This is a genomic window from Roseburia sp. 1XD42-69, assembly GCF_003612565.1.
GTDB lineage: Bacteria > Bacillota > Clostridia > Lachnospirales > Lachnospiraceae > Roseburia_B.
The window spans coordinates 57,672-115,342 of record NZ_RAZG01000002.1; the positions used below are offsets into that span (position 1 = coordinate 57,672).

57 protein-coding genes, 1 tRNA gene and 2 pseudogenes (1 of these 60 only partly in view) are annotated in these 57,671 nt (G+C 44.4%); 54 read left to right on the forward strand and 6 right to left on the reverse strand.

Features of this window, described 5'->3' with window-relative positions:
* Positions 1–18: 18 nt before the first annotated feature.
* Complete coding sequence (locus tag D7Y06_RS01635; RefSeq protein WP_120406092.1) at positions 19–906, forward strand: S8 family peptidase; 888 nt, start codon at positions 19–21, stop codon at positions 904–906.
* Positions 907–948: 42 nt separating this feature from the next.
* Here the strand turns inward: D7Y06_RS01635 and D7Y06_RS01640 are convergent, their stop codons facing one another.
* Complete coding sequence (locus D7Y06_RS01640; RefSeq protein ID WP_120406093.1) at positions 949–2,184, reverse strand: D-alanyl-D-alanine carboxypeptidase family protein; 1,236 nt, start codon at positions 2,182–2,184, stop codon at positions 949–951.
* Positions 2,185–2,325: 141 nt separating this feature from the next.
* On the opposite strand from D7Y06_RS01640, the gene D7Y06_RS01645 reads away from it, so the two are divergent.
* The 17 genes from D7Y06_RS01645 to D7Y06_RS01725 all read left to right on the forward strand — a co-directional run bounded on the left by D7Y06_RS01645 (position 2,326) and on the right by D7Y06_RS01725 (position 20,069).
* Complete coding sequence (locus tag D7Y06_RS01645; RefSeq protein ID WP_120406196.1) at positions 2,326–3,075, forward strand: segregation and condensation protein A; 750 nt, start codon at positions 2,326–2,328, stop codon at positions 3,073–3,075.
* Positions 3,076–3,086: 11 nt separating this feature from the next.
* Entirely contained in the window at positions 3,087–3,659 is a 573-nt protein-coding gene (scpB, locus tag D7Y06_RS01650) for an SMC-Scp complex subunit ScpB (RefSeq protein ID WP_120406094.1), read from the forward strand.
* A gap of 65 nt (positions 3,660–3,724) precedes the next feature.
* Positions 3,725–3,799 (forward strand) — tRNA-Pro (locus D7Y06_RS01655).
* A gap of 164 nt (positions 3,800–3,963) precedes the next feature.
* Positions 3,964–5,238 (forward strand): D-alanyl-D-alanine carboxypeptidase family protein, encoded by a 1,275-nt coding sequence (locus D7Y06_RS01660; protein ID WP_330566331.1) that lies wholly within the window; start codon positions 3,964–3,966, stop codon positions 5,236–5,238.
* A gap of 145 nt (positions 5,239–5,383) precedes the next feature.
* Positions 5,384–6,820: an acyl-CoA carboxylase subunit beta gene (locus tag D7Y06_RS01665; protein WP_120406096.1), complete on the forward strand. Its 1,437-nt coding sequence runs from the start codon at positions 5,384–5,386 to the stop codon at positions 6,818–6,820.
* A gap of 17 nt (positions 6,821–6,837) precedes the next feature.
* Entirely contained in the window at positions 6,838–7,539 is a 702-nt protein-coding gene (locus tag D7Y06_RS01670) for an OadG family transporter subunit (protein WP_120406097.1), read from the forward strand.
* Between the two features lie 19 nt (positions 7,540–7,558).
* Complete coding sequence (locus D7Y06_RS01675; RefSeq protein ID WP_120406098.1) at positions 7,559–7,927, forward strand: biotin/lipoyl-containing protein; 369 nt, start codon at positions 7,559–7,561, stop codon at positions 7,925–7,927.
* A gap of 18 nt (positions 7,928–7,945) precedes the next feature.
* Positions 7,946–9,094 (forward strand): sodium ion-translocating decarboxylase subunit beta, encoded by a 1,149-nt coding sequence (locus D7Y06_RS01680; RefSeq protein ID WP_120406099.1) that lies wholly within the window; start codon positions 7,946–7,948, stop codon positions 9,092–9,094.
* Between the two features lie 57 nt (positions 9,095–9,151).
* A complete protein-coding gene (locus tag D7Y06_RS01685; RefSeq protein WP_120406100.1) occupies positions 9,152–10,570 on the forward strand; it encodes an oxaloacetate decarboxylase subunit alpha in 1,419 nt (472 codons plus the stop codon).
* A gap of 221 nt (positions 10,571–10,791) precedes the next feature.
* Entirely contained in the window at positions 10,792–12,531 is a 1,740-nt protein-coding gene (locus tag D7Y06_RS01690; protein WP_120406101.1) for a methyl-accepting chemotaxis protein, read from the forward strand.
* A gap of 133 nt (positions 12,532–12,664) precedes the next feature.
* Complete coding sequence (locus tag D7Y06_RS01695) at positions 12,665–14,392, forward strand: methyl-accepting chemotaxis protein (protein WP_120406102.1); 1,728 nt, start codon at positions 12,665–12,667, stop codon at positions 14,390–14,392.
* A 123-nt stretch (positions 14,393–14,515) separates the two neighbouring features.
* Entirely contained in the window at positions 14,516–15,439 is a 924-nt protein-coding gene (locus tag D7Y06_RS01700) for a MurR/RpiR family transcriptional regulator (protein WP_120406197.1), read from the forward strand.
* The gene (locus D7Y06_RS01705; RefSeq protein WP_120406103.1) at positions 15,436–16,662 is read left to right on the forward strand and encodes an NAD(P)/FAD-dependent oxidoreductase; all 1,227 of its coding nucleotides are present in this window, start codon (positions 15,436–15,438) and stop codon (positions 16,660–16,662) included. The genes D7Y06_RS01700 and D7Y06_RS01705 overlap by 4 nt, the downstream gene beginning before the upstream one ends.
* 32 nt (positions 16,663–16,694) lie before the next feature.
* Positions 16,695–17,363, forward strand: a complete 669-nt coding sequence (gene cmk, locus D7Y06_RS01710) for a (d)CMP kinase (protein WP_120406104.1) — start codon at positions 16,695–16,697, stop codon at positions 17,361–17,363.
* On the forward strand, positions 17,354–18,208 hold the full coding sequence (gene ispH, locus D7Y06_RS01715; RefSeq protein ID WP_120406105.1) for a 4-hydroxy-3-methylbut-2-enyl diphosphate reductase: 855 nt from the start codon (positions 17,354–17,356) through the stop codon (positions 18,206–18,208). The genes cmk and ispH overlap by 10 nt, the downstream gene beginning before the upstream one ends.
* Positions 18,189–19,274, forward strand: coding sequence for a 30S ribosomal protein S1 (rpsA, locus tag D7Y06_RS01720; RefSeq protein WP_120406106.1), 1,086 nt, complete (start codon positions 18,189–18,191; stop codon positions 19,272–19,274). Before ispH ends, rpsA begins: the two co-directional genes overlap by 20 nt.
* Before the next feature lie 15 nt (positions 19,275–19,289).
* On the forward strand, positions 19,290–20,069 hold the full coding sequence (locus D7Y06_RS01725) for a CheR family methyltransferase (RefSeq protein WP_120406107.1): 780 nt from the start codon (positions 19,290–19,292) through the stop codon (positions 20,067–20,069).
* Positions 20,070–20,167: 98 nt separating this feature from the next.
* Here the strand turns inward: D7Y06_RS01725 and D7Y06_RS01730 are convergent, their stop codons facing one another.
* Positions 20,168–21,259, reverse strand: a complete 1,092-nt coding sequence (locus D7Y06_RS01730) for a ribonuclease H-like domain-containing protein (RefSeq protein WP_158591190.1) — start codon at positions 21,257–21,259, stop codon at positions 20,168–20,170.
* 200 nt (positions 21,260–21,459) lie between these two features.
* On the opposite strand from D7Y06_RS01730, the gene rsxC reads away from it, so the two are divergent.
* The 10 genes and pseudogenes from rsxC to D7Y06_RS28495 all read left to right on the forward strand — a co-directional run.
* On the forward strand, positions 21,460–22,779 hold the full coding sequence (gene rsxC, locus D7Y06_RS01735; RefSeq protein WP_120406109.1) for an electron transport complex subunit RsxC: 1,320 nt from the start codon (positions 21,460–21,462) through the stop codon (positions 22,777–22,779).
* A 29-nt stretch (positions 22,780–22,808) separates the two neighbouring features.
* Entirely contained in the window at positions 22,809–23,750 is a 942-nt protein-coding gene (locus D7Y06_RS01740; RefSeq protein ID WP_120406110.1) for an RnfABCDGE type electron transport complex subunit D, read from the forward strand.
* Positions 23,743–24,354, forward strand: a complete 612-nt coding sequence (locus D7Y06_RS01745) for an FMN-binding protein (protein WP_120406111.1) — start codon at positions 23,743–23,745, stop codon at positions 24,352–24,354. Before D7Y06_RS01740 ends, D7Y06_RS01745 begins: the two co-directional genes overlap by 8 nt.
* On the forward strand, positions 24,354–25,073 hold the full coding sequence (gene rsxE, locus D7Y06_RS01750) for an electron transport complex subunit RsxE (protein ID WP_120406112.1): 720 nt from the start codon (positions 24,354–24,356) through the stop codon (positions 25,071–25,073). The genes D7Y06_RS01745 and rsxE overlap by 1 nt, the downstream gene beginning before the upstream one ends.
* A 14-nt stretch (positions 25,074–25,087) precedes the next feature.
* Complete coding sequence (gene rsxA / locus D7Y06_RS01755; protein ID WP_120406113.1) at positions 25,088–25,663, forward strand: electron transport complex subunit RsxA; 576 nt, start codon at positions 25,088–25,090, stop codon at positions 25,661–25,663.
* Between the two features lie 12 nt (positions 25,664–25,675).
* A complete protein-coding gene (rnfB, locus tag D7Y06_RS01760) occupies positions 25,676–26,467 on the forward strand; it encodes an RnfABCDGE type electron transport complex subunit B (RefSeq protein ID WP_120406114.1) in 792 nt (263 codons plus the stop codon).
* A gap of 160 nt (positions 26,468–26,627) precedes the next feature.
* Positions 26,628–28,016 carry an MATE family efflux transporter gene (locus D7Y06_RS01765; protein WP_120406115.1) on the forward strand — a complete coding sequence of 463 codons (1,389 nt, stop codon included), beginning with the start codon at positions 26,628–26,630 and terminating at the stop codon, positions 28,014–28,016.
* 39 nt (positions 28,017–28,055) lie between these two features.
* Positions 28,056–28,967 (forward strand): M15 family metallopeptidase, encoded by a 912-nt coding sequence (locus tag D7Y06_RS26820; protein WP_243119036.1) that lies wholly within the window; start codon positions 28,056–28,058, stop codon positions 28,965–28,967.
* A 164-nt stretch (positions 28,968–29,131) separates the two neighbouring features.
* Positions 29,132–30,313 (forward strand): iron-containing alcohol dehydrogenase, encoded by a 1,182-nt coding sequence (locus tag D7Y06_RS01775; RefSeq protein WP_120406116.1) that lies wholly within the window; start codon positions 29,132–29,134, stop codon positions 30,311–30,313.
* A gap of 210 nt (positions 30,314–30,523) precedes the next feature.
* A pseudogene (locus D7Y06_RS28495) lies at positions 30,524–30,664 on the forward strand (transposase); the annotation flags it as partial.
* Between the two features lie 172 nt (positions 30,665–30,836).
* On the opposite strand, the gene D7Y06_RS01785 reads toward D7Y06_RS28495, so the two are convergent.
* The gene (locus D7Y06_RS01785) at positions 30,837–31,757 is read right to left on the reverse strand and encodes an exopolyphosphatase (RefSeq protein ID WP_120406117.1); all 921 of its coding nucleotides are present in this window, start codon (positions 31,755–31,757) and stop codon (positions 30,837–30,839) included.
* A gap of 77 nt (positions 31,758–31,834) precedes the next feature.
* Positions 31,835–32,836, reverse strand: a complete 1,002-nt coding sequence (locus D7Y06_RS01790) for an FAD:protein FMN transferase (protein ID WP_120406118.1) — start codon at positions 32,834–32,836, stop codon at positions 31,835–31,837.
* Between the two features lie 183 nt (positions 32,837–33,019).
* On the opposite strand from D7Y06_RS01790, the gene proB reads away from it, so the two are divergent.
* From proB to D7Y06_RS01805, 3 genes are read left to right on the forward strand one after another with little or no spacing between them, the layout of a single operon-like run.
* Positions 33,020–33,865 (forward strand): glutamate 5-kinase, encoded by an 846-nt coding sequence (gene proB / locus D7Y06_RS01795; protein WP_120406119.1) that lies wholly within the window; start codon positions 33,020–33,022, stop codon positions 33,863–33,865.
* A gap of 23 nt (positions 33,866–33,888) precedes the next feature.
* The gene (locus tag D7Y06_RS01800; RefSeq protein WP_120406120.1) at positions 33,889–34,485 is read left to right on the forward strand and encodes a 5-formyltetrahydrofolate cyclo-ligase; all 597 of its coding nucleotides are present in this window, start codon (positions 33,889–33,891) and stop codon (positions 34,483–34,485) included.
* A complete protein-coding gene (locus tag D7Y06_RS01805; RefSeq protein WP_120406121.1) occupies positions 34,476–35,726 on the forward strand; it encodes a glutamate-5-semialdehyde dehydrogenase in 1,251 nt (416 codons plus the stop codon). The genes D7Y06_RS01800 and D7Y06_RS01805 overlap by 10 nt, the downstream gene beginning before the upstream one ends.
* Here D7Y06_RS01805 and D7Y06_RS28500 read toward each other — a convergent pair.
* Entirely contained in the window at positions 35,673–35,873 is a 201-nt protein-coding gene (locus D7Y06_RS28500; protein ID WP_120406122.1) for a putative holin-like toxin, read from the reverse strand. The genes D7Y06_RS01805 and D7Y06_RS28500 overlap by 54 nt on opposite strands.
* A 225-nt stretch (positions 35,874–36,098) precedes the next feature.
* On the opposite strand from D7Y06_RS28500, the gene miaB reads away from it, so the two are divergent.
* From miaB to D7Y06_RS26430, 14 genes and pseudogenes are all read left to right on the forward strand, one after another.
* Positions 36,099–37,547, forward strand: coding sequence for a tRNA (N6-isopentenyl adenosine(37)-C2)-methylthiotransferase MiaB (gene miaB, locus D7Y06_RS01820; RefSeq protein WP_120406124.1), 1,449 nt, complete (start codon positions 36,099–36,101; stop codon positions 37,545–37,547).
* 1 nt (position 37,548) lies between these two features.
* Positions 37,549–37,926: a NusG domain II-containing protein gene (locus D7Y06_RS01825; RefSeq protein WP_120406125.1), complete on the forward strand. Its 378-nt coding sequence runs from the start codon at positions 37,549–37,551 to the stop codon at positions 37,924–37,926.
* Between the two features lie 35 nt (positions 37,927–37,961).
* A complete protein-coding gene (locus tag D7Y06_RS01830) occupies positions 37,962–38,450 on the forward strand; it encodes a Gx transporter family protein (RefSeq protein ID WP_120406126.1) in 489 nt (162 codons plus the stop codon).
* A gap of 29 nt (positions 38,451–38,479) precedes the next feature.
* Positions 38,480–39,091: a Holliday junction branch migration protein RuvA gene (gene ruvA / locus D7Y06_RS01835; RefSeq protein ID WP_120406127.1), complete on the forward strand. Its 612-nt coding sequence runs from the start codon at positions 38,480–38,482 to the stop codon at positions 39,089–39,091.
* A 19-nt stretch (positions 39,092–39,110) separates the two neighbouring features.
* Positions 39,111–40,103, forward strand: coding sequence for a Holliday junction branch migration DNA helicase RuvB (ruvB, locus tag D7Y06_RS01840; protein ID WP_120406128.1), 993 nt, complete (start codon positions 39,111–39,113; stop codon positions 40,101–40,103).
* A 59-nt stretch (positions 40,104–40,162) separates the two neighbouring features.
* Positions 40,163–40,585: pseudogene (zapA, locus tag D7Y06_RS01845) on the forward strand (cell division protein ZapA); the annotation flags it as partial.
* Between the two features lie 282 nt (positions 40,586–40,867).
* Positions 40,868–43,060, forward strand: coding sequence for a U32 family peptidase (locus tag D7Y06_RS01850; RefSeq protein WP_120406129.1), 2,193 nt, complete (start codon positions 40,868–40,870; stop codon positions 43,058–43,060).
* Positions 43,061–43,076: 16 nt separating this feature from the next.
* The gene (locus D7Y06_RS01855; RefSeq protein ID WP_120406130.1) at positions 43,077–44,486 is read left to right on the forward strand and encodes an FtsW/RodA/SpoVE family cell cycle protein; all 1,410 of its coding nucleotides are present in this window, start codon (positions 43,077–43,079) and stop codon (positions 44,484–44,486) included.
* On the forward strand, positions 44,377–45,906 hold the full coding sequence (locus D7Y06_RS01860; RefSeq protein WP_243119037.1) for a peptidoglycan D,D-transpeptidase FtsI family protein: 1,530 nt from the start codon (positions 44,377–44,379) through the stop codon (positions 45,904–45,906). The genes D7Y06_RS01855 and D7Y06_RS01860 overlap by 110 nt, the downstream gene beginning before the upstream one ends.
* Before the next feature lie 44 nt (positions 45,907–45,950).
* Entirely contained in the window at positions 45,951–46,403 is a 453-nt protein-coding gene (locus tag D7Y06_RS01865) for an NUDIX hydrolase (RefSeq protein WP_120406131.1), read from the forward strand.
* Between the two features lie 27 nt (positions 46,404–46,430).
* Positions 46,431–46,757, forward strand: coding sequence for a hypothetical protein (locus D7Y06_RS01870; protein ID WP_120406132.1), 327 nt, complete (start codon positions 46,431–46,433; stop codon positions 46,755–46,757).
* The gene (locus tag D7Y06_RS01875) at positions 46,754–47,572 is read left to right on the forward strand and encodes a DUF2953 domain-containing protein (protein ID WP_120406133.1); all 819 of its coding nucleotides are present in this window, start codon (positions 46,754–46,756) and stop codon (positions 47,570–47,572) included. Before D7Y06_RS01870 ends, D7Y06_RS01875 begins: the two co-directional genes overlap by 4 nt.
* A 12-nt stretch (positions 47,573–47,584) precedes the next feature.
* Positions 47,585–48,010 (forward strand): GerW family sporulation protein, encoded by a 426-nt coding sequence (locus tag D7Y06_RS01880; RefSeq protein ID WP_120406134.1) that lies wholly within the window; start codon positions 47,585–47,587, stop codon positions 48,008–48,010.
* A gap of 63 nt (positions 48,011–48,073) precedes the next feature.
* Positions 48,074–48,217: a hypothetical protein gene (locus tag D7Y06_RS26430; protein WP_199714603.1), complete on the forward strand. Its 144-nt coding sequence runs from the start codon at positions 48,074–48,076 to the stop codon at positions 48,215–48,217.
* Positions 48,218–48,279: 62 nt separating this feature from the next.
* Here D7Y06_RS26430 and rpmB read toward each other — a convergent pair whose 3' ends face one another.
* Positions 48,280–48,465, reverse strand: a complete 186-nt coding sequence (rpmB, locus tag D7Y06_RS01885; RefSeq protein ID WP_120406135.1) for a 50S ribosomal protein L28 — start codon at positions 48,463–48,465, stop codon at positions 48,280–48,282.
* Between the two features lie 217 nt (positions 48,466–48,682).
* Here rpmB and D7Y06_RS01890 point away from each other — a divergent pair, with 217 nt between their 5' ends.
* From D7Y06_RS01890 to D7Y06_RS01930, 9 genes are all read left to right on the forward strand, one after another.
* Positions 48,683–49,042 carry an Asp23/Gls24 family envelope stress response protein gene (locus D7Y06_RS01890; RefSeq protein WP_120406200.1) on the forward strand — a complete coding sequence of 120 codons (360 nt, stop codon included), beginning with the start codon at positions 48,683–48,685 and terminating at the stop codon, positions 49,040–49,042.
* Between the two features lie 14 nt (positions 49,043–49,056).
* Positions 49,057–50,727 (forward strand): DAK2 domain-containing protein, encoded by a 1,671-nt coding sequence (locus D7Y06_RS01895; protein WP_120406136.1) that lies wholly within the window; start codon positions 49,057–49,059, stop codon positions 50,725–50,727.
* A gap of 11 nt (positions 50,728–50,738) precedes the next feature.
* Positions 50,739–52,787: an ATP-dependent DNA helicase RecG gene (gene recG, locus D7Y06_RS01900; RefSeq protein WP_120406137.1), complete on the forward strand. Its 2,049-nt coding sequence runs from the start codon at positions 50,739–50,741 to the stop codon at positions 52,785–52,787.
* Positions 52,788–52,916: 129 nt separating this feature from the next.
* A complete protein-coding gene (locus D7Y06_RS01905) occupies positions 52,917–53,177 on the forward strand; it encodes a hypothetical protein (protein ID WP_120406138.1) in 261 nt (86 codons plus the stop codon).
* A gap of 57 nt (positions 53,178–53,234) precedes the next feature.
* A complete protein-coding gene (locus D7Y06_RS01910) occupies positions 53,235–54,035 on the forward strand; it encodes a Cof-type HAD-IIB family hydrolase (protein ID WP_120406139.1) in 801 nt (266 codons plus the stop codon).
* A 27-nt stretch (positions 54,036–54,062) separates the two neighbouring features.
* Positions 54,063–55,184 carry a DUF2974 domain-containing protein gene (locus tag D7Y06_RS01915; protein WP_120406140.1) on the forward strand — a complete coding sequence of 374 codons (1,122 nt, stop codon included), beginning with the start codon at positions 54,063–54,065 and terminating at the stop codon, positions 55,182–55,184.
* Between the two features lie 249 nt (positions 55,185–55,433).
* Complete coding sequence (locus D7Y06_RS01920; RefSeq protein WP_120406141.1) at positions 55,434–55,718, forward strand: co-chaperone GroES; 285 nt, start codon at positions 55,434–55,436, stop codon at positions 55,716–55,718.
* A gap of 13 nt (positions 55,719–55,731) precedes the next feature.
* The gene (gene groL, locus D7Y06_RS01925) at positions 55,732–57,357 is read left to right on the forward strand and encodes a chaperonin GroEL (protein ID WP_120406142.1); all 1,626 of its coding nucleotides are present in this window, start codon (positions 55,732–55,734) and stop codon (positions 57,355–57,357) included.
* Positions 57,358–57,502: 145 nt separating this feature from the next.
* Positions 57,503–57,671 carry the beginning of a L,D-transpeptidase family protein gene (locus D7Y06_RS01930; RefSeq protein WP_158591191.1) on the forward strand. The gene runs 1,424 nt beyond the window's last position, so the window shows 169 of its 1,593 coding nt (coding positions 1–169); the start codon lies at positions 57,503–57,505; its stop codon lies off the right edge, out of view.

Here is a 57,671-nt window from a genome sequence, read left to right on the forward strand (position 1 = left end):
GATAGAAAAAGGGTTTTTATGGATCAGGTCCGAAAAAAGCTAAGAGTGGATGATGCCAGAAGAAAAGGGTTTCGGGGCTTGGGAGTGACAGTGGCGGTAATGGACACAGGGATTGTGCCTCACCCGGATTTTGACAGCAGAATTGTGAAATTTAAGGATTATACAAGAGGTATGAGGAAAATGTATGACGACAATGGTCACGGCACCCATGTGGCAGGAATTATTGCAGGCAGCGGAAAAATGAGCCATGGCCTCTACCAGGGAATGGCGCCGGGGAGCAGTCTTTACATACAAAAAGTGCTGGATCGGAAAGGAAACGGCAACACGGGGCAGATGCTCTCCGCCATTGATGAAGTTATAGAGGAAAAAGAGAAATATAATATCAGAATTTTAAATATATCCGTGGGAATGCTGCCAACGGCGGACGATTCGGAGAAAGAAAAATTGATGGATGCGGTGGAAAAAGCCTGGCGGGCAGGAATTGTGGTGGTGGCTGCGGCAGGAAACAACGGGCCGGGAAGAAATTCCGTCACCATTCCAGGGCAGTGCAAGAGCATTATCACTGTGGGCAGCATAGACGACTATAAAGACCAGGGCCATGCCAAAGGGCCAAAGGCGGGCTACAGCGGCAGAGGCCCCACGGACTGCTGTGTAGTTAAGCCTGAGATTTTAGCCCCCGGCACCTCCATAAAAAGCTGTTCTTACCACGGAAACGGCTATGAGATGAAAAGCGGCACCTCCATGTCCGCCCCGGTGATTTCCGGGGCCATTGCCCTTCTTTTGGAGAAATACCCCAGGCTCACTCCAGCCCAGGTAAAACTGAAATTTTACGAGAGGGCGGTTATGATACGGGAGGTAGAAAAACAGGAGTGCTGGGGTGTAGTGTATCTCAACCGATTGTTGTAGGATTAAAATCAAGTTTTAATTTAATTTTAATTAAAACAAGATTTAAGAAAAATAAGAAATAAATACATCTAACAGGTAATGGGAAAAGTCTGCTTTCTCAATGTCCTGTTTTGCAATGATGTCCACAGTGCCGATTTCTTCCGTGCCCAGTTTGTAAATGATTTCTCCCACTTTCTCCCCCTCTTTCACAGGGGCCTCCACAGATTCCGGGAGGGAGAGTTCTTTTGTGATAGCTGAAAAGTCTTCCCCCTTCACAGACAGGTATTGAAACTGGTTGGCATAGGAGAGGGAGAGGGAATTATTTACCCCCCGCTTTACAGGGATGGAAGTGTTGCCCTCTTCCGGTTCGTCTGTATAAATACGGCATTTGGAGAATCCGTAATTTAAGAGGGTGGAGGCGTCGGAAAACCTGTTTTTGGGGTTTTCAGCACCCATTACCACCGCAATCAGTTCCATTCCGTCTTTCTCCGCTGTGGCGGAAAGGCAGAATTTGGCCAGGGAAGTGGAACCGGTTTTAAGCCCGGTGGCATATTCGTACTGCCGGATTAACTTATTTGTATTGGCCAGGCCGAATTCTTTCTGGCCCTTGGCGGTATTGTGGGTAAAGGAGTCCATCCAGATGGTGCAGTAGTCGTGGATTTGGGGATGTTTTACCGTGAGCTCCCGGGACATTAAGGCGATATCGTAGGCGCTTGTCATGTGGTCATCCACATCCAAGCCGCAGCAGTTTACAAAATGGGTGTCTTTCATGCCAAGGGCTTTGGCCTTTTCATTCATGGATGCCACAAAGGCTTCTTCGCTGCCACCGACAAATTCCGCCATGGCGACGCTTGCGTCATTGGCGCTGGCAATGCTGATACATTTAATCATGGTTTCCACATCCTGGGTCTCACCGGCCTCCAAAAATACCTGGGAGCCTCCCATGCTGGCCGCATGTTCGGAGACAGTAACTGTATCATTTAGATGAAACTTCCCCTGCTCCAGCGCCTCAAATATTAAATTTAAAGTCATTATTTTGGTTATGCTTGCCGGATGCCTTACTTCATGGGCATTTTTTTCATAGATGATGGTTCCGGTGCTTGCTTCCATCAAAATGGCGCTTGGGGCTGTGATGGAAGCGGAGACGGCTTCGTCTGCAGCAAATTCCCCGGACTGTGACTCCGGGGGATTGGAGCTTTGGGTAAAAAACAGAAAATTGGAAACCGGGGAAAAAATTCCCGGCAGGCAGGATGTCAGAAGAATTTGGCAGCACAATAAAAGGGATAAGAGGGTATGCATAGTGTAACCTCCATAGGTTTTCTACTATTAGTGTAAGAACAAATGAGAAAATTTATGACCGAAACTTGAAATTCTAAGGAAAATCTACTAGAATAGTGCTTGGACTGTAAAAAATCAGGAAAAAGAGAAGAGAAAAGAGATATGGAATTAAGTGTGAAACTGGAAGCTTTTGAAGGGCCTTTGGACCTTTTGCTTCACCTGTTGGAAAAGAATAAAGTCAGTATATACGATATTCCCATTGTGGAGATTACGAATCAGTATCTGGAATACATCCAGGAGATGAAACGCCAGGATTTAAATATTATGAGTGAATTTCTGGTGATGGCTGCGACTTTAATTGCCATAAAGTCCAAAATGCTCCTTCCCAAAGAAGAAAAGGAAGAGGAGGAGGAGGAAGACCCAAGGGCGGAATTGGTACAGCAGCTTTTAGAGTATAAAATGTACAAATGTATGTCCTTTGAATTGAAGGACAGGCAGGTAGACGCCCAGAGAGTGCTGTACAAACTTCCCACAATTCCTCCAGAGGTGGAGGCTTTTGAGGAGCCTGTAAATTTAGAAGAATTAATGGCAGATTTAACTTTATCAAAGCTAAATAATATTTTTCAGTCCGTCCTTCGCAGGCAGGAGAATAAAATAGACAAAGTTCGTTCCCAATTCGGGAAAATTGAGAAGGAAGAGGTCTCTCTCTCTGACAAAATGACTTTTCTGGAAGGGTATGCCAAAAGCCACAAGCATTTCAGCTTCCGGGGGCTTTTGGAGGGGCAGAGCAGCAAAATGGAAGTCATCGTCAGCTTTCTTGCAATTCTGGAATTAATGAAAATGGGAAAAATTGCAATCACCCAGGAAAATCTTTTTGATGATATCGCAATAGAGTCAAGGATTGCCGCATAGGAGACATGTTTATGGAAGAAAAAGAATATAAGACAGCCATCGAGGCAATTTTGTTTACCATGGGGAATTCCGTGGAGCTGGAAAAAATTGCCGCAGCCCTGTCGCTGGATATGGAGAAAACAAAGGAATATATGGAGAGCTTAATGGAGGAATACAAATCCATGGAGCGGGGGATACAGATTGTGGAACTTGACGGGGCGTACCAGATGTGCACCAACCAGAATATGTATGAGTATTTAATCCGCATAGCAAAACAGCCCAAAAAGCATGTGCTCACCGATGTGCTCCTTGAGACGTTGTCGATTATAGCATACAAACAGCCGGTGACAAAGGCGGAGATTGAAAAAATCCGTGGGGTATCCTGCGACCATGCGGTGAGCAAACTGGTGGAATATCATCTTGTGTGTGAGCTGGGGCGCTTAGAGGCTCCGGGGCGTCCTATGATGTTTGGCACCACGGAGGAATTTCTGCGCAGCTTCGGCATTCATTCCCTGGAGGAGCTTCCTGAGATGAATCCTTTGCAGATGGAGGAATTTAAGCAGGAGGCAGAGAGGGAAGCGGAGCAGGAAATTGTCACGACATAAAAAATTTGAAAAAATTTCAATTTGGGTCTTCCCTTTTTGAAAAAATCTGTTATAATATTTCTCAGCGGGGTATGGCTCAGTTTGGTCAGAGCGCACGGCTGGGGGCCGTGAGGTCGCAGGTTCGAATCCTGTTACCCCGATTGTAAGTTTTTCTTTTGTTTGCAGGTGCCCAGGCACCTGCTCCTTTCTTTTTACAGAAGATTTTTTGGAGATTTTATTTTTCCCTGTGAGAATTCTTTTAAGCGGGGAATAAGAGACAGGCAAAGGCCATACTATTTTTTTAACAGATGCCAGGATGTGTGCTATGAAACGTATCGGAAAGATGATGTTATCTCTTATTCTCTTTGGAGTTCTTTTGTTTGGTTCTGCCATGGCCGCCTTTGCAGAAGGCGGGGAGGCTGTTTTAGATGAAAACAAGTTATATGCCCGGTCGGCAGTGCTTATGGATGCCGATTCCGGGCGTATTTTATATGAAAAGGACGGGCATAAAAAAATGCCCATGGCAAGCACCACAAAAATTATGACCTGCATCCTTACCTTGGAGAGCGGAAAGACGGAAGAAATAGCGGAAGTTTCATCCCACGCAGCCTCCATGCCCAAAGTCCACTTAGGGATGCGGGCAGGGGAGCGCTACCGCATCAAAGACCTTTTGTATTCTTTAATGCTTGAGTCCCACAACGATTCGGCGGTGGCCATTGCGGAACATGTGGGTGGCAGCGTGGAGGGATTTGCGGAGATGATGAACCAAAAAGCCGCAGAGCTTGGGTGTAAGGACACCTTTTTTATCACCCCAAACGGCCTGGACGCCCAAAAAGAAATTCCCGGTGAGGAGGGGAGTGTGACTGTGGAACATTCCACCACAGCGGCGGACCTTGCCAGAATTATGAGTTACTGTATTGTAAATTCTCCCCAGAGAGATGATTTTTTGGAGATTACAAGGACACCTTCCCACAGTTTTTCCAACCTGAAGGTAAAAGAGGGAGGGGAGGCTGTGTCCGGGGGACGGAAATTTTCCTGCAATAACCACAATGCTTTTTTGTCCATGATGGAGGGGGCCTTAAGCGGAAAAACAGGGTTTACGGGAAAAGCGGGGTACTGTTATGTGGGCTCCTTAAAGCGGGAGGACAAAACATTCGTGGTGGCTCTTTTGGCCTGCGGATGGCCAAACAACAAGACCTATAAGTGGTCGGATACAAGAAAGCTGATGGAGTACGGCCTCTCTTCCTTTGAAAAAAAAGATTTCTCCAAACTGCCGGTAAACCAGGGCTGCCTGAAAGACATCCCCGTATCCATGGCGGCCACGGATTATCTTTTTGCCAGCGCAGGGACGGGGGTGGAAATTTCAGATAAAACCCCGGCGCCTGTCTTGCTTTTAAAAAAGGGGGAGGAGATAGAGGTTTCCTATAAGGTGGAGAAACATCTTTTCGCACCTGTAGAAAAAGGCCAGGTGGTGGGAAAAATAGAATACCGGCTGGGAGAAGAGCTTTTCTGGGAGAGGGAGCTTGTGGCCAGGGACAGTTGGAAAAAAATAAATTTTGCCTATTTCATCCGCCAGGTATACAGGGCTTATTTTTCATAATAGATAGAAACGGGCCGAATTTGAGAAAAAATTTTGTACAGATTGTGATAAAATTAACAATTTTCTATTGAAAAATGTCGGGAAAAAGTATAGAATTAATCTAGCGAAATTTTTTTATTATTAAATAATAGATGGAGGGCAAAAAATGGGTAGTAGTAACAACAGCTTAGCTATGCAGCGCATTGCTAAGTTACTTGATGAGAACAGTTTCATGGAAATTGGTTCTCTTGTGACAGCAAGAAGCACAGATTTTAACTTGTCTGATACGGACACACCTTCCGATGGTGTGATAATCGGACATGGTTTAATCGAAGGCAGCCTGGTATTTGTATACAGCCAAGATGCATCCGTATTAAACGGCACCATAGGAGAGATGCATGCAAAAAAAATTGCATCTGTATATGATATGGCTATGAAAATGGGGGCGCCGGTTATCGGTATGTTAGACTGCGGCGGTTTCCGTCTCCAGGAATCTGTGGACGCATTAAACGGACTGGGTGAGATTTTTGCAAAACAGACACAGTCTTCCGGGGTTATCCCCCAGATTTCCGCAGTGTTCGGCACCTGCGGCGGCGGTCTCGCCACAGTTCCGGCGCTTTGTGATTTCAGTTTCATGGAATCCGAAAAAGGCAAAATGTTTGTGAATTCCCCCAATGCCATTAAGGGAAACAGGGCAGAAAAGTGCGACAACTCCAAGGGTGATTTCCAGGCGGAGGAGACAGGCGTAATCGACGGTATCGGAACAGAGGACCAAATCTTATACTCCATACGGGAACTTGTGACATTCCTTCCCTCCAACAATAATATGGGAGGTCTCAGCCAGGAGTGCGGGGATGATTTAAACCGCATGTGCAGCAATATGACACAGATGAAGGGAGATCCCCGTTTTGTGTTGAGCGAGATTGCCGATGACCATATTTTCTTTGAGACAAAGAAAGAATTTGCAAAAGATATGGTGACAGGTTTTATCCGTTTAAACGGTGCGACCATCGGAGCCGTGGCAAACTGTACGGAAATCTATGACGAAGAGGCAAATAAAACGGATACTTTTGACAATGTTTTATCTGCAAAGGGACTGAGCAAAGCAGCAGAGTTTGTAACATTCTGTGACGCTTTCGACATTCCTGTACTAACACTCACAAATGTAAAGGGTTACAAGGCATGCATGTGCAGTGAAAAACGTCTGGCAAAGGCTATGGCAAGTCTTACAAGCGCATTTTCCAGTGCGGACGTGCCCAAAGTCAATGTGATTGTGGGAGAAGCTTTTGGGGGAGCATATGTTACCATGAACTCCAAATCCATAGGTGCTGATTTAGTTTATGCATGGAATGATGCAAAAATCGGTATGATGGACGGAGAACTTGCAGCAAAGATTATGTATGCGGATGAAAGCGCAGATGTGATTGGCCAGAAAGCAAAAGAGTACAATGAATTACAGTCAAACGTACTCTCCGCTGCCAGAAGGGGATATGTGGACTTGATTATTGAGCCGGAGACAACCAGAAAATACCTGGTGGCAGCATTTGAGATGCTTTACACAAAGAGCGTTGTCACAGCTAGCAAAAAACATGGTACAAAATAATAGAAAGGTGAAGTTTCATGAAGAAAAAAATATTTCTGATTGCCGCCATATGCTTATGCATGTTGGGGCTGGCTGCATGTTCTAAAACGGATCCTACAAAAGTTGACTACAACGGACATTCCTATGATGAGCTGCAGTCTACCTGCCAGGGAACCGTGCAGACGCTGGTTTCCATGTCAGATGAGGACAGGGCATATCTTTTGTCATCCGGGTCAGAGCAGATTACGAAACTGGTGAATAACTGGGATGATTTGACAGAGCAGTATGGAGCTTTTGTGGAGTTTGGAGATTTTGAAATCACAAAGTCCGGCAAAACGCTTACAGCAGAACAGACACTTCAGTTGACAGACCGTAAGGCGATCCTTACATACGTGTACACGTATCACAACATGGAAGTGGAAGACATTACAGTAGATGCCATCTATTCATTGGGAGAGACAATGAAAAAGGCGGGACAGAATACCCTTATGGGTATCTTAATCGTATTTTCCGTGCTGATTTTAATCAGCCTGATTATCTCCTGCTTTAAGTTACTTTCCAATGTGGAGAAAAAAGAAACCCCTGCAAAAGAAGAGAAGAGCCCGGTGGTGACACAGATTGCCCAGAGGGAAGAGCAGGCGGATGACACAGAGTTAATTGCAGTGATTGCAGCGGCAGTCGCAGCCGCAGAGGGAACTTCTGCAGACGGATTTGTAGTGCGTTCCATTAGAAGAAGATAATATTAGGAGGATTTATAAAATGAAAAATTATACAATTACCGTAAATGGAAATGTTTATGATGTTACTGTAGAAGAGGCAGGCAGCACAGGGGCAGCACCTGCGCCAAGAAAAGCAGCACCTGCGCCCAAGGCGGCAGCAGCGCCTGCACCTGCAGCAGCTTCCGGTGCAGGAAATGTAAAGATTGAGGCAGGGGCAGCAGGAAAAGTATTTAAGATTGAAGCTTCTGCGGGACAGGCGGTAAAGAAAGGCGATACCGTATTGGTTCTTGAAGTTATGAAGATGGAGACGGCTGTGGTTGCACCGGAGGACGGAACAGTGGCAAGCATCAATGTATCTGTAGGAGATCAGGTAGAAGCAGGAGCATTACTGGCAACATTAAACAACTAATATCAGGAGGTTAACACAATGGATTATGTAATTGATACATTAGGAAACCTCTTACACCAGACGGCCTTTTTTAACTTGTCCTGGGGCAATTATGTAATGATTGCCGTGGCATGCGTATTTTTGTTTCTTGCGATAAAGAAAGGCTACGAGCCATTGCTGCTTGTTCCCATTGCATTTGGTATGCTTTTGGTAAATATCTATCCGGATATTATGATAAGCCCGGAGGAGAGCAGCAACGGTGTAGGCGGTTTACTGTACTATTTTTATACCCTGGATGAGTGGTCGATTCTGCCGTCCTTGATTTTCATGGGTGTAGGTGCCATGACGGATTTCGGTCCCCTGATTGCAAACCCAATCAGTTTCCTTCTCGGGGCAGCGGCACAGATTGGTATTTTCTCAGCTTACTTACTGGCAATTTTACTTGGATTTAACGATAAAGCGGCAGCGGCGGTTTCCATTATCGGAGGTGCGGACGGTCCTACCTCAATCTTCCTCGCAGGAAAGTTAGGGCAGAGCGGCCTGATGGGGCCCATTGCCGTGGCGGCATATTCTTACATGGCTCTTGTGCCCATTATCCAGCCGCCCATTATGAAACTTTTTACTACAAAGCAGGAACGTGCCATTAAGATGAAAAACTTACGTCCTGTTTCAAAGCTGGAGAGGATTTTATTCCCTATTGTGGTTACCATCGTGGTATGTTTACTGCTTCCCACCACAGCTCCCCTGGTAGGTATGCTGATGTTAGGTAACCTTTTCCGGGAATCCGGAGTTGTGCGCCAGCTTACAGAGACAGCTTCCAATGCAATGATGTACATTGTGGTTATTCTCCTTGGTACATCCGTAGGTGCTTCCACCAGCGCAGAGGCATTCTTAAATTGGAGTACAATTAAAATTGTAATTCTTGGACTTGTTGCATTTATATGCGGTACGGCTGCAGGTACTTTATTTGGTAAGCTTCTCTGCAAAGTGACAAAAGGAAAGATTAATCCTCTGATTGGTTCTGCCGGGGTTTCCGCAGTGCCGATGGCAGCCCGGGTTTCACAGAAAGTGGGAGCCGAGGAGGATCCTACCAATTTCCTTCTCATGCACGCCATGGGACCCAATGTTGCCGGAGTTATCGGTACGGCAGTAGCCGCCGGTGTATTTATGGCAATCTTTGGAATTTAGCGTATTGAAATCGGTTTAAAAAACGGAATCACCGGAAAATATTGAGAGGAGAAAATCATGTCAGAAGTTGCTAAAAAACCTATTAAAATAACAGAGACGATTTTGCGTGACGCACATCAGTCTTTAATTGCCACAAGAATGACAACGGAACAGATGCTTCCCATTATCGATAAAATGGATAAAGTGGGATACAATGCTGTAGAGTGCTGGGGAGGAGCTACCTTCGATGCATCCCTCCGCTTCTTAAAAGAAGATCCCTGGGAGCGTCTTAGGAAATTAAAAGAAGGATTTAAAAACACAAAACTTCAGATGCTGTTCAGGGGGCAGAATATCTTAGGATACCGTCCCTACGCAGATGATGTGGTGGAGTATTTTGTACAGAAATCCATTGCCAACGGAATTGATATCATCCGTATTTTTGACTGTTTGAATGATATCCGCAATCTCCAGACGGCTGTTACTGCATGTAACAAGGAAAAAGGCCATGCACAGGTGGCATTGTCTTATACTTTAGGAGATGCCTATACCTTAGAGTACTGGATGGATATGGCAAAACGTGTGGAGGAGATGGGGGCAAATTCCCTGTGTATCAAAGATATGGCGGGTCTTTTGACACCATATAAGGCGGAAGAATTGATTAAGGCGTTAAAATCTTCCACCAATATTCCTATCGAGCTCCACACCCACTACACTTCCGGCGTGGCTTCCATGACATACATGAAAGCTGTGGAGGCAGGGGTGGATATTATCGATACCGCTATGTCACCTTTTGCCCTGGGTACCAGCCAGCCGGCCACAGAGGTTATGGCTGAGGCATTCCGGGGTACGGAATATGACCCGAACTTTGACCAGATGCTCTTAAAAGAGATTGCAGATTACTTCCGTCCTATGAGGGAGGAGGCATTAAAGAGTGGTTTGTTAAATCCCAAGGTGCTTGGGGTGGATATCCAGACACTTTTGTACCAGGTGCCCGGCGGAATGTTAAGCAACATGGTTTCCCAGTTAAAAGAGCAGAATGCAGAAGACAAGTACATGGATGTTTTGGAGGAGATTCCAAGGGTGAGAAAAGACTTGGGCGAGCCGCCGTTAGTTACCCCTTCTTCCCAGATTGTAGGTACCCAGGCTGTGTTTAACGTTCTCATGGGAGAGCGCTACAAAGTTGCCACAAAGGAGACAAAGGATGTGCTTTTAGGCAAATACGGCCAGACCGTAAAGCCATTTAATCCGGAAATTGTGGATAAGGTTTTGGGAGAGGAAAAGAAAAATGCCATTACCTGCAGGTATGCAGATTTGCTTGAGCCGGAGTTAGATAAGATTGAGGCGGAGATGAAACAGTGGAAACAGCAGGATGAGGATGTGTTAAGTTATGCACTGTTCCCACAGGTTGCCACCGATTTCTTTAAATACCGGGAAGCCCAGCAGAAGGGGGTAGATGCCAGCGTGGCAGACACCAAAAACGGAGCTTATCCTGTGTAATATAACATAAGAAAAAGGGAGTGTATGTCGCCTTGGTGATATAGACTCCTTTTCCTTTTTTGGGGGGAAATTGCTCTTGGACAAATTATCTAAAAACACTAGACAGAAAAGATGAAATTATATATAATAGGGAATAGATAAATATTTTGTCGCTTTATCGTGTGAAGGGCAGGATATGATTGGACAGAAATCGTGTCAAAACAGAAAGGTGGATTCAAGAAATGATAATGTTTTTTAAAAACCTGAGCATCAGATATAAGATTCTTGTTCCGGTGGCGTTACTGGGATGTCTGATGTTTGCAATGGGAATTATCAGTCTCTCTAGCACGAAACAGATTATGGAAGCCAGCGAGGCAATTTCCAGCAATTATGCCATGAAAATTGAGCGGTTAGGTGATATCACCGCTTCCTACCAGACGCTTCGCCGTGTGGCTTTTGCACACATTGTGGCGGACAATGATGAATTAGAAGGCGTGCTGTTAGATGAGGCTGACACATTAAAATCTGAGATTACCAGCGTGTGTGACGAGTTTGAGACCTTGATTAACTCAGATGATGCTATGCAGAGTTTCCAGCAGTTTAAAACAGATTATGCCAACTATCTGGTAATATATGATAAAATTTTGGAGTTTAGTGCGGCTGACCAGAAAAGTGAGGCGTCATCCCTTGCAAATGTGGATCTGAAAGAGGCGGGCACAGCCCTTACCGCAGAGCTGGATGTGATGAGCGCTATGAATAAAGAGGATATGGATAAGGCAGTGTCACATCAGAGCCAGGTTTATGCAAAGGTTACATGCACCATTATCATTCTTTTTGTGGCAGGCATCTTAGTTCTCTGTTTTGTGGTATGGGTATCCTGGAAGTGGGCATGCAAGCGTCTTATTAACATAAACGCCCAGTTGAGGGATGTCATTGCCACCATAGACGCAGGAGAGGGGGATTTGACAAAGCGCGTGCAGTGCTTCTGTACCGATGAAATCGGCACTTTGGCCGCTGGAATCAATACCTTTATCCAGACGCTGCAGGGTATTATGGGACAGATTAATTCCAGTTCCGGTCAGCTTGGCTCCATTGTAAACCTTGTGTCAGATAAAGTGACTACTGCAAATGACAATTCTTACGATATTTCTTCTGTAATGGAAGAACTGTCTGCTTCCATGGAGGAGATTTCCTCCACACTGACTACAATCAAGGAAAATGTAGGAGTTGTGGATGACAATATCATTGAATTGTCTGATGCGTCCCAGGGCCTTTATGATTATGCTACAGGAATGCAGAAACGTGCAGAGAATTTAGAGCAGAGTGCGGTTGAGAATAAACAAAATACCAGCGATGTTGTCAATGGGATTATCGGTCAGTTAAAACAGGCCATCGAGAGCAGTAAGAGCGTTGACCGTGTCAATGATTTGACAAATGAAATTTTAAGTATTTCCAGCCAGACGAATCTTTTGTCACTGAATGCTTCTATTGAGGCTGCAAGAGCCGGGGAAGCAGGAAGGGGATTTGCAGTGGTGGCAGATGAAATCAGCCAGCTGGCAAATTCCAGCAGAGAGGCCGCAAACAATATCCAGACGATTAACAATATGGTTATTGAGGCTGTAAATGAGCTGATAAAAAATGCAAATTCTATTGTGGATTACATAAACGAGACGATTCTTCCAGATTATGAGGGATTTGTCAGTGCCGGTAAACAGTACAGTGAAGATGCGATTCATGTAAATGGTATTGTCACCCGATTCAATGATATGTCTATTAATCTGAAACAGTTGATGGAGAGCATTACGGAATCTATTAACGGTATCAATACCGCAGTGGATGAAAGCGCAAACGGTGCCACGAATGTGGCTGCCAATACCTCGGATTTGGTTAAGGATATTGGAGAGATTGCAGATGCCATGAATGACAACAGGCAGATTGCCGGAAATCTTACGGAGGAAGCAGATAGGTTTATTAATTTGTAATCTGTTAATTCTTCTTGCTCTTAGCAGGCAGACTATGAAAGGATTTCTGTTTTTCATAGTCTGCCTTTTTGTACAGAGGGAATCGAAGGTGTTAAAAAAGGGGTAATACAAAAAGTATTGTCGGAGGTTATGTATGAAAATAAAGAATATGAGTATCAGATATAAGTTAATGGTTCCGGTGTTTGGATTAATGCTGGCAGTGTTGGTTCTAATCGCAGTGGGATTTACCAGTATTGCAAAAATGCAGAGAGCTTCTGTTACGGTAAAAGAGAAGGGGGTCAATTCTCTTATCGAGTTAAACAAAATCAGTGTGGAATCCCAGAAGATGCAGAAACTGGGAACTTCATACTGTACCAGCGGGGCAGATAATAAAGAAAGTATCTGGGCAGGTGTGGAGGAGTGCAATGGTAAGCTTCAGCAGTCTCTGGAAAATATGAAAGCCTATATGATGGGTACAGAACAGGAGGAGAAAGCCGCCGAAGCGGAAGCAGGTGCAGCCGTTCTCTATGCTACGGTTTCTGAAGTAAAAGCTATGATGGACAATAAAGACAAATCCGGGGCTATCCTCTATACCAATTCAAAATTATATAACATAGGACAGTCTTTTGAAAAAATTATTGATTCCTGGATAGAGTTAAACGATGTCAGCGTAAATGAAATACTAAGCAGCCAGGAAAAGATTTTCAATAGTGTTAAGATTTTGTGCATTACTTGTGTTGTAGTGTGTATTCTGATGTTTGGGCTTACCGTGTGGTGTATTGAAAGGAAAGTGACCTGGCGTCTTCGGGCACACACCAAAAAGATGGACCAGATTATTGACTCCATTGAGCAGGGATGCGGGGATTTGTCTCTTCGCCTGATGGTTTTAAATAAAGACGAAATGGGGCGTATGGCTGCCAATGTCAACCGTTTTCTGGATATTTTGGAAAACATTATGCAAAAAATCAACAACGATTCCCTGTCGTTGAACAATATTGTCACCAATGTTATGGAGAGGGCAAACAGTTCCAACAGCAGTGCCTGCGATGTGTCTGCAGTGGCACAGGAACTTTCCGCTACCATGGAAGAGGTGGCAAGCACAGTGGCAAATGTGGACAGCAATGCTTCCGGTGTCATGGAGGATTTGGAGGGGCTGCAGAAAACTACAGGGGATATTTTGGAATATGCCAATGAGATGAAGAACCGTGCTGCAAAACTGAAGGAATATGCCCAGGACAATAAGGAAGATATCAATCAGATGCTGACGCCTATTATTGGGAAAATCAAGAATGCAGTGGAAAACAGCAAGAATATAGAGAAAGTCAATGCCCTTACAGATGAGATTCTCTCCATAGCAAACCAGACGAATCTTTTGGCTTTAAATGCGGCGATTGAGGCAGCCAGGGCAGGGGAAGCCGGAAGAGGTTTTTCCGTGGTGGCAGAGGAGATTGGCCAGTTGGCGGATTCCAGCAGTAAGACCGCAAAGAATATCCAGGAAATTAACACCATGGTGCTGGATTTGGTAAACGAAATGATAAGCAACTCCAATGAAATTATCCATTATATGGAGGAGACGATACTGCCTGACTATGATAATTTTGTGGCCAGCGGTGTGCAGTACAGTGATGATGCGGTACATATCGATCAGGAGATGGCTCAGTATGCCCAGAGTTTTAAAGAAATCAACAGTATGGTGACAGAAATCGGAGAGTCCATCAGCGATATCACAAAAGCGGTGGATGAAAGCGCAAATGGTGTATCCAATGTGGCGGGAAGTATTCAGACTTTGGTGTCTGAAATTGCGGTAATCAATTCTCAGATGGATGAAAACGGCGCCATTGCCGGAAGCCTGAAAGAAGAGGCACAGAGATTTTCCGTATAAGTTGTAATTTTATAATTAGGATTGATGGCAAAGACCTCAATCCTTTTTATGCGCAGGGGAATAAAGAGCACTTTTGCGGGCAATGTCCCTGGGGAGAGAGAAAAAGAGGATAACGGAGAAACTATGAGTAAACGAAATGATTTGAGCAACCGCATCAATGAAAAATTTAAGAGCATGAGCAAGGGCCAGAAATTGCTTGCTTCCTATATCATGGACCATTATGACAAGGCTGTTTTTCTCACTGCTGCAAAGCTGGGGGAAGTAGTAGGAGTCAGTGAGTCCACTGTGGTGCGTTTTGCCACAAATCTGGGATACAAGGGATATCCAGAATTTCAGAGTGAGTTGGAAATTATGGTGCGGGACAAATTAAATACGATTCAGACTATGGATGCTGTGTTTGACCGCATCAGCCAGTCACAGATATTGGCTACGGTGTTAAAGAGAGATATGGATAATATTCAGGCCACTTTAGAGGAAGTGGATGAGAATGTATTTGAGCAGGCGGTGGAAACCATTTTAAATGCAGACCATATTTATATTATAGGAATCCGAAGCTGTGCACCTTTGGCGAGTTTTTTAGGTTTTTATTTGAATCTGATTTGCGACAAGGTACATCTTTTGCATACAAACAGTTCCAGTGAGGTTTTTGAGCAGATGATGCGGATTGGCAGCCGGGATGTGATGATTGGCATCAGTTTCCCACGATATTCTATGCGGACATTAAAGGCCATGGAATTTGCCAACAACCGCAATGCAAAAGTAATTACCCTCACAGACAGTGTCCATTCTCCCATGAATCTCTATTCTTCCTGCAATTTAATTGCCAGAAGCAATATGGTGTCCCTTGTGGATTCCCTGGCAGCCCCATTAAGTGTCATAAATGCCTTGATTGTTGCACTTTGTATGAAAAAAAACAGGGAAGTGTCAGATACCTTGGAAATGTTGGAGGAAATCTGGGAAGAATATCAGGTATATGAAAATGATGAGATTGACCATATAGAGGATACATTAAAAATGAGATATGCAAGAATCGGGGAAGAGGGATGAAAAGAGTTATCGTAGTGGGAGGAGGCCCAGCGGGAATGTTTGCAGCCCTTGCGGCGGCAAAGCAGGGGCATTCCGTAATCTTGTTAGAGCAGAATGAAAAGCTGGGGAAAAAATTGTTTATCACAGGAAAGGGCAGATGCAATATCACAAATGCCGGTGAGATAGACAATCTGTTTGGGAACGTAGTAACAAACCCAAAGTTTTTGTACAGCGCATTTTACGGATACGATAATTTCCGTGTGATTGATTTCTTTGAGAGCCATGGGGTAAAGACAAAAATCGAGCGGGGAAACCGGGTATTTCCCATTTCTGACCATTCCTCCGATGTGATTTTTGCTTTGGAGAAAGCCTTAAAACAGGCAAAGGTGGAAATAAAACTCCGCCAAAAGACGGAGAGGATTTTCGTAAACCATGGAAGGGCAGAAGGTGTAGTGCTCTCTGACGGAAGGACGATTCCGGGGGATGCTGTGATTATTGCCACAGGGGGATTTTCCTATCAGAGTACAGGCTCTAAGGGAGACGGATATAAGTTTGCAGAGGAGATGGGCCACACCTTAACGCCGCGGTATCCCTCCCTTGTGCCCATGAATGCGAGGGAGGAGTATGTGTCAGAATTGCAGGGACTCTCCCTAAAAAACGTTGAAATCACGGTGAAAGACAAAAATAAAATTCTCTTTCAAGATTTTGGGGAAATGTTGTTTACGCATTTTGGTGTCAGCGGCCCTCTGGTGTTAAGTGCCAGCAGTCAAGTGGGAAAGGCGCTTTTTCAAAGAGAGCTTTCCATGTATATTGATTTAAAGCCGGCACTTTCCCAGGAACAGTTGGATAAACGATTGCTCCGTGAGTTTGAATCAGGAAAAAACAAACAGTTAAAGAATGTTTTAACAAATCTTCTCCCGGTAAAGATGCGTTCCTTGATACCTTTTGTCTCCGGTGTGAGCCAGGAAAAGAAAGTAAATGAGATAACAAAAGAGGAGAGAGGGGATATTATAAGGGCTTTAAAAGAATTTCCCCTTACCCTTACCAGCCTTAGGGATTTTAATGAGGCCATCATCACAAAAGGAGGGGTTTGCGTCAAAGAAATCAATCCCTCCACCATGGAATCAAAAATTGTCCCTGGTGTTTATTTTGCAGGCGAGGTTTTGGATGTGGACGCTTTGACCGGCGGGTATAATCTCCAGATAGCCTGGTCTACCGGTTATTTAGCGGGAATAAGCGTGTAATCTAAAATAAATTTAATATAAAGGAGAAATGTATGAATATTGCAATAGACGGACCGGCGGGTGCCGGAAAGAGTACCATTGCCAAAAGGCTGGCAAAAGAGTTGAATTTTATCTATGTGGATACAGGGGCCATGTACCGGGCTATGGCGTTATATTTTCTGGAAAAAGGCATCAAAGCTTCTGAGGAGGAAAAGATATGCGGCGCTTGTGAAGAGATTGAGATTTCCATTGCGTATGACAGGGGAGAACAGCAAGTGATCTTAAACGGGAAAAACGTAAGCGGTGAAATACGCAGGGAAGAAGTGGGAAATATGGCAAGCCTTGTGAGCACATATGGAAAAGTCAGGGAAAAACTGGTGGCTCTTCAGAAAAAACTTGCTGAAGATGCAGATGTGATCATGGACGGAAGGGATATTGGAACCTGTGTGCTGCCGAGGGCAGAGCTTAAGATTTATCTCACTGCCAGCAGTTATACCAGGGCAAAACGCCGTTTTGACGAACTGGAAGAAAAAGAGATTTCCTGTGATTTGCAGGAGATTGAAGAGGATATTAAAGACAGGGATTACAGGGATATGCACCGGGAGATATCCCCTTTAAGACAGGCAGGGGATGCAGTGCTTGTGGACTCCTCAGATATGGGAATTGAAGAGGTGGTGGAGTCCATAAAAAAATTATATCAGGAGAGAGTGTCATGCAGGTAGTATTAGCGGAGTCTGCCGGGTTTTGCTTTGGGGTGAAGCGGGCGGTGGAGCTGGTATACCGGGAGGCAAAAAAGCATAAGATTCCGGTGTATACTTTCGGGCCTATTATCCATAACGAAGAAGTTGTGGAGGATTTGGAGCGCAAAGGCGTCCACGCCGTGAAGGATATGGAGGAGCTTTCCGGGCTTCCCAAAGGGGTTTTAGTTATCCGCTCCCATGGGATTTCCAGGGAAATCAAAGAAGAAATACAGGGCCTGGGGTTTCAAATTGTAGATGCCACCTGTCCCTTTGTCCTTAAAATCCATAAAATTGTGGAGGAGTACAGCAAAAAGGGGTATCACGTGCTGATTATCGGAAATGATTCCCACCCGGAGGTGGAGGGAATCAAAGGCTGGTCCCTTGCAGATAGGACTACGGTACTACAAACCAGGGAGGAGGCTGAAAAATTTTCTCTTTCCCCAGGGGAAAAGGTATGCATTGTGTCTCAAACGACATTTAATTACAACAAATTTCAAGAATTAGTTGAAATTATTCAGAAAAAAGGTTATGATATACTTGTTCTAAATACTATCTGCAATGCTACGGAAGTCAGGCAGAAAGAAGCGGCGGAAATCGCCGGCAGAGTAGATGCCATGATTGTCATTGGCGGACGCCAAAGTTCCAACACGCAGAAGCTATTTGAAATATGCAAAAAAGAATGTGAAAATACTTACTATATACAGACACTTGAAGACTTGGACAAAAAAAAGTTTCGGTCCATTGATAACGTAGGTATTACCGCAGGGGCTTCCACCCCAAACAAAATTATCGAGGAGGTTTCAGAGAATGTCAGAAATGAGCTTTGAACAAATGCTGGAAGAATCATTTAAAACAATAAGAAACGGAGAGGTAGTCGAAGGAACTGTTATCGATGTGAAACCAGATGAAATCGTCTTAAATATCGGATACAAGTCGGATGGCATTATTTCACGTAACGAATATACCAATGAATCAAGTCTTGATTTAACTACTGTTGTCTCCGTAGGTGATTCCATGGAAGCAAAGGTAGTGAAAGTAAACGACGGAGAGGGACAGGTTCTTCTCTCCTACAAGCGTCTTGCCGCTGAAAAAGGCAACAAAAAGCTGGAGGAAGCTTTTGAAAACCAGACTGTGCTCACTGCAAAAGTGGCTCAGGTTTTGGGCGGAGGTTTAAGCGTGGTTGTGGAGGAGAGCAGAGTGTTTATTCCTGCAAGTCTGGTTTCCGATACATATGAGAAAGACTTAAACAAATATAAAGACCAGGAGATTGAGTTTGTGATTACGGAGTTCAATCCCCGCCGCAGAAGAGTCATTGGAGACAGAAAGCAGTTATTAGTCGCAAGAAAAGCCGAGCTGCAGAAAGAGTTATTCTCCAAGATCAGTGTAGGGGATGTAGTGGAAGGAACTGTTAAGAATGTGACAGATTTCGGTGCATTTATTGATTTGGGCGGTGCAGACGGGCTCCTTCATATTTCAGAAATGTCCTGGGGCAGAGTGGAGAGCCCCAAGAAAGTATTTAAAGTGGATGATGTGGTAAGAGTATTTATCAAGGATATTAACGATACCAAAATCGCCCTGAGCATGAAATTCCCGGAGGATAACCCATGGAATGACGCTGCAAACCGCTTTGCAGTGGGAACTGTTATCAAGGGGAAAGTTGCCCGCATGACAGATTTTGGCGCATTTGTAGAGCTGGCGCCGGGGGTGGATGCCCTTTTGCATGTGTCACAGATTGCAAAGGAGCATATTGAAAAACCTGCGGATGTGCTGTCAGTAGGCCAGGAAATTGAAGCTCAGATTGTTGATTTCAATGAGGATGACAAAAAAATCAGCTTGAGTATGAAAGCACTTGCTGCGCCGGAAGATGAGGGTGAAACTGCTGTAGAAGAATAGACCGGAGGTTTTTCTATGCTTGGCGATTATGAAAAATTTAAAAAAAATGTTTTTGGTCTTACCCAGATTGATTTAAATGCTTACAAAGAAAAGCAGATGCGCAGGCGGATTGATACTCTAATCAACAAAAATAAAATGGCAAATTACGATTCCTACGTGGAACTGCTGAAAAAAGATAAGGAAAAATTTGAACAGTTTGTAAACTTTCTGACCATAAATGTCTCTGAGTTTTATCGGAATCCGGAACAGTGGAAATTGTTAGACCAGGAGGTTATTCCGGAACTGATTCAGAAATTTGGCAAATCCTTAAAGATTTGGAGTGCTGCCTGTTCCACCGGGGATGAGCCATACTCTCTGGTGATGGCTTTTTCCAGGCATATTCCTTTAAACCAGATTAAAATTCTGGCCACAGATATTGACAGACAGGTGATGGATACAGCCCGGATCGGATTGTATAGTGAAAAAAGCATTGCGGGAGTCCCGGATGATTTTAAACGGAAATATTTTACGAAAGTGGGAAATTCTTTCCAGCTTTCTAAGGAAATTACATCCAGGGTACAGTTCCAGCAGCATAACCTGTTAAAGGATGACTATCCTACCAAGTGCCATTTGATTGTGTGCCGCAATGTGCTAATCTACTTTACGGAGGATGCCAAGGAAGAAATTTACAAGAAATTTAATCAATCTTTGACAAAAGACGGGGTACTGTTTATCGGCAGTACAGAGCAGATTATGAATTATAAGGCCATAAATTTTGCGAGGAAAAGCAGTTTCTTTTTCTCAAGGGAACAGTAATATCAGGCCGCTCCATGAAAATCCATGGGGCGGCTTTTTTGTGCAGGTCTGCATGGGGATGAAAATTTTCCGTTCTTATCTTCCTGTTTCTGCATAGATTAGATAAAGAGGGACAGGACATTTTTTACATAAAGAGCTATTTTTTTAGAATCAGATAAAAAATCTCCCCCGTATTCAAACCAGGAGGATTTTTCTATTTTTCCAGGATAAAAGCAGGGGGCAAACCAATCCGCCTGCTGGGGAAGAAACAGCCCCCGGCGCCTGGTATAACAGTTGCTTTTTGTGGCTTTTTTCCTGTGGGATTTGTCCACGAAGGAGGCGACGCTTTTGTGGACTGCCATATCTTCTAAGGGCAGATAGTAGTAGTCTTTGTAATTTTCATAGTAAAAATACAGTTCCCCTTCCAAAACCGGGATGAAGAGATAAACATGATTTTCCCGGAAAGTGAGGCGGTACATTTCCTTTTCCACTGTAAGTCTTGCAGGAAAGGGCAGGGATGTATTCAGGGTGATTTGAAGTTCCTTTTTGGGGGAATCGGCGCCGAAGGGAAGGGTTTCTTCCAACTTGGCGGAAGTTATGTCTGGCTCCCCGGCAAAAAAGCGAAGGTAAGAAAACAGGGGCAGAAGTTTTGTCATGCCCAGAATATCCTCATAATTGTGGAGGAGTAAAAGGGATTTTTTTTCTTCTGCGGGCTGTTTTTCATACTCCTTGTAGACAGCCACAAGCTCCCCCCCTGTGTAGGAATCCTCCCGTTGGATGCCCAAAAACATTTCCAGTGTTTTTTGTTTCTTATCCGGCAGATGCAAAAGATTTAAAAAGGGCCGCATTTCTTGATAAATATCCATAATCCGGAAATTTTCCCAGGAAAAGGAAAGATTTTGTTTTTCCGTCCGCTGCTTTAAAAAGGGTATGTCAAAAGTAAGGCCGTTGTAGCATATCAGTGTGGAAACAGGAGAGAGGTAGCGGTAAAAAGCGGTTAAAATCTCTTTTTCTTCCATGGGATTTTCTGCAAAAAACTGAAAGATTTCCAGGGTTTCGTCCTTTCTTATGACAAGGCCAATTAGGTATATAAAACAGTTTTTGGCAGAAAAACCAGTAGTTTCAATATCAAAAAAAGCGGTGTTGTTTTTCAAATATGTATCGGTATAACAGTCTTTTGGCGCGGGAATGGTTTTATGTATTATCTCCAAAGGAAGCCTCCTGTCTGATAGAATTGTACAAGTTATGATACTTAGTATAGCATATTAAGAAAAAATTAAGAAGTATGAAAAAAAGTACAAAAAAGGTATTTCAGCAGGCGCTTTTTATGATATAATTTATAAGATGACGTTCTTGTACATTTTTTGCGTACAGGGATTTACAAATTTTTTAAGAAAGTGGGGCACGAGAAATGGGTTTAATGACATTTAAAGGCGGCGTCCATCCTTATGATGGAAAAGACTTATCCAAAGATAAGCCAGTCAGCGAATTATTACCCAAAGGCGAACTGGTATTTCCGTTATCTCAGCATATCGGAGCGCCAGCAACTCCAATTGTTGCAGTTGGCGACACTGTATTAAGAGGGCAGAAGATTGCAGAAGCCGGCGGATTTGTATCCTCCCCGATTTATGCATCTGTTTCAGGAACAGTGAAAGCAATCGAACCGCGCCGGGTTGCGGTTGGCGATATGGTGAACTCCATCATAATCGAAAGTGACGGCGAGATGAAAGAGGCAGAGTTTGTAAAGACAGATGATGTGACAAAACTCTCCAATGAAGAGATTATCGGCAAGATTAAAGAGGCCGGTGTAGTAGGTATGGGGGGTGCAGGATTCCCAACCCATGTAAAACTTTCTCCCAAGGAGCCGGATAAGATTGAGTACATTATTGCAAACTGTGCGGAATGTGAGCCTTATCTGACTTCCGATTACCGCAGGATGATAGAGCAGCCGGAAAAACTGGTAGCCGGCATGAAAATTGTTTTGCAGCTTTTCCCAAAGGCAAAAGGCGTATTTGGCGTGGAGGATAACAAGCCGGACTGTATTGCCAAATTAAAAGAGCTGGTAAAAGATGAGCCCCGGATGGAAGTGGCGGAGCTGATGACAAAATATCCCCAGGGCGGTGAGCGTCAGCTGATCTATGCGGTGACAAAGCGCTCCATAAACTCAAAGATGCTTCCGGCGGATGCGGGATGTATCGTTGACAATGTGGAGACGTTGGTGGCAATTTACAATGCAGTTGCATTGGGACAGCCTCTGATGAACCGTATCTTTACCGTAACGGGAAATGCGGTGGCAGAACCTCAGAACTTCTATATCTGCATCGGTACAAATTACCAGGAAATGTTAGACGCTGCAGGAGGCTTTAAAGGAGACTGCAAGAAGATGATTGCAGGAGGCCCCATGATGGGATTTGCCCTTTTTGGCCTTAATATCCCTGCAACAAAAACTTCCTCCGCACTTCTCTGCTTTACGGAGGATGAAGTGGAGGCATTTAAAGAGACGGCCTGCATCAACTGCGGACGCTGTGTGGAGGCATGTCCGGAACTTTTGATTCCCTCCAGGCTTGCGGATTTTTCCAAAAACGGCCTTATGGATGTGTTTGAGAAATGGCACGGCCTTGAGTGCGTGGAGTGCGGAAGCTGCAGTTTTGTCTGTCCGGCAAAACGTCCATTGGCACAGGCAGTAAAGACTATGAAGAAACAGGCACTGGCGGCAAAGAGAAAAAAATAAGATAAAATGATAGAAAGAGGTGAATTTTTGTGAGTGATTTATTTAACGTATCATCGTCACCACATGTTCGTTCCAAAGATACCAGCAGCCGGATTATGCAGTATGTTATTCTTGCATTGCTGCCCACCACGGCTTTCGGTATTTACAACTTTGGAATAAAAGCAGCAATTTTAATTGTTGTTACCATCGCAAGCTGTATTGCTTCCGAATGGATTTACGAAAAAATCGTACATAAAGAGAGTACCATACAGGACTGCAGCTGTATCGTGACAGGACTGCTTTTGGCATTAAACCTTCCCGCAACCCTTCCCTGGTGGGAGGCCGTGATCGGCGGCGCATTTGCAATTATCGTGGTAAAAATGCTCTTTGGCGGCCTGGGGCAAAACTTTATGAACCCTGCCCTTGGGGCAAGGTGTTTCCTGTTAATCGCTTTTGCAGCAGATATGACAAACTTTACCATTGATTCCTACTCAGGGGCAACTCCCCTTGCGGCAATCCGAAACGGAGAATCCGTAAACCTTATGGATATGTTTATCGGAAGGACGGCAGGTACCATCGGGGAGACTTCCGCCATCGCCGTTTTAATCGGGGCTATTATCCTGATTTTGCTGGGAGTTATTGATTTAAGGATTCCCGCAACTTATATTGTGACATTTGTGGTATTCCTTCTGCTTTTCAGCGGCCACGGATTCGATGGAAATTACATTGTGGCACAGCTTTGCGGCGGCGGTTTAATGCTTGGGGCATTCTTTATGGCCACGGACTATGTCACATCCCCCATTACCCCAATGGGAAAAATTGTGTTTGGTATCTGTCTTGGAATTTTCACAGGTCTGTTCCGTACCTTCGGGGCAAATGCAGAGGGCGTTTCCTTTGCCATTATTTTAAGCAACCTGTTAGTTCCAATGATTGAGCGTTATACGGTGCCAAGAGCATTTGGCGTGGTAAAGGAGGCAAAGAAGCATGAATAAAAAAATTGTACATGACGCTATGATTTTAACTGCATTTACTTTGGTGCTTGGCTTTGTCCTTGGTCTTGTCTATGGAATTACAAAAGACCCTATCGCCGCTGCTGATAAAGCGAAGTCCCAGGCGGCTTACCAGACCGTGTTTGCAGATGCGGAAAGCTTTGAAGCTTACGGGGAGTTCGATAAAGAGGCTGCACTTTCCGTTATGGAGGAGGGCGGTTTCAGCGATGAAATCACCGATGTACAGGTGGCAATGGACGGGGGCGGCAGCACCTTAGGCTATGTCATTACCGTAATTGCAAAAGACGCCAGCCAGGCAAATATCACTTTTTCCGTGGGCATTGCCAATGACGGAACGGTGAATGGTTATTCTATTACCAATATTTCAGAGACTCCGGGGCTGGGGATGAAGGTAAATGAGGAAGCTTTTTACAGCCAGTTTGCAGGGAAGCTTGTGGACAGCTTTACCATTGTTAAAAATCCTCCTGCATCCGACAGCGAAGTGGAATCTGTTTCCGGCGCAACCATAAGTTCTAAGGCTATGGCAAACGGTGTCAATGCATGTATTACATACTTCCATAACGTACTGGAAGGAGGCGCAAATTAATGAATAAGAATACAGAACGTTTATATAACGGTATTATCAAAGAAAATCCTACTTTTGTATTAATGCTTGGTATGTGTCCCACCCTGGCTGTTACTACGGCAGCGGTGAATGGGCTTGGCATGGGGCTTTCCACCACAGTGGTGCTTGTCCTTTCCAACCTTTTGATTTCCCTGTTCCGCAAGGTGATTCCAAACGGTGTGCGTATGCCTGCATATATTGTCATTGTGGCATCCCTTGTAACCATGGTGGAATTTATTATGAAGGCTTATACACCGGCCCTTGCGGCACAGCTTGGGGTGTATATCCCCCTTATTGTGGTAAACTGTATTATCCTTGGTCGTGCGGAGAGCTATGCCTCCAAAAATGAGGCTGTACCCTCTATCTTTGACGGTATCGGTATGGGCCTTGGATTTACTTTCGGCCTTACCTGCATCAGTATTGTCAGGGAAATTTTAGGGGCAGGACAGCTTTTTGGAGTACAGGTTCTTTCCTTAGAGTGGTTTACCCCTATCACAATCTTTGTTATGGCTCCCGGGGCATTCCTGGTGCTGGCAGTTCTTGTTGCCATTATGAATATTGTAAGGGTTAGAATGGATGCAAAGGGCAAACCTTTGGCTGCGCCTTCCGGATGTATTACCGGAGACTGCGCTTCCTGCGGAATGTCTTCTGCATGTACCGGAAAAAGCCAGAATTCAGCTTCGGCTGCAAAATCAGAATAGGAGGATAGATACGGATGAAAACATTATTATTAATTGCAGTTGCTTCCGCTATTGTAAATAACGTTGTTTTAAGCCAGTTCTTGGGTATCTGTCCATTTTTGGGAGTATCTAAGAAAACGGAAACGGCTGCGGGCATGGGCGGTGCGGTAATCTTTGTTATCACCATCGCATCCTTTGTCACAGCATTAATTTACAAATTTATTTTGACTCCACTGGATATCCAGTATCTGCAGACAATCGTCTTTATCCTTGTGATTGCCGCACTGGTTCAGTTTGTGGAGATGTTCTTAAAGAAATCCATTCCGTCACTGTATGAGAGTCTGGGTGTTTACCTCCCTTTGATTACAACAAACTGTGCAGTGCTTGGAGTGGCATTAAATAACGTAACCAAGGAGTACAATATTTTAGAGAGCGTTGTCAACGGTTTTGCAACGGCAGTGGGATTCTTTATTGCCATTGTGATTATGGCGGGGCTCCGTGAAAAAATTGAATACAATGATATTCCCAAACCCTTCCAGGGTACTGCGATTGTACTGATTACCGCATGTCTGATGTCAATTGCGTTTATGGGATTCTCAGGAATGATTTAGGAGGAAAAACAGATGAGTGTACAGGCAATTTTAATTGCGGCCGTTGTTGTAGGCGGTGTAGGGCTTTTTATTGGATTTTTCCTTGGTATTTCCGGAGAAAAATTCAAAGTGGAAGTTGACCCCAGGGAAGAGGCTATTATGGGTGTCCTTCCAGGTAATAATTGTGGTGGCTGCGGCTATGCCGGATGTTCCGGTCTGGCTGCCGCTATTGTAAAAGGAGAGGCTCCGGTGAATCAGTGTCCCGTGGGCGGTGCTCCGGTGGGAAACCAGATTGGTGAGATTATGGGGGTTTCTGCAGGGGACAGCGTAAGGCAGGTGGCGTTTGTAAAATGTGCCGGAACCTGTGAAAAGGCAAAACAGGACTACAATTACACAGGTGTGGAAGACTGCGGCGCTATGGCCTTTGTGCCCGGCGGCGGGGCAAAAACCTGTAATTATGGCTGTCTTGGCTTTGGTAGCTGTGTAAAGGCATGTCCTTTTGACGCAGTCCATATTGTGGACGGAATTGCAAAGGTGGACAAAGAAGCCTGCAAAGCCTGCGGAAAGTGCGTAGCCGCATGTCCGAAACATTTAATCGAGCTGGTTCCCTACGATGCAAAGCATCTTGTTTCCTGCAGTTCCAAGGACAAGGGCAAGGATGTTATGAAGGGATGTTCCGTAGGTTGTATCGGCTGCCACTTATGTGAGAAGAATTGTCCCAGCGATGCTATTCATGTGGCGGACAATGTGGCATATATTGACCAGGAGAAATGTACCGGATGCGGAATCTGTGCCGAGAAGTGTCCTAAGAAGATTATCCTTTAGTCTTTGTGCCAGGAGACAAAAATCCGGGATTGATATGTTTCGTTTTTTATAACTTGAAAAAGGATTGGAAAGATGCTAAAATCATGTTTTACAGATGTGGTTTTGGCATCTTTTTTTGTATCATATCAAATAAGTTTTGTATTGCGGGAAGTGAGAGAGAATGAGAAGGTTAAAAGAATTATTTATTGGAGATAAAACGTTTTACAGGATGGTTCTCCTTGTGGCTATACCTATTATTGTGCAAAACAGTATCACTAACCTGGTGGTGCTTTTGGATAATATTATGGTGGGCCGTGTGGGGACGGAGCAGATGTCCGGGGTGGCTATTGTGAACCAGTTGATGATGGTGTTTAACATCTGCATTTTTGGCTGCGTTTCCGCCGCAGGAATTTTCGGGGCCCAGTTTTTCGGGAAAGGGGACCATAAGGGAGTGCAGTATGCCTTTCGGTTTAAAATCCTCTGCGGCTTATTTTTGGCTTTTGGATGGATTGTTGTTTTATATTTTTTCAGAACCCCCCTGATTCATCTTTTTCTCCATGAGGGCAGCGGTCAGGCAGGGGATTTGGAAACCACCTACCGATATGGCAGTTCCTATCTTAAAATTATGCTGATGGGACTTGTGCCTGCAGCCCTTACCCAGGTGTATGCCGGGACTTTAAGGGAGACGGGAGAGACCATTCTTCCCATGAAATCCGGGGTGGCGGCTGTTTTGACAAACCTGGTGTTAGACTATATCCTGATCTTTGGTGTGGGGCCCATTCCTTCCTTTGGAGTGGAGGGGGCAGCTATTGCAACGGTAACTGCCAGATTTTTAGAGGCGGGCATTATTATTTCCTGGACCCACAGGCACAGGGAGGAGAATAAATTTATTGTGGGAGCTTTTGAGAGTATGCACATACCGGGAAATCTTACCCTGGAGATTATAAAAAAGGGAATGCCCCTATTAATAAATGAAACCTTGTGGTCATTAGGTACGGCTATGCTGAACCAGTGCTATTCTACCAGGGGACTGGCAGTGGTGGCGGGGTTAAATATTTCTTCCACAGTGTCCAATCTCTTTAACGTGGTTTTTATTGCCCTGGGTTCTTCTATTGCCATTGTGGTAGGGCAGCTCTTAGGGGCCGGGAAACTGGAGGAGGCGGTGGATACGGATCGGAAGATGATTTTCTTTTCCGTGTCAAGCTGTTTTGTGGTGGGAATGTCTATGTTTCTCATTGCCCCCCTGTTTCCCCAGATTTATAATACCTCCCAGGATGTGCGGGAATTAGCCACAAGATTTATCCGGATTTCCTCCGCCTGTATGCCATTGTACGCCTTTATGCATGCCTCCTATTTTACCCTGCGCTCCGGGGGGAAGACCTGGATTACCTTCCTATTTGACAGCGTTTATATCTGGGTGTTTAACATTCCCCTGGCCTTTGTCCTTACCAGGTTTACGGGGCTTTATATTGTATATGTATTCCTGTGCTGCCAGTTAATTGAGATTTTTAAATGCGTCATAGGTTTTATTCTGCTTAAAAAGAGGATATGGGTAAATGATTTGGTATAACAGTGATTTGAATTTATATAGACAGGAAAGGGGGCGCACATGAATGACAGAGAGCGGCGGCGGAGAAGAAAAAGAAACCAGAGGTTTAAAGTTTTCACCCTGTCTCTTTTTTGTATTTTTGCAATAATTTGTTTCTTCTCCTTTATTTTCCTAGTGAAAATAAAATATAAGGATTCTGCCATTGCAGCAAAGAAAGATTTTACAGAAAATATGAAAATCCAGGATTTGGGGACAGAATCTGAAAGTGGAAATGATATAATCCAGACAGAGGAAACCCTGTCAGAAGTCCTGAATGTAGAAAAGGAATATGAGAGAATCTTATCTTTATCCCCAGGGGTCTGTGCATTCCAGGGATATTTGCCGGAGGAAACCGCAGGGCGGCTGTTTTATGAGGGGGATATCACACAGGAACTGCCAAGAATACAGGGGATTTCCTATCAGGAGAATCCCCATGTGGCCTTGACGGATTTAGCCTATCTTCGGATGCTGTACTATGGATTGGACGGCAATACCTATGTGGGGGAGATGATTGTGAACCAGAAAATTAAGGAAGATGTGTTACATATTTTCCGGGAACTGTATGAGAACCGTTATCCCATAGAGCGCATGGTTTTGGTGGATGAATATGCCGGGGAAGATGAGGCTTCCATGGAGGCAAATAATACATCCGCTTTTAATTACCGCACCATTGCAGGAAGCGATAAGCTTTCTAACCACAGCTACGGCATGGCTGTCGATTTAAACCCAAAGTACAACCCTTATGTGAAACAGGTAAATGGAAGTAGTATCTGTCAGCCGGAAAGTTCCGGGGCGTATGCGGACAGGACGAAAGAGTTTGATTATAAAATAGATGAATATGATTTGGCATACCAGCTTTTTACCCAGGCGGGATTTACCTGGGGCGGGAGCTGGAACAGCGTGAAGGATTACCAGCATTTTGAGAAAGAGTGAAATTCTTTACTTGCTAAATCATACATTTATGCAAATCTGTCAAAAACAACAGTATTTACAGTTGAAATTTTATGCATTTTGTGTTATAACATAGCTATGTGAAAAACTTAACAAAACCGGAACGAGTATATGGAGAAGTATATTTTTATGAAGGAGGATAAGAAATGGCAAGATTTACGTTACCAAGGGATTTGTACTATGGAAAGGATTCTCTGGAGAATCTGAAAAATCTTTCCGGCACAAAGGCAATCGTGGTTTCCGGGGGCAGCTCCATGAGAAGAGGAGGCTTTTTGGATAAGGTTGAGGGTTATCTTAAGGAAGCCGGCATGGAGGTAAGGTTTTTTGAAGGCGTAGAGCCTGACCCTTCTGTGGAGACGGTTATGAAGGGTGCGGCGGCCATGCAGGAATTTCAGCCGGACTGGATTGTTTCTATCGGCGGCGGTTCCCCCATTGATGCGGCAAAAGCGATGTGGGCATTTTACGAATATCCCGATACCACCTTTGAGGATTTGATTACGCCTTTCAATTTCCCCAAACTCAGGACAAAAGCGCGTTTCTGCGCAATTCCTTCCACATCAGGTACGGCTACGGAAGTAACGGCATTTTCCGTTATCACCGACTATGCAAAGGGAATCAAATATCCCCTGGCAGACTTTGAGATTACCCCGGATGTGGCGATTGTGGACCCGGCATTGGTGGAGAGCCTTCCTATCAAGCAGGTGGCATATACAGGTATGGACGCTTTGACCCATGCCATTGAGGCATATGTTTCCACATTGAACAGTCCTTTTACAGACCCCCTTGCCATCAAAGCCATTGAGATGGTATTTGATTATCTTCCCCAGTCCTATCTCTGTGATATGGATGCCAGAGAAGAGATGCATTATGCCCAGTGTCTGGCAGGCCAGGCATTTTCCAATGCCCTTTTGGGAATTGTCCACTCTATGGCACATAAGACAGGGGCAGCATTTTCCACCGGGCACATTCCTCACGGATGTGCAAATGCAATTTATCTGCCCTACGTGATCAAATACAATGCCCATGAGCCGGAGGCTATGAGGCGCTATGCGGATATTGCAAGGCGTGTGGGCCTGGGCGGCACATCGGAAAAGGCACAGGTGAACGCTTTGATTGCAAAGATTGAAGAATTTAACCGAGCAATGAACATTCCAAAGACCATTCAGGAATTTGGGGTAAAAGAGGATGAATTTTTAGAGAAATTGGATTCCATAGCAGAAAATGCAGTGGGAGATGCCTGCACAGGGTCAAATCCCAGGGCTATTACGCCGGAGCAGATGGCAAAACTGTTTAAGTGCACCTTCTATGGAACGGAAGTTGATTTTTAACAGGAGAGAGGAGGGGGCTGTCGGAAAATAGATAGCCCTACACAGGGGCAGGTGTGATCCATGCGGATCACGCCTGCCCCTGAAATTTATCCATGAAAAAGAAAAGAGATGGCTAGCGGCAACCATCTTTTCTCCGTTCCATGGTATTATAATGGAACTATGCTTAAACAAGATTATGATAACGATTTTTTTGAAATTGGGTAACAAAAAATTAATTTCAGTTTCTACGAATTGAGCTTACCCGATGACGATCCAGTCTATACCCTGAAAAAAGTGATGGAGGAATTAGATTTTTCTGGCCTTCTGGCCTGCTATTCAGATAAGGGAAGAACCGGGTATAACCCAATCATCAAGCTCCAGGAACATCATGAAATACCACCGGTTTCTATATCATGAGATCGAAAAAGATGGAGGAAACAGCCCGGTAAAAATCCAAGGAATTGAAAACACCTGAATTTCTAAGGGACTGTTTCCTTCTTACATATCAGGGGCAAAAATCGTTATTTCCCGACAGTTCCCATTTCTATGAATTTGCCATTTCTGATAATTCTTTTAACATTTTGGGAAGGTCAGTTTCCATAATTTCATCGGAGAACTGGCAGGTTCCCACTTTTTTGTGGCCGCCGCCGTTATATTTTAACATCAGGCTGCCCACGTCAAGGGTACAGGTTTTATTTAAGATGCTGTAGCCCACGGCTGCGCTGCATCCCTTCCCTCCCCGTCCGCTGACAATCCAGGCGGAGACATTCTGCTCTGGGTACATGCTGTAAATCAGGAAACGGTTGCCGGAGTAGATGGGGTCAACCCCTCTTAAATCCGAAATAAGCAGATTTCCGTCGGTGGTGGTATATTTTTTCACCATCTCCATAAATTTTTCCGTCTGTTCAAAATAAACGTCAACACGCTCTTTCACATCGGAAAGCTCTAAAATTTCTTCTGCCGTCATGGAATGGCAGGCTTCCAAAAGTTTTTCCATTAACTGGTAATTGGAAATGGAAAAATTCCTCCATCTTCCAAGACCGGTGCGGGGGTCCATCAGAAAGCCGATTAAAATCCATCCGGTGGGATGCTGGATTTCATCAATGGTGAGATTGCCGGAATCTACTTTGTCCACAGCCACCATCATTTCATCAAAATGTGAAAACTTTTCGCCTCCTCCGTAATATTCATAGATAATGCGGGCGCAGGAAGGGGTGATACGGCTTTCTCCTTTATATTTTCCTGCAAGGGCAAGCCTTTCATGTTCGCTGGAATGATGGTCAAACCACAGACCGCAGCCCTGTACATAGGGTACATTTGCCAGGCAGTCGTCCTCCGTAACTTCTACCAGGCCATCCTGCAAATCTTTGGGATGGGCAAATTTCCAGTGGTCAATAATACCTGCTTCCTTTAAAAGGACACCGCAGGCAAGTCCGTCAAAATCAGAACGTGTGACTAATCTCATATGCATTCTCCTTTATGTAGTCATAGTTGTTATCATTTATTCCATTATAGTAGACAAATGGGAAGTTTTCAACAAAACTATTCTAAAATCTCGTAGGGAACGGTTTTTCCCATGCCGCTGCTAAAATGCAGTTCATTGTCCTCCGTAATAAACACGGCCTCCGTGTCGGATAGATTTTCAATGAATTCCATGCCCTTTTCTAATCCCATAGAAAAACAGGCGGTGCTTAAGCCGTCACCGTCCACGGAATTTTTGCAGATAATGGTGACGCTTACAAGGTGGTTGTCATAGGGATATCCACTGGCAGGGTTTAAAATGTGGTGGTAGAGTTTATCCTTCAGTGTAAAGCACCGCTCATACACACCGGAGGTCACCACGGTTTTATCCGCCACGTTAAGGGCAAAGAGGGCAGTTCCCTCCGGTTCAAAAGGCTTTTGTACGCCAATATGGTAGGCCCCGTCAGTTTTTTCACCCAGGCAGAGCACATTTCCCCCCAGATTGATAATACCCTCTGTGACACCCTGTTCAATTAGGTATTCTTTCATTTTATCCGCAATATATCCCTTGGCAATCCCCCCTAAATCTATGTGGGTTTGGGGATTTTTTAAAGAGACAGTATTGCCGGAAACCTCCACATTTCGGTAATCGATGGAGGCTAGGGCGTTCTGGATATCGGAGTCTTTTGGCACCGCAGGGTTTTCCTGGGAAAAATCCCACAGGGAAGTGAGGTTTCCCACGGTAATATCAAAGCCGCCCCCGGAAACCTGGGAGTAATACAGGCCCTTTTGGATTAATTCCATGGTTTCTTCATGCACCTGAACAGGTTTGCCCCCGGCGGTATTGATTTTTGACACATCGCTGTCCTTTCTGGTGGCGCTGAAATACTGTTCATAGGTGTCCGCCAATTTAAAACAGTCCTCCAAATGCGGCTCATACTCCTTATCGTAGAGCGTGACGGTAATCACCGTATCAAAATAGAACCCGGATTTTGAGATTTTTTCCGGGGAAGTGCCGCAGCCTGCCAAAAAGCCAAAAGAGAGGAGAAAGATATTTATAAAAAAATATATAAGCTTCTTCATAAAACGTACCCCTTCAGAGAAATTAATTGTTTGTACTTTAGAATAGCATAATTTTAAGTTGTCGACAAGAAAGATGTGTGCTAAACTAGTACAATGAATACGAAATTTGTATTCGTTGTACTAGAAACGATACGTGGCAGTAACTCTTGCAGGGAGATTTTGAGAAAAAGGGGTTAATATAAAATGGAAGCAAAGGATAAATCATTGAGAGAGAAAAAGAGAATCGTGGTGAAAGTCGGTTCCTCCTCTATCACCCATGATGAGACGGGGGGGCTTAATTTTTCAAAACTGGAAAAGCTGGTGCGGCAGCTCTGTGACCTTAGAAACCAAGGAAGGGATGTGTGTCTGGTGAGTTCCGGGGCCATAGCTGTGGGAAGAAGTTCCATGGGAATCAAAAAACGGCCGGAGAAAACTGCTGAGAAGCAGGCCTGCGCAGCAGTGGGGCAGGCAAGGCTTATGATGACGTACCAGAGGATGTTTGCCGAATACCATCAGACGGTGGGGCAGGTTTTACTGACAAAAAGCACCATGAGCGATAATGTTTCCAGGCTGAATGCCCAAAATACCTTTGAACAGCTCTTTGAAATGGGGGTCATACCCATTGTCAATGAAAATGATACCATTTCCACCTATGAGATGGAATTTGGGGATAACGACACCTTGTCTGCCCTGGTGGCGTCTTTGACATCGGCAGACCTTTTGATACTTCTCTCAGATATCGACGGGCTTTACACAGACGACCCCAGAAGCAGCCGGGACGCCAGGCTGATCCGGGAAGTGACGGATATCAGCGAAAAACTGTTACATATGGCAAAGGAGTCCACCGGAAGCGACGTGGGGACGGGGGGGATGGCCACAAAACTAACCGCTGCCCGGATTGCCACCCAGTCAGGGGCGGATATGATTATAGCCAACGGGAAAGATGTGGGAATCCTTCACGATATTTTTGACGGGGAGTATTTGGGGACATTTTTCCACGCAAAATACAACGAAGATTTCTATATCAGCGATTTTGTGGAAACCCTTTAAGGGGAAAGGACAGTTTTAAATATATGGAAGATTTCAAAGAGACAAAGGAGCAGATTCGGAAACGCCATCTTCTTATGCGAAATGACATGCCAAGGGAAGAACGTTTGGCTTTGTCCGATATTATCTCTATTCATGCCCAAAAGCTAATAAAGCTTCCCCAAAAAAACGGGCATAAAGTCAGGGTTTACGGCTATTACCCCCTGGGGAGCGAGGTATCCCTGATTCCTTTTTATAAATTTTTACTGAAAGGGGAAGTCCCCTTGGCATTTCCAAGAGTACAGGGCATGTCCATGGATTTTTACCAGGTGTTTTCTTTGGATGATTTAAAAGAGGGAGCATTTCATGTGATGGAGCCGGATAACGCCTGCAAAAAGGCGGAGTGGGAATATGCACTGTGCTTTACTCCAGGTTCTGCATTTGACAGGGAAGGGGGCAGGTTTGGCTACGGGAAAGGGTATTATGACCGCTATTTTGAAAAACATCCCCGCCTTCTTCGGGCAGGAATCGCCTATGAGAATCAGGTGGAAGAAAAACTGCCTACGGAAGATTTTGATATACCCATAAACTATCTTATCACAGAGCAGGGGATATCCTGCGGAAAGGAGCAGAAATGGAATTAGAAGAACTTTGCAGGAGGGCAAAAGAGACGAAACAGGAAGTGGGAATTTTATCCACAAGCCGGAAAAATCAGGTGTTGTGCACCGTGGCAGATAAACTCTGGGAAAAAAGGCAGTACATCATAGAACAAAATCATATCGATATGGAAAACGGAAGAAAAAATAGTATGCCGGAGGGACTTTTAGACCGTCTGCTTCTGACAGAAGACAGGATTGGGGCAATGGGGGAGGGTCTTCGGGAAGTGGCGGCGTTAGAGGATCCTATCGGGGAAGTACTCTCCATGAAAAAGCGTCCCAACGGCCTGATGATTGGCCAGAAAAGGGTTCCTTTAGGCGTCATTGGAATTATATACGAATCCAGGCCCAATGTAACCTCTGATGCCTTCGGCCTGTGTTTTAAAACAGGGAATGTGGTGATTTTAAGGGGAGGAAAAGATTCCATTTACTCCAACGAGGCTATTGTAAAGGTAATCCGCAAGGCGTTAAAAGAGTGCGGCGTAGCTGAGACCGCCATCTCCTTGATTGAGGATACCAGCCATGAGACGGCAGCGGAATTTATGAAGATGAACCGTTATGTGGATGTGCTGATTCCAAGAGGAGGGGCAGGGCTTATACGCACGGTGGTGGAAAATTCCACCATTCCCGTCATTGAGACAGGGACAGGAAACTGTCATATTTTTGTGGATGAAAGCGCAGATTTTGATATGGCCTGCGATATTATTTTCAACGCAAAAACCCAGCGGATCGGAGTGTGCAATGCCTGTGAATCCCTGTTAGTCCACAAAAATATTTTGGATTCCTTTATTCCTTTGATAGAGAAACGCCTGGCGGAAAAACAGGTGGAAATCCGGGGGGATGAGAGCATTTTAAAGGCTTCCGTAAAAGATGCCAACGTGATTCCCGCCACGGAGGAGGATTGGGGAAGGGAGTACCTGGATTATAAGATTTCCGCTAAGTCTGTGGATTCTATTGATGAGGCCATTGCCCATATCAATCATTACAATACCGGGCATTCCGAGGCGATTATCACCAAGGATTACACCAACGCAGAGCGATTCTTAAACGAAGTGGATGCGGCTGCAGTTTATGTCAATGCCAGCACACGGTTTACCGACGGATTTGAGTTCGGGTTTGGGGCGGAAATTGGCATTAGCACCCAGAAACTCCATGCCAGAGGGCCTATGGGGCTTTTAGCCCTTACCAGCAGCAAATATATTATTTATGGGAATGGGCAGATTCGGTGATTTTTTATTTGACATTAGATTTAAATAGCCGTTGACTTTGCGAGGGTCAGGACGGCTATTTTTATGTGTATAATTCAGGATTGCAACAACAAGTAATGCAATGGAAACAATAAGCTGCAATGCTTCATATGTACTTATAAGCGCCACCTCCGACTGACTCGGAACGGGTGCAGCAACATCCTTCGGCTTCCCGGTTAAATATATATTTTGTTTTCAAAAATAACAGTTCGGTGGAAATAAATCTGATTGAAAAAATGACTGCATTGGTATATACTGTTTTTTATGTGGAACTTACCATAAAGAATAAGATAAGAAATGATATCTATGTACTTGTATTGATTGTAAGACAGATAAAGGAGAAAGTCAAGAAAAATGTATCATGAAATAGATTTAGAAAAAATAAATTTAAATTCAGCCCCCCCAACAGAGGAACCTGACAGGCAGTATTACTATATGGCAAAATGCCGGGAGTGGGTAAAGAATTTTCAACAAAAAAACGGACACCTGCCCAAATCCTTTGTGGTGAACATGGGCTGTCAGATGAATGCCAGGGATTCGGAAAAACTTGCCGGCATTTTAGAGAATATGGGGTATGAAAAAGGGGATTCCGAGGAAGCGGATTTCGTGATTTACAACACCTGTACCGTCCGGGAAAACGCCAACAATAAAGTTTACGGAAGGCTGGGATACCTCCATGGGTTTAAAAAGAAAAACCCCCACATGAAGATTGCCCTCTGCGGCTGTATGATGCAGGAGAGGGAGGTAGTAGAGAAACTGAAAAAAAGTTACTCCTTTGTGGATTTGATTTTTGGAACCCATAATATCTATAAGTTTGCAGAACTTTTGTGGGAGGTTTTAGAGTCCGGTTCCAGGGTAATCGATGTGTGGGAGGAGACGGACAAAATAGTGGAAGAGCTTCCGGTGGAGCGGAAATATTCTTTTAAGTCCGGCGTCAATATTATGTTCGGATGCAATAATTTCTGCAGTTACTGTATTGTCCCCTATGTCCGTGGCAGGGAAAGAAGTAGAAATCCAAAGGATATTATTCAGGAGATAGAAAAACTGGCGGAGGACGGGGTAGTGGAAATTATGCTCTTAGGCCAGAATGTAAATTCCTACGGGAAGAACTTAGAAGAACCTATAAGTTTTGCCGGACTATTGGAGGAAGTTCACAAAATTCAGGGAATTGAGAGAATCCGGTTTATGACCTCCCACCCCAAAGACCTCTCCGACGAGCTGATTGAAGTAATGAAAAATTCCCCTAAAGTGTGCAGGCATCTCCATCTTCCCTTACAGTCCGGCAGCACCAGGATTTTAAGGGAAATGAACCGCAGGTACACAAAGGATCAGTATTTAGCTCTGGTGGAAAAAGTGCGGAGGGCTATGCCGGATATCTCCATAACAACAGATATTATTGTGGGATTTCCCGGGGAGACGGAGGAAGATTTTTTAGAAACTCTGGATGTGGTGAAGCGTGTCCGCTTTGACAGCGCTTTTACCTTTATCTACTCTAAGAGAACAGGAACCCCTGCTGCCGCTATGGAAGGCCAGATACCGGAGGATGTGGTAAAAGACAGGTTTGACCGGCTTTTAAAAGAAGTCCAGTCTATTGCGGCGGAAAAAGCCATGGAGCACAAAGGAAAAGTACTGCCTGTTTTAGTGGAAGGCATAAATGAACAGGACGATTCCCTTGTCACTGGAAGGCTTTCCAACAATTCCGTGGTACATCTTCCTGGAGGTAAAGATTTGATAGGAACCATACAAAATGTAGAACTTACAGAGTGCAAAGGATTTTATTATATGGGAAGGATAATTTCCTGATATGAATAGAAGGTTTGGAAAAACAGATTTCATTGTACTTGCAGTTGTGTTTGCAGTACTTGTTTTTGCAGTGATTTTTACGGCTTTTAAAAGAAAGCAGGGGGAGTTTGTGGTGATTTCCTTAGACGGGGAGGTGTACCGGGAAGTTCCCTTGGAGAAAGACCAGGAGATAGAGATAAAAAAAGAGGGAATAACCATAAATGTTTTAGATATCCGGGAGGGGAAAGCGGATATGCGAAAGGCATCCTGCCCGGACAAGCTCTGTGTCCGTCAAAAGCCGGTTTCCAAAAGCGGGGAAAGCATTGTGTGCCTGCCCAACAAAGTTGTGGTGGAGGTAAAAGGGGAGGCAAAGGGAGATTTTGACTCCATTGCCCGGTAAAAAAGTGGGAAGATTTTACCGAAAAGGGAGAAAACATGAAGAGAAATGTGGCATATCTTGGGATGTATCTGGCATTGGCCTTAATCTGCAGTTATGTGGAATCTTTGATTCCCTTTTATTTTGGAATACCGGGAGTGAAACTTGGCCTTACCAATATTGTGGTGGTATTGCTTTTATATACCCTTGGGGCAAAAGAAGCTTTTCTGGTTTCTGTGGTTAGGATTATTCTGGCAGGATTTTTATTTGGGAATCCTTTTAGCATCTTATACAGTTTAAGCGGAGGGGCTTTAAGTTTTCTGGCTATGTATGTTTTAAAGAGGACGGAAAAGCTAAAAGTCGTTACCGTAAGCGTGGCGGGAGGGGTTATGCACAACACAGGGCAGCTTATCATGGCGGCCCTTGTGGTGGAAAATTACCATATTCTCTATTACATTCCTGTACTTTTAACTGCCGGTTTTATTACAGGGTTTTTCATTGGCATTTTGTCCCAGGAAATTATTCTGCGTATCGGAAACCGTATATAAGTAAGGAGTGCACATAACGGGGAGGAAGTATGTATTCATATATCAAAGGAACATTAGAGGAAACCATGGAAGATAAAATCGTGGTGGATAACCATGGAATCGGCTACAATATTAACGTGCCGGCAAGGGTTCTTGACGCCCTTGCCCCGGTGGGCAGCGAGGTAAAGGTTTATACCTATTTAAATGTAAAGGAGGACGCCTTTTCCCTGTACGGTTTTTTGACAAAGGATGACATTAAAGTGTTTAAACTCCTTTTAGGGGTGGGGGGAATCGGCCCCAAGGGCGCCCTTGCCATACTTTCCGTTATGAGTACAGATGATTTGCGGTTTGCCGTTATGGGAGGAGACGCCAAGGCCATTGCAAAGGCGCCTGGAGTGGGGGGGAAAACTGCCCAGCGGGTTATTTTGGAATTGAAAGATAAGTTAAATATAGAGGATGTGTTTGAGGAAAAAGACATGCCCCAGGTTTCGGGGGGAGTACCCGAGACAAAAACGGTAAAAAGCGAAGCGGTGCAGGCTCTTGTGGCATTGGGGTATTCCTCCTCCGAGGCTCTTTCGGTGCTCTCTAAAATAGAGATTACAGAGGAGATGAATGTGGAGGATGTGTTGAAAGCGGCGTTAAAGCAGATGGCGATGGTATAACCGGAAATGAGGAAAAATCATGGAAAAGCGTGTGATATCCACACAGTTGCAGCAGGAAGACGAAAAAACAGAGACAAGTTTAAGGCCCCAAAAGCTTAAGGATTATATTGGGCAAAAGAAAGCCAAGGAAAATTTGAAAGTGTATATTGAGGCGGCGAAACAGAGAGGGGAGGCATTGGATCACGTGTTGTTTTACGGCCCTCCCGGCCTGGGAAAAACTACCTTGGCAGGCATTATCTCCAATGAGATGGGAACCCACATGAAAATCACCAGCGGCCCCGCCATAGGAAAGCCCGGGGAGATGGCAGCTATATTAAGCAGCCTTGGGGAGGGGGATTTGCTTTTTGTAGATGAAATCCACAGGCTAAACCGCCAGGTGGAGGAAGTGCTTTACCCTGCCATGGAGGATTATGCCATAGATATTATGATTGGGAAAGGGGCTTCCGCCCGGTCTATCCGCCTAGATTTGCCCAAGTTTACACTGGTGGGGGCAACCACAAGGGCAGGGCTTTTGTCCGCTCCCTTAAGGGACCGGTTTGGGGTGGTGCACCATCTGGAATTTTATACCCCGGAAGAGTTAAAAACCATTATTTTACAGTCTGCCGGGATTTTAAATGTGGAAGTTGACGATCCTGGGGCGTTGGAGCTTGCCAAGAGAAGCAGGGGAACCCCAAGGCTTGCCAACCGCCTGTTAAAACGGGTAAGGGATTTTGCCCAGGTGAAATACGACGGGAAAATCACAGAGGATGTGGCAAAATTTGCCCTGGATTTGCTGGAGGTAGATTCCTGCGGCTTAGACCAGAACGACAGGAATATTTTATTTACCATTATGGAGAAATTTGAAGGGGGCCCGGTGGGGTTGGATACCTTATCCGCGGCCATTGGTGAGGATTCCGGCACCATAGAGGATGTGTATGAGCCATATCTTGTAAAAAACGGCTTCATCAACCGCACTCCAAAAGGCAGGGTGGCAACAAATCTAGCCTATAAGCACTTTGGGATTGCAAGATAATTAGAAAATCAGTATAATAAAGATAAATTTGTAAACGGGAATACCTAGGAGGAAACCATATGTCATCTAAATCCAATACCGAGGTGCTCATTGGAGGCAAGGTGTATACGCTCAGCGGATATGAGGGGGAGGAATATCTTCAGAAAGTGGCGGCGTATATTAACAGTAAGATTAATGAATTTAATGAGATGGAGTCTGTGCGCCGTTTTCCGGTGGATATGAAGTCCACCCTGCTGCAGTTAAATATTGCCGATGATTATTTTAAGGCAAAAGAGCGGGTGGAAAAACTGGAGAGGGATTTAGAACAGAAAGAGAAAGAAATCTATGATCTAAAACACGAACTGATTTCCTGCCAGATTCAGCTGGAAGCCTGCGAGAAAGCCCAGCACGAGCTGGAATCGAAAAATAAAGAACTTCTTTTAAATAAGGCCAAACTGGAGACGGCTTTGGAGGATGAACTTTTAGGAAAACTTCCAAAGGAAAAAGAGCCGGTTCCTTTTAAGGAAAAAGAACCGGTAAAGATAGAGCTGGTAAAGAAGGAGCCGTTAAAGGAAAAGACGGCGGAAGAGATTGAGGAAGAGGAATTTTTAAGGGAGCTGGCGGCTTTGGAGGCCGAGGAGAAGGCGGCACAGGAAAAGGAAGCCAGGGAAAAGGGAAAATCCAGGGGAAAGAGATAGGAGGATGTCAGAGGGCACCCTCTTTTCTAAGGAAACGCTTTCATCAGTGTTTCCCTAAGTTATCTCTTTAGAGGCTGAGGTATTTTTATGAAGACGAAATTAGAATTACTCTCACCGGCGGGAAATCTCACCACATTTCAGGCGGTGATCCAGGCCGGGGCGGATGCCGTCTATTTTGGGGGCAGCAGCTTTGGGGCCAGGGCGTATGCGGAAAATTTTTCAAAAGAGGAAGTGCTTTTGGCTATTGATTTTGCCCATATCCATGGAAAAAAAGCATATATGACAGTAAACACCCTGCTAAAAGAGGAGGAGATGGAGGAACGGTTGTATGATTACCTCCTTCCTTTTTATGAACAGGGTTTAGATGGGGTGATTGTTCAGGATTTTGGGGTTCTCTCCTTTGTGCGGTGCCACTTCCCAAAACTCTCTGTCCACGCCAGTACACAGATGACGGTGACAGGGGCATTGGGGGCCAGGTTTTTAGCAGCCCAGGGCGTATCCCGGGTAGTCACTGCCAGGGAACTGTCCCTTTCGGAGATAGAAGAGATTCACAGCAAAACAGGTGTGGAAATAGAATGTTTTGTCCATGGGGCACTGTGCTATTGCTATTCCGGCCAGTGTCTTTTCAGCAGCTTAATCGGGGGCAGAAGCGGAAACCGGGGGAGATGTGCCCAGCCCTGCAGGCTTCCCTACACCTGTTTGGATAAAAATAGGAAAAGTATAAATAAAAATCCGGTGTATCCCTTAAGTCCCAAGGATTTGTGCACCATTGACAGGCTTCCAGACATGGCGGAGCACGGGGTATTTTCTTTTAAAATCGAGGGACGGATGAAACAGGCGGAATATGCTGCCGGGGTGACAAGTATATACCGAAAGTACATGGATTTGTACTTAAAATATGGTAAAGATTCCTATCAGGTATCCCCTTTAGACCAGAAGATTCTCTTTGATTTGGGGAACCGCAGCGGTTTTACGGAAGGGTATTTAAACCAGTGGAACGGGGCTGATATGCTGACCATAAATATGCCTTCCCATGCAAAGGGCAAAGACGGGATCCAAAGAGAAATCCGGGAAAATTATATAGAGAACGGGAAAAAAGAAAAAATCCAGGGAAGTTTCGTGATGGGGGAAAATGCCCCCATAAGTCTTACGGTAAGGTCAGGAAATGCCGTTGTTAAGGCGGAGGGGGCTTTTCCGCAAAAAGCAGAAAAACAGCCCTTAAGGGAAGAGAACATCCGCAGGAAATTGGAAAAGACGGGAGATACGCCTTTTGCCTTTGTATTTTTGGATATAAAGGCGGCGGAGGGGCTTTTTGTCCCTATTTCCGAAATAAATGAGCTTCGCCGCCAGGCCCTTTCTAAACTGGAGGAAGAACTTCTAAAACCCTTTAAAAGACAGGGGGGAAATAAGGGTATCCCTGTGGATTTTTCCGGGTATGCCCACAGGGCTTTTCAGGGGAATATACACCTAAGCGTCTCTGTGGAGAAAAAAGAGCAGTTTTATCCTTTCTTAAAAAAGTATGAAGTTCACAGAATATATATTGACAGTATGGCATTAAAACGGGATAATTTAGCAGAAGAGTTAAAAGACTTATATCAAAAAGCAAAGGATGCGGGCAAGGAGCTGTACTATGGGTTCCCCGCCATATTCCGGCGTCATACGGCAGAATTTTACCGGGAAATTATAACAGATTTAAAAGTGGACGGTTTTTTGGTAAAAAGTTATGACGCTTTACAATTTCTGTTGGAATCCGGGATTCCGGGGGAAGAAATATGCCTGGATGCCAATATGTACACCTGGTCTAACCGCACAAGGGAAAGTTTTTTAAAACTTGGCTTAAGGGATACCGTTCCTTTGGAGCTAAATAGAAAAGAGCTGCGGGCCAGGGAAAATCAGGGGAGCGAAATGATTGTCTACGGCTATCTTCCCATGATGACATCTGTGCAGTGTGTGGAAAAGACCATGGGCAGGTGCAAAAAAGAACCCTCCCTTTATTATTTAAAAGACCGCAAGGGGGCATATTTTCCTGTGAAAAATAACTGCGGGGAATGTTATAATGTGATTTATAATTCCAAACCATTAAATCTTCTTTCTGTGGCAGGGGAACTGCCGGGCCTTGGCGTTACAGGATTCCGGCTGAATTTCACCATAGAGGAGCCGGGGGAGGCGGAGGAGATACTAAGTCAGTGGTGCAGTTTCATTGGTTCCGGTTTTGGGGAAAACGCTGTCTTAAAAGGCGCGGATTTTACCTATGGCCACTATAAAAGAGGTGTAGAATAGCGAGGTTTTTGAGTTTATGTTCGCAGAGATATCCAAATATCTTATGATTGTATTATTTGCAGTTTATACATTCTTAGGATTTGCAGTTTTCCGGAGGAAAAATAAAAAAGAGCAGAGGGAGAACATTTTCCGCAGGCAGAATATGATTATGATTCTCATACATCTGGATGCCTTTCTGCTGATTTATGATGAGACCAGAAACATAAGCGTACTGTTGTTTTACGGCGCCCAGGTTGTGTTTTTTATCATTGTCATCAGCAGCTACAAAATGTTGTATGAGAAGTCCTCCCAGCTTTTGGTAAACAATATGTGCATGCTTATGGCAATCGGTTTTATTATTCTTACCAGATTGTCTTTTGATTTGGCCATCCGGCAGTTTGTCATTGCAGCGGCTGCTATGATTTTCGGGCTGTGTATTCCCTTTCTTATTAAAAAAATGTGGTTTTTAGATAAATTAACCTGGCTCTTTGCCCTGGTGGGCTTAGCAGCCCTGGGCATTGTGTGGGTTTTGGGAAGAACCAGTTACGGGGCGAAGCTCTCCTACACCGTGGCGGGGGTGTCTTTACAGCCTTCTGAATTTGTAAAGATTATTTTTGTGTTTTTTGTGGCGGGGATGCTCTCTGCCTCAAAAGATTTTTTTCAGGTGGTGATTACCACCATAGCTGCGGCGGCCCATGTGATTATTCTGGTTGCCTCCAAAGATTTGGGGGGAGCCTTGATTTTCTTTATCGTGTATCTTGTGATGCTGTATGTGGCTACCGGCCAGCCCCTGTATTTTATTGGGGGGCTTTTGGCAGGTTCCGGGGCGTCGGTTTTAGCCTACAAAATGTTTGCCCATGTGAGGGTAAGGGTGGTGGCATGGCAGGACCCTTTAAGCGTTATTGAAAAAGAGGGTTACCAGGTGTGCCAGTCCCTCTTTGCCATCGGCACAGGGGGATGGTTTGGGGTAGGGCTCTATAAGGGCCAGCCAAATAAGATACCTGTGGTGGAGCGGGATGTGATTTTTTCCGCTATATCCGAGGAACTGGGGGGGATTTTTGCCCTGTGTCTGATTATGGTATGCATGAGCTGCTTTCTCATGTGTTTAAATATTGCCATGCAGCTAAAAAACAAATATTATAAGCTGGTGGCATTGGGCCTTGGCACAGTTTATGGTTTTCAGGTATTTTTAACCATAGGAGGGGTGATTAAATTTATCCCTTCCACGGGGGTGACACTTCCCTTTGTAAGTTACGGGGGGAGTTCGCTTTTAAGCAGCATTATTATTTTTTCCATTATACAGGGGCTTTATATTTTAAGGGAACAGGAGGGAGCACATGGCAAAAATCCAGGAAAGAGGAAGCCAGGGAACAAAAAAGCAGGACAGGGAAAAGGGAAAGACAATGTCCGGGAAGGCTTCTACCCAGAAGTCCAGGACCTCCGGTAAAAGCTCTAACCGGGAATTTGCAGTGATTACCTATTGCTTTATCGGACTGTTTCTCTGCACGATGGGATATTTTGCGTATTTTCAGGTGGTAAAAAGCGAAGATTTTATCAATAATTCCTATAACACCAGGCAGGAGAGTTTTGCGGATACCGTGGTGCGGGGGAAAATATTAGCATCTGACGGGGAGGTTTTAGCGGAGACAAAGGTGGATAAAGAGGGAAATGAGACAAGGGAATATCCCTACGATAAAATGTTTTCCCATATTGTGGGATATTCCACGGAAAAATACGGCAGAGCAGGAATTGAATCCTGGGCAAACTTTAACCTTCTGCGCTCCAATGAAAATTTTCTCCAAAAGACAGTGGATGAAGTGACGGAGGAAAAAAGCATGGGGGACAATGTGGTGACTACCTTAAACCCACTGCTCCAGGAAATTTCCTTCCGGGCATTGGGAGATTACAAGGGGGCGGTAATCACGATGGAGCCTTCCACGGGGAAGGTTTTGTCTGTTGTGTCAAAACCCGGATTTGACCCCAATACCATTGAAGAGGACTGGGATACCATTGTAAAGGATGAGTACGGGGAATCTGTGCTGGTAAACCGGGCCACCCAGGGGCTTTACCCCCCGGGCTCCACTTTTAAGATTTTAACCACCCTGGCATATGTGAGGGAACATCCCGGGGATTATGAGGAGTATTCTTATTCTTGCAGCGGCCAGATACAGGAGGGGAACAGCAAGTTGAAATGTTTCAGCGGGGAAGTGCACGGCACGGTAAATTTAAAACAGTCTTTTTCGGAATCCTGCAATACCTCTTTTGCCAATATGGGGCTTAATATGGATTCTGATAAATTTGCAAAAACCTGCAGCGATTTGCTGTTTAACAAAGACCTTCCCGTAGAAAAAATGGACAGTTCCAAAAGTAGTTTCGTATTAAATGATTCCTCTTCCACAAGTGAGGTTATGGAGTCTGCCATCGGCCAGGGGCAGACTTTGGTGACGCCCCTTCACATGCTGATGATTACCAGTGCGGTGGCAAATGACGGAGTGCTTATGAAGCCTTATGTCATTGACCACACGGAAACCTGTGAGGGGAATACGGTAAAGACATACCGTCCTCAAAGTTATGGGAATATTATGACAGGGGAAGAGGCGGCGCTTTTGCAGGAGTATATGTCAGAGGTGGTGGAGAGCGGCACCGGAACAAAGTTAAAGGGAATGAGCTACACTGCAGCGGGAAAAACCGGCTCTGCAGAGTTTGGGAAAATAAAAGGCCAGAGCCACGCCTGGTTTGTGGGATATGCCCACAGGGAGGACAAGGAGGACATCGCTGTGGCAGTTATCGTGGAGGGGGCCGGAATCGGCAGCGCCTATGCGGTTCCTATTGCAAAAGAAGTGTTTGACACCTATTTCAGATACTGATATACTTATTTTTAAGTTTAGTAACCACATCAGGAGGTATTGCAATGATTGAAGCAACGAGCTGTGGTGGTGTGGTAATTTTTCGGGGCAAGATATTAGTACTTTACAAAAATTATAGAAATAAGTACGAAGGCTGGGTGCTTCCCAAGGGAACTGTGGAGTCGGGAGAGGAATATAAGGAGACGGCAGTGCGGGAAGTATTGGAGGAGACCGGAGCCAAAGCCTCTATCATCAAGTACGTGGGAAAGAGTCAGTACACATTTACAGTGCCGGAGGACGTTGTAGAGAAAGAAGTCCACTGGTATCTTATGATGGCGGACAGTTATTACAGCAAACCACAGCGGGAAGAGTTTTTTGTGGATTCCGGGTATTACAAATTTCATGAGGCTTACCATTTGTTAAAATTTGCCAATGAAAAACAGATTTTAGAAAAGGCTTACAATGAATATCTGGATTTAAAAAAAAGTAATCTGTGGGGAAACCACAAATACTTTTAGGGAAGAAAAGGAGCGGTCATATTTTGCATGAAATGGTATGAGGATTTGTATGTGGGGAAAACTATCTCCCATAAGAAGAGAAAAGTAAAATGGAAAATCATGCACAATGCAGGGCAGCTTCATGTATTTGTCATTACCCTTGCATCAAATCCGGGGAATCTTTTGGATATTATACCCGCCAGAGAATTAATGCAGAAATATTATCCCAAAAAGGAATTGTTTGTGATTGGGCTGGCAGGAAATTATGAGGAGGCATTGGAGGTGGCGGGACATATTATATCGGAAGTCTATGGGAAAACAGAGGGATTTGATGTAAAAAGTTATTTGCAGCACAAGGAAAGTAGAAGCTTATGAGTATTCTGTTTTTACTGTTAAAAATCATAGAGGTTATACTGGCAGTGATATTGGTTTTTCTTCTTCTCTGCCTCTTTCACCCGGTGTTTTACCAGGTGGAAGGCATTTTAAAGGAAGATGCTAAACCAATAGTAAAAGGAAAGTTTTGGTGGCTCTTTCAGATACTTGGGTTTGAAATTCTGTTTTCGGAAGGGAATCTGTCTTTAAAAATCCGTATTTTTGGAATTGGAAAAGAACTTTCCGGGGAAAAAGAAAAAGACGGGGAAGATTCCAAGGAAGAACAAAAGAGGGAAGAGACAGACAAGTATACGGGGGATCCGGTGGAAAATAAGCCGGAAATAACAAATTCCAGGCAGGAAATAGGTGAGCCTGAGGAACAGAAAAAAAGTAAATTCAGGCACCAAAAGAGAAGGGGGAAAAAGCAGGACACCGGAGAAAGAAAAAAGAAATCAGGTGTTTTTTCTTCTATAAAAAGAGAGTTATCGGATGAGACCAACAAACTGGCATTCTCCCATGTGTGGAGGGAAATTTTATATCTCCTGTCTCATTTAAAACCCAAAGATGCAAAGGGAGAAATTCATTTTTCTACCGGGGACCCGGCCCATACAGGGGAGTTGACGGGAGTGTTAAGCCTTTGCCCTGTATTTTACAGGTACAAGCTTCATGTGTATCCGGATTTTGCCAGTGACAAATTTTATGTGCGGGGGAATCTTTCCCTGAAAGGTCATATATCCTTATATCATTTTGTTTTGATTCTTATCCGTCTCTTTGCGGATAAAAATATCAGGGGATTTCTTAAAAAGATTAGAAAATAGGAGGACAAAGAAATGGGAGACAACACATTTCATACAACAGTAGAATCTTTATTTAAGGGAATGGACAGCTTTATTACTACAAAGACAGTAGTGGGTGAGGCAATCCATATTGGGGAGACCATTATTCTTCCTTTGGTGGATGTTTCTTTTGGAGTGGCAGCAGGGGTATTTTCCGATGACAAGAAACAAAACGGCGGCGGCGGTATGGGAGGAAAATTAATGCCCAGCGCTGTTTTGGTGATTTCCAACGGAACTACCAAGCTTGTAAATGTGAAAAACCAGGACGGGGTGACAAAGATTTTGGACATGGTTCCTGACTTTGTGAATAAATTTACCAGCAACAAGGATCATATTGTGGAGGACGAAGGGGCAAGGGAAAAGGCAAAGGATGCCATGGAGGATATTCTTTCCGGGTCGGTGAAAGAAAATCAGGAATAAGGTGTAATTGTAAAAAGAGACTGCATATATTAGTATATATGCAGTTTTTTTGTGAGGATTGATGTGAAGAGGTTGATTGGATATACGCTGTTTTGCCTGGGAGTGGGAATGCTCCTTACCTGTGTGATACCGGAGGGATTTTGTACTTTCTTAGCAATAGTAGGGCTAATGCTTTTGGGATATTATCTTTTTAGCTGCGGATGTTAAAAAGGGAAAAAAAAGAGACTGTCAACTGACAGCCCCTTAGGAAACTCTTGCACAACGAACAACTAAGCTCTCTCCACTTTGCCGCTTCTGAGACAAGAAGTACACACGTACATCTTTTTTGCCGCTCCGTTTACTTTACATTTTACAGATTTAATGTTGGATTTCCACATTCTATTTGATCTTCTATGAGAATGGCTCACATTGTTTCCGAAATGAGCGCCTTTTCCACAAACTGCACACTTTGCCATAACCGCACCTCCTTGCAACTTACTAAACCTGCTGTCTGCAGGCTCACAACATGTTTATTTTAGCAGATAGTATTTCATAATGCAAGAAAAAAATGATATTTTTCAAAATAATTAAGAAAGAAGATTTGATTTTTTAAGAAAAATGGGTATAATGGAGTATATATTTGGTGCAGACGCCAATGGATGTTTTGGCGATATAAAAAACGGAGGTTTTTGTATGAAGGGACAAATAGAGACAGAACTGGGTACTATCGTAATTGACAATGAAGTGATTGCAACCTATGCCGGGTCTGTTGCTGTAGAGTGTTTTGGCATTGTGGGCATGGCAGCGGTAAATATGAAAGACGGCCTGGTAAAATTACTGAAAAAAGATTACCTCACCCATGGTATAAATGTTAAGGTAGATGAGGAAAATAAAATAATCATTGATTTTCATGTAATTGTTTCCTATGGGGTAAGTATCCATACGGTTTCTGAAAACCTGATGGATACGGTGAAGTATAAGGTGGAAGAATTTACGGGAATGAAAATTGAAAAGATAAATATTTACGTGGAAGGCGTTAGAGTCATCGATTAAGGAGGATTTAAAAAGTGGAAATCAATTCGATAAATGCGGCAGTCTTTGCCAAAATGTTCCTGGCAGGGGCAGGCAACCTTGAGGCAAAGAAAGAGTGGATTAATGAATTAAACGTATTTCCGGTGCCCGACGGAGACACAGGCACCAATATGTCTATGACGATTCTTTCGGCGGCAAGGGAAGTAGACGCCCTTGAAAATCCTGATATGAAGTCCCTGGCAAAGGCTATTTCCTCTGGATCCCTTCGGGGGGCAAGGGGAAATTCCGGTGTTATTTTATCCCAGCTTTTCAGAGGGTTTTCCAAGGTCATAGCGGAGTACGATACCATTACGGTAGATGTGATGGCAAGGGCTATGGAAAAAGCGGTGGAAACCGCCTACAAAGCAGTTATGAAGCCAAAAGAGGGAACGATTTTAACCGTTGCAAAGGGAGCGGCCAAAAAGGGCAGGGAGCTTGCGGATACCACCAATGACCTCCTTGTTTTTACAGAAGCTGTGATTAAAGAGGCGGAGCGGGTGCTTTCTAAGACGCCGGATATGCTTCCTGTCTTAAAGCAGGCAGGGGTAGTGGATTCCGGCGGACAGGGATTAGTGGAGGTCTTAAAGGGGGGGCTTATGGCCCTTCAGGGAAAGAAATTAAACTTTACCATTGAAACGGATAAACCAAATCTTTCCGCTGTGAGCAGTTCCATTGACGCCCAGGCAAACCAGGAGATAAAATTTGCCTACTGTACCCAGTTTTTGATTATGCTGGAGAAACCTTTTAACAATAAAAAAGAGAAGGAATTTAAAGCCCATCTGGAGGGAATCGGTGATTCCATTGTGGTAGTGGCAGATGATGAGATCGTAAAGGTACATGTACATACCAACGATCCGGGGCTTGCCATGCAAAAAGCGCTGACTTATGGAAGCCTTACCACCATTATCATTGAAAATATGAAACTGGAGCGGGATGAAAAAATCTCCGCATTAAAAGAGAAAGAAATGCAGGGAAAGAAAGAGGATGTTCCTCCCTCTGAGCCGGAAAAAGATATGGGATTTGTCTCTGTCTCTATCGGGGAGGGATTAAACGAAATCTTTAAAGGCCTGGGTGCAGATTACATTATTGAGGGGGGGCAGACCATGAACCCCAGTACGGAGGATGTGTTAAATGCCATTGAGCAGGTAAATGCCAAAACCGTATTTGTCCTCCCCAACAACAAAAATATTATCCTTGCGGCAAACCAGGCAGCTTCCATCTGTGAGGAAAAAAATGTCATAGTAATTCCAACGAAAACCATTCCCCAGGGAATTACGGCTTTGGTGAACTTCATTGAAGAGCAGCCAGCCCATGAGAACGAGGAGCGGATGAACCAGGAAATCGCCCTGGTTAAAACCGGGCAGGTGACCTATGCGGTGAGGGATACGGAGATAGACGATAAGGAGATACACCAGGGGGACTATATGGGTCTTGGGGATAAAACCATACTCTCTGTGGGCAGGGACAAAAAGCAGACCACCCAGGAGATGATTGACGCCATGGTAGATGATGATACGGGGATTGTGAGCATCTATTATGGGGAGGAAGCTAAGGAGGAGGAAGCGGAGGAACTCTCCGGCTATATTACGGAAAAATATCCCCATGTGGAAGTGGAAATCCATGAGGGAGGACAGCCGATTTATTATTACATTATATCGGCGGAATAGAAGAGGAAACCATGAAATTAGATTCGCCTATTACAGAAATAAAGGGAATCGGCGCAAAAACTGAAAAATTAATGAACCGGATTGGAGTATATACCCTATGGGATATACTCCTTCACTATCCAAGGGATTACATAAAATATAAAGAACCTGTAACGGTAAAAGATATCACAGTCCCTGGCATTTGCGCCGTATCCGGGAAAATTTCAGACAATCCAAGGCTCATAAGGTCAGGGCGCATGGATATTGTCTCCGCAAAGCTGGGGAGGGAAAAAGAGTGTTTGGAGCTCACCTGGTTTCACATGCCCTATATGAAAACTAGGTTGAAACCTGGGGAGACTTATATATTTTACGGAAAAGTTAAGGAGAAGGGCAGCCATTTTGCCATGGAGCAGCCGGAGGTATTTACCCCGGAGCAGTACCAGGGAAAAATGGAAGCCCTGCAGCCCGTATACAGCCGTACAGAGGGACTTACCAATGCCCTTTTGATAAAGACGGTTAAACAGGTTTTGGAGAAGGTAAGCTTAACTTATGACTTTCTCCCGGAGGAGATTCGGAAAAAAAGAAATCTGGGGGAATATAATTTTGCCCTGACACAAATCCATTTTCCCGATAATATGGAACAGCTTACCGCTGCCAGAAAACGTTTAGTGTATGATGAATTTTTCCGCTTTCTATTTATGATGCAGATACAGAAAGAAAAGAAAGGGGAACTTCCCAATGATTTTCCCATAGAAAAAGAGACGGTAATCCCCTATATTCTTTCCCACCTGCCCTACAATTTAACAAAATCCCAGAAGAAATGCCTGGATGAAATTTTATGGGACTTAAAAAAGAAAACAGCTATGCAGCGTTTAATCCAGGGGGACGTGGGTTCCGGGAAAACCATAGTGGCCTTTCTTGCCATGGCCCTTATGGGGGAAAACGGGCATCAGTCAGCCTTGATGGCCCCCACGGAGGTTTTGGCAAGGCAGCACTACGAAAATTTTGTCAAAATGTGCCGGGAGTTTGAACTTAAGCGCAGGGTGGTGCTTCTCACAGGAAGTTTAACCCCAAAGGAAAAGCGCAGCGCCCAGGAAGACTTAAAGCTCTTCCCGGATGCCATGATCATAGGGACCCAGGCGCTGTTACAGGAAAGGGCGGTGTTTTCCAATCTTGGGCTGGTGATAACCGATGAACAGCACCGCTTTGGCGTCCGCCAGAGGGAAATTTTTGCTAAAAAAGGTATAAATCCCCATATCCTTGTAATGAGCGCCACACCCATTCCAAGAACTTTAGCCATGATCCTCTACGGGGATATGGATATCTCTGTGATGGATGAGGTTCCCGCAAAAAGGCTTCCCATAAAAAACTGCGTGGTGGATAAATCTTACCGGAAAACCGCCTATGAGTTTATGCGAAAAGAAATTGCCGCAGGGCATCAAGTTTATGTTATCTGTCCCTTTGTGGAGGATTCGGAGGAATTGGAGGGGGAAAACGTAGGGGACTACGCTAAAAGCCTTGACGCTTACTTTAAAGGAAGTATCCCTATGGGGGTTTTAAACGGCAAAATGAAGCCCGGGGAAAAAAATCAGGTAATGGAGAACTTTTCCAAAAATAAAATCCAGATTTTGGTGTCCACCACCGTGGTGGAGGTTGGGGTGGATGTGCCCAACGCCACAGTGATGATGATTGAAAATGCCGAGCGTTTCGGCCTGGCACAGCTCCATCAGCTAAGGGGCAGGGTGGGGAGGGGAGATGCCCAGTCCTACTGTATTATGGTGGATAACGCCCAGAGCAAGGCGTCAAAAAAACGTCTGGATATCTTAAATAAGTCCAACGACGGATTTTTTATTGCCAGCGAAGACTTAAAGATGAGAGGGCCTGGTGATTTTTTCGGCATCCGCCAGAGCGGGGAGATGTTGTTTGCCTTGGGGGATATTTATCAGGACGCCGGGTTGCTAAGAGATGCGGCGGAGGATGTGAAGGAGCTTTTGGAACGTGACCCGGGATTGCAGCAGGAGGAACATAAAAAATTAAAAGTTTTTGTGGGAAATTGTAATATGGACAGGTGGAATTTGTAGGTATTTAAAAATATCAGTTGAAAAATAAGGATATTTAGGTTATGATATTCACCAGAAATACCTGAAAGCACATGGATATCCTTTGTCTTTCAGGAAAAGATTACATATTGCCGGAAAGGGAGAATAAATATGAACCGTAACATACGACTGTTTCTTGCAGTGATTGTCTATGCCATTGGCCTTTTGGCAAGTATCTATGTAGGCGGGTGGGTGATGATAATAAAACCGGTAAAAGGAGCGATTTGCGCCCATACCCTGGGGACTTTAACGTTTTACCAGCTGGTGGTGACTGTTGTGAAAGTTTTCTGTTCCACAACGGTGGCAGGATTTATCTGGGTTCTGGGCTATATTGCCAGCAACCATGTCTTTGACAGCAGGGACGAACAGTGATTTTTGCGCGGATTTGAAGGGATTCAGATTCGCGTTTTTCTTGTGAGGAGGTAGAAAATGAAAAAAGCAGTATTTTTTGATATAGACGGGACGCTGTGGGACAGCCACATGAGAATACCGCTAAGCACCGTTTCTTCTATAAGAAAATTAAGGGAAAAGGGAAACTATGCATTTATCTGTAGCGGCAGAAGCAGGGCGGCCATCTGCTCCCCGGAGCTTTTGGACATTGGCTTTGACGGAGTTGTGGCTTCCTGCGGAACCCATGTGGAATATCAGGGAAAAATGATTTTTGAAAAATATATGTCCCAGGAGGAGATAGAAAATATCCTGTCCGGGCTTCACGCATACGGCATAAGGGCGATTCTGGAGGGGAAGGAATATTTGTATGTAAACAGCCGGGAATTTGCCGGGGATATTTACATAGACTATTTAAGAAAGCTTGTGAAAAACCGTTTTTTGGAGTTAAAAGAGGATGTCCAGTTTGTCCATGTAAATAAGTTAAGCGCAGATTTGGCCGAAAGGGATATGGAGAAGGTAAAGAAAATGCTTGAGACGGATTATGAGCTGATTTTTCATGAGACAATTCCAAAATATCTGCATACCGTCCTTGAGATTGTGCCCAAAGGGTTTTCCAAAGCTGTGGGGATTGAAAAAGTCTGTGAATATCTTGGGATTCCCAGGGAAAATACCTATGCCTTTGGGGACAGTGTGAATGATTTGGAAATGATTGCATATGTCTCCCATGGAATTGCCATGGGAAACGGCACAGAGGATATAAAGGTACAGGCGGACTATGTGACGGATGCTGTGGAGAAGGATGGGATCGAAAAGGCATTAAAGCATTTCAGGCTGATTTAGCACAATATCTTAAGGAGGCGGGGAATAATGGCAAATATGATGGATTATCTGGATTGGCGGGGAGATTTGTCTTTTACCCAGGCAGAATTTAACGAGGTGGATAATTTAATTTTTTCTGAGCTTGTTTATGTGGATTTTAAAGGTATTGTGCCCCCTCCGGGAAAGGGGGAGAGTATTACATTAAAAGAGGCTAGCCGTATTTTTTTCCTGTCCCACACAGAGGAGGAAATCAATGAGCGGGTGTCAAGCACCAAGGCGGCGGCTTTCCTTATGAAAAAGATGGCAAAAACCAGACGGTTTGCAGATTTAGAGCTGTCAGATTATATAGAAGAAATCAGTGCGAAGGAGGAGTCCCAGTTTTGTGCCATGACCATAAAGTTAGATGACGGGGGAATTTTTGTCTCCTACAGCGGGACAGATAATACCATGGTGGGGTGGAAAGAGAATTTCAACATGAGTTTTCTCTCAGAGACGCCGGGGCAGTTAAAAGCTGTTGACTATTTAAAACGGGTGATTTCCCCCAGGCAGAAAAAAATCCGGGTGGGAGGCCACTCTAAAGGGGGAAATCTGGCGGTGTACGCCAGTGTGCATTCCAGGGAATCCATTCAGAACCGCATTTTATCCGTGTACAGCAACGACGGCCCCGGGTTTACCGAATCCATGATTCACCGGGAGGATTACGGAAAAATGCTGCCGAAAATCCATACCTTTCTGCCGGAGTCCTCTATTGTGGGAATGCTTTTGGAGCATGAGGAAGAGTATCAGGTGGTGGAGAGTTCCGTCACCGGCCCCATGCAGCACGATGCCATGACCTGGAAAGTTATGGGAAATTCTTTCCTCCATGTAAAGAAAGTGGCAAAGCAGAGTGTGATTCTTGATCAGACATTAAAATCCTGGGTGGGGAAAATGGACATTGCACAGAGGGAGAATTTTGTGGATGCACTGTTTTTAGTGCTGAAAGAGGCAGATATCAAAACTGTGGATGATTTAGCCAACATTACCTTTAAAAAATTTTTGGAACTGATGAAGCTTACCAATACTCTGGACAAAGAGAGCCAGGAGGTTATTTCAAAAACCCTGCAGATGTTTTTCTCAGAGGGCAACCGTACCATGAAAGACATTGTGAAAATGAGGCTGGAAAGATCTTAATATGTCTCCCCGGAGCGGCTTATTCCCAAATTATAAAAAATATATAAACTTTACAAAAATCGATAAAACTGTAAAAAAATGAGAAAAAGTGAGTATAAGTGAGATAAAAGTAGAATATTATAAAAAATATACAGAAAAGTCCAGTTGCAGAAATGCCTGCAAAAACATATGATATGACTATCGGTTAGCACTCAAAACAAAAGAGTGCTAATAACTTAAAAATAATAGAAATCCAAGGAGGCAGACATAATGAAATTAGTACCATTATCAGACAGAGTTGTTTTGAAACAGTTAGAAGCAGAAGAGACAACAAAATCCGGAATTATTTTGACAAGCAAATCCCAGGAGAAACCCCAGGAAGCAGAGGTTATCGCCGTTGGGCCGGGAGGAATGGTAGACGGAAAAGAAGTTACCATGCAGGTAAAAGTTGGACAGAAAGTTATTTTTTCAAAATATGCAGGGACAGAAGTGAAACTGGAAGATACAGAGTATATTGTAGTAAAGCAGAATGACATTTTGGCAGTTGTAGAATAAAGGAGGATTTATCATGGCAAAGGAAATCAAATACGGTTCAGAGGCAAGGACAGCTTTAGGGGCTGGTGTGGATAAACTGGCAAACACAGTGAGAGTGACATTGGGGCCAAAAGGAAGGAACGTAGTTTTGGATAAATCCTTCGGCGCTCCCCTTATCACAAACGACGGCGTTACCATTGCAAAAGAGATTGAGCTTGAGGATGCATTTGAGAATATGGGAGCCCAGCTTGTAAAAGAGGTGGCTACAAAGACAAATGACGTTGCCGGCGACGGTACAACCACCGCAACTGTTTTAACCCAGGCAATGGTTGTGGAAGGAATGAAAAACTTAGAGGCAGGGGCAAATCCAATTATCCTCAGAAAAGGAATGAAAAAAGCCACAGACGTTGCAGTGGAAGCTTTAAAGAGCATGAGCCAGAAAGTAAACGGCAAAGATCAGATTGCCAAAGTGGCAGCAATTTCCGCAGGGGATGATGAAGTGGGCAATTTGGTGGCAGACGCTATGGAGAAAGTTACAAACGACGGCGTCATTACCATAGAAGAGTCAAAATCCATGCAGACAGAGCTGGATTTGGTAGAAGGTATGCAGTTTGACAGAGGATATGTATCCGCATATATGTGCACAGATATGGATAAGATGGAGGCAACTTTAGATGACCCCTACATCTTAATTACAGATAAGAAGATTTCCAATATCCAGGAGATTCTTCCTCTGTTAGAGCAGATTGTACAGAGCGGCGCAAGGCTTTTAATTATCGCCGAGGACATTGAAGGGGAAGCCCTTACCACATTAATCGTAAACAAACTCCGTGGAACCTTTAATGTAGTTGCAGTAAAGGCTCCAGGATACGGTGACAGAAGAAAAGCCATGCTTGAGGATATTGCAATTTTAACAGGAGGCCAGGTGATTTCCGAGGAAGTTGGCTTAGAGTTAAAAGACGCTTCCTTAGACCAGTTAGGCCGGGCAAAATCTGTGAAAGTCCAGAAAGAAAATACAATTATTGTAGACGGGGAAGGGGATAAAGAGGCAATCAAATCCAGAATCGCACAGATCCGCGGACAGATTGATGAGACCACTTCTGAGTTTGACAAAGAAAAATTACAGGAGAGACTTGCAAAACTGGCAGGAGGTGTGGCAGTGATCCGTGTAGGGGCTGCTACAGAGACAGAGATGAAAGAGGCAAAACTCCGCATGGAGGACGCTTTAAATGCCACCAGGGCCGCAGTGGAAGAAGGAATTATCGCAGGAGGCGGTTCCGCATATATCCATGCATCCAAAGAAGTTGCTAAACTGGCGGATACCTTAGAGGGTGACGAGAAGACAGGGGCAAAAGTTATCTTAAAATCCCTGGAATCTCCTCTTTACTACATTGCTGCAAACGCAGGATTAGAAGGTGCAGTGATTATCAATAAAGTGAAAGAGTCAGGTGCAGGAATGGGATTTGACGTTTCCGCTGAGGAGTATGTGGATATGGTAAAGAGCGGTATCTTAGACCCGGTGAAAGTTACCAGAAGCGCACTGCAGAATGCAACCTCCGTTGCATCCACGCTGCTCACCACAGAGTCCGCAGTTGCCAACATCAAAGAAGATGTTCCTCCAATGCCGGCAGGCGGCGCAGGAATGGGCGGCATGATGTAATTCTGCCCTTAGCTACAAGAGCAAAAGTCGAAAAACTTTTGCTCTTTTTTCTTTCCGGCAGTCTTTTTTTGTTATAAAGTTGCAAAATAATTTAGTTATGTTATAATAGTTCCATTAAAAATTAAGATAAGGACATTTTATGGTTATGGCACAAAAACGAAGAAAAAGAAGAAGGAAAAAAAGTGTATTACAGAAGTCTATGCACCTGGCATTATGGACGGTGGTGTTTGTTGCTCTGGCAGTCTATCTCTTTTTCTGCTTCTATTTCCGTTCCCATTTCTTTTACCAGACAAAGATGGAGGACATGGATGTCA

Bases quoted from the DNA above. Each gene is read 5' to 3' on its own strand.
- D7Y06_RS01635 (WP_120406092.1), top strand. From the start codon at position 19: ATGGATCAGGTCCGAAAAAAGCTAAGAGTGGATGATGCCAGAAGAAAA.
- D7Y06_RS01640 (WP_120406093.1), bottom strand. From the start codon at position 2,184: ATGCATACCCTCTTATCCCTTTTATTGTGCTGCCAAATTCTTCTGACA.
- D7Y06_RS01645 (WP_120406196.1), top strand. From the start codon at position 2,326: ATGGAATTAAGTGTGAAACTGGAAGCTTTTGAAGGGCCTTTGGACCTT.
- scpB (WP_120406094.1), top strand. From the start codon at position 3,087: ATGGAAGAAAAAGAATATAAGACAGCCATCGAGGCAATTTTGTTTACC.
- D7Y06_RS01660 (WP_330566331.1), top strand. From the start codon at position 3,964: ATGAAACGTATCGGAAAGATGATGTTATCTCTTATTCTCTTTGGAGTT.
- D7Y06_RS01665 (WP_120406096.1), top strand. From the start codon at position 5,384: ATGGGTAGTAGTAACAACAGCTTAGCTATGCAGCGCATTGCTAAGTTA.
- D7Y06_RS01670 (WP_120406097.1), top strand. From the start codon at position 6,838: ATGAAGAAAAAAATATTTCTGATTGCCGCCATATGCTTATGCATGTTG.
- D7Y06_RS01675 (WP_120406098.1), top strand. From the start codon at position 7,559: ATGAAAAATTATACAATTACCGTAAATGGAAATGTTTATGATGTTACT.
- D7Y06_RS01680 (WP_120406099.1), top strand. From the start codon at position 7,946: ATGGATTATGTAATTGATACATTAGGAAACCTCTTACACCAGACGGCC.
- D7Y06_RS01685 (WP_120406100.1), top strand. From the start codon at position 9,152: ATGTCAGAAGTTGCTAAAAAACCTATTAAAATAACAGAGACGATTTTG.
- D7Y06_RS01690 (WP_120406101.1), top strand. From the start codon at position 10,792: ATGATAATGTTTTTTAAAAACCTGAGCATCAGATATAAGATTCTTGTT.
- D7Y06_RS01695 (WP_120406102.1), top strand. From the start codon at position 12,665: ATGAAAATAAAGAATATGAGTATCAGATATAAGTTAATGGTTCCGGTG.
- D7Y06_RS01700 (WP_120406197.1), top strand. From the start codon at position 14,516: ATGAGTAAACGAAATGATTTGAGCAACCGCATCAATGAAAAATTTAAG.
- D7Y06_RS01705 (WP_120406103.1), top strand. From the start codon at position 15,436: ATGAAAAGAGTTATCGTAGTGGGAGGAGGCCCAGCGGGAATGTTTGCA.
- cmk (WP_120406104.1), top strand. From the start codon at position 16,695: ATGAATATTGCAATAGACGGACCGGCGGGTGCCGGAAAGAGTACCATT.
- ispH (WP_120406105.1), top strand. From the start codon at position 17,354: ATGCAGGTAGTATTAGCGGAGTCTGCCGGGTTTTGCTTTGGGGTGAAG.
- rpsA (WP_120406106.1), top strand. From the start codon at position 18,189: ATGTCAGAAATGAGCTTTGAACAAATGCTGGAAGAATCATTTAAAACA.
- D7Y06_RS01725 (WP_120406107.1), top strand. From the start codon at position 19,290: ATGCTTGGCGATTATGAAAAATTTAAAAAAAATGTTTTTGGTCTTACC.
- rsxC (WP_120406109.1), top strand. From the start codon at position 21,460: ATGGGTTTAATGACATTTAAAGGCGGCGTCCATCCTTATGATGGAAAA.
- D7Y06_RS01745 (WP_120406111.1), top strand. From the start codon at position 23,743: ATGAATAAAAAAATTGTACATGACGCTATGATTTTAACTGCATTTACT.
- rsxE (WP_120406112.1), top strand. From the start codon at position 24,354: ATGAATAAGAATACAGAACGTTTATATAACGGTATTATCAAAGAAAAT.
- rsxA (WP_120406113.1), top strand. From the start codon at position 25,088: ATGAAAACATTATTATTAATTGCAGTTGCTTCCGCTATTGTAAATAAC.
- rnfB (WP_120406114.1), top strand. From the start codon at position 25,676: ATGAGTGTACAGGCAATTTTAATTGCGGCCGTTGTTGTAGGCGGTGTA.
- D7Y06_RS01765 (WP_120406115.1), top strand. From the start codon at position 26,628: ATGAGAAGGTTAAAAGAATTATTTATTGGAGATAAAACGTTTTACAGG.
- D7Y06_RS26820 (WP_243119036.1), top strand. From the start codon at position 28,056: ATGAATGACAGAGAGCGGCGGCGGAGAAGAAAAAGAAACCAGAGGTTT.
- D7Y06_RS01775 (WP_120406116.1), top strand. From the start codon at position 29,132: ATGGCAAGATTTACGTTACCAAGGGATTTGTACTATGGAAAGGATTCT.
- D7Y06_RS01785 (WP_120406117.1), bottom strand. From the start codon at position 31,757: ATGAGATTAGTCACACGTTCTGATTTTGACGGACTTGCCTGCGGTGTC.
- D7Y06_RS01790 (WP_120406118.1), bottom strand. From the start codon at position 32,836: ATGAAGAAGCTTATATATTTTTTTATAAATATCTTTCTCCTCTCTTTT.
- proB (WP_120406119.1), top strand. From the start codon at position 33,020: ATGGAAGCAAAGGATAAATCATTGAGAGAGAAAAAGAGAATCGTGGTG.
- D7Y06_RS01800 (WP_120406120.1), top strand. From the start codon at position 33,889: ATGGAAGATTTCAAAGAGACAAAGGAGCAGATTCGGAAACGCCATCTT.
- D7Y06_RS01805 (WP_120406121.1), top strand. From the start codon at position 34,476: ATGGAATTAGAAGAACTTTGCAGGAGGGCAAAAGAGACGAAACAGGAA.
- miaB (WP_120406124.1), top strand. From the start codon at position 36,099: ATGTATCATGAAATAGATTTAGAAAAAATAAATTTAAATTCAGCCCCC.
- D7Y06_RS01825 (WP_120406125.1), top strand. From the start codon at position 37,549: ATGAATAGAAGGTTTGGAAAAACAGATTTCATTGTACTTGCAGTTGTG.
- D7Y06_RS01830 (WP_120406126.1), top strand. From the start codon at position 37,962: ATGAAGAGAAATGTGGCATATCTTGGGATGTATCTGGCATTGGCCTTA.
- ruvA (WP_120406127.1), top strand. From the start codon at position 38,480: ATGTATTCATATATCAAAGGAACATTAGAGGAAACCATGGAAGATAAA.
- ruvB (WP_120406128.1), top strand. From the start codon at position 39,111: ATGGAAAAGCGTGTGATATCCACACAGTTGCAGCAGGAAGACGAAAAA.
- D7Y06_RS01850 (WP_120406129.1), top strand. From the start codon at position 40,868: ATGAAGACGAAATTAGAATTACTCTCACCGGCGGGAAATCTCACCACA.
- D7Y06_RS01855 (WP_120406130.1), top strand. From the start codon at position 43,077: ATGTTCGCAGAGATATCCAAATATCTTATGATTGTATTATTTGCAGTT.
- D7Y06_RS01860 (WP_243119037.1), top strand. From the start codon at position 44,377: ATGGCAAAAATCCAGGAAAGAGGAAGCCAGGGAACAAAAAAGCAGGAC.
- D7Y06_RS01865 (WP_120406131.1), top strand. From the start codon at position 45,951: ATGATTGAAGCAACGAGCTGTGGTGGTGTGGTAATTTTTCGGGGCAAG.
- D7Y06_RS01870 (WP_120406132.1), top strand. From the start codon at position 46,431: ATGAAATGGTATGAGGATTTGTATGTGGGGAAAACTATCTCCCATAAG.
- D7Y06_RS01875 (WP_120406133.1), top strand. From the start codon at position 46,754: ATGAGTATTCTGTTTTTACTGTTAAAAATCATAGAGGTTATACTGGCA.
- D7Y06_RS01880 (WP_120406134.1), top strand. From the start codon at position 47,585: ATGGGAGACAACACATTTCATACAACAGTAGAATCTTTATTTAAGGGA.
- rpmB (WP_120406135.1), bottom strand. From the start codon at position 48,465: ATGGCAAAGTGTGCAGTTTGTGGAAAAGGCGCTCATTTCGGAAACAAT.
- D7Y06_RS01890 (WP_120406200.1), top strand. From the start codon at position 48,683: ATGAAGGGACAAATAGAGACAGAACTGGGTACTATCGTAATTGACAAT.
- recG (WP_120406137.1), top strand. From the start codon at position 50,739: ATGAAATTAGATTCGCCTATTACAGAAATAAAGGGAATCGGCGCAAAA.
- D7Y06_RS01905 (WP_120406138.1), top strand. From the start codon at position 52,917: ATGAACCGTAACATACGACTGTTTCTTGCAGTGATTGTCTATGCCATT.
- D7Y06_RS01910 (WP_120406139.1), top strand. From the start codon at position 53,235: ATGAAAAAAGCAGTATTTTTTGATATAGACGGGACGCTGTGGGACAGC.
- D7Y06_RS01915 (WP_120406140.1), top strand. From the start codon at position 54,063: ATGGCAAATATGATGGATTATCTGGATTGGCGGGGAGATTTGTCTTTT.
- D7Y06_RS01920 (WP_120406141.1), top strand. From the start codon at position 55,434: ATGAAATTAGTACCATTATCAGACAGAGTTGTTTTGAAACAGTTAGAA.
- groL (WP_120406142.1), top strand. From the start codon at position 55,732: ATGGCAAAGGAAATCAAATACGGTTCAGAGGCAAGGACAGCTTTAGGG.